This is a genomic window from Kitasatospora sp. NPDC057738, from assembly GCF_042798815.1.
Lineage (GTDB): Bacteria > Actinomycetota > Actinomycetes > Streptomycetales > Streptomycetaceae > Kitasatospora > Kitasatospora lactacystinica.
On the sequence record NZ_JBHVJT010000060.1, the window covers coordinates 1 to 57,671 of the forward strand.

Below are 57,671 nucleotides of genomic sequence, written 5' to 3' on the forward strand. Positions count from 1 at the left end.
TCTTCGACGAGGTGCGCGCGCACCTGGAGCACGAGGAGGACCGCCTGCCCGAGCCGGCGCCGTACCGCGACTTCGTCGCGCACGCGCGCCTGGCGATCACCGCCGACCAGCACCGCGCGTACTTCGAGCGGGCGCTCGGTGACGTCGAGGAGCCGACCGCGCCGTACGGCGTGCTCGACACCCATGGCGACGGCAGCGGCACCGGCGAGGCGGTGGTCGAGCTGTCGGACGAGCTGGCCGGCCGGGTCCGTGAGCAGGCGCGTCGTCACGGCGTCAGCGCGGCGGCGTTCTTCCACCTGGCCTGGGCCCGCGTCGCGGCCGCGACGACCGGCCAGACCCACCCCGTGTTCGGCACGGTGTTCCTGGGCCGGATGGACGCGGGAGGCACCGCGCACCGGACGCCGGGTCTGTACATCAACACCCTGCCGATCCGGATCGACGCGACCCGGGCGCTGGACGCCGGACTGCGGGCCGCGCAGGTGCAGTTGGGCGAGCTGCTGCGGCACGAGCACGCCCCGCTGACCCTCGCCCAGCAGGCCACCGGCCTGCCGGCGCAGAGCCCGCTGTTCACCTCGCTCCTCAACTACCGCCACAGCCCCGGCGCGACGGGCGAGGGCACCGGCCTCGCCGGGATCCGGGTGCTGTACGGGCACGAGCGGACCAACTACCCGCTGACGGCCTCGGTGGACGACACCGGTGCCGGCTTCCGGCTCTCGGTGCAGGCGGGTTCGCCGATCGACCCGGACGCGGTGTGCGGTCTGCTGCACACGGCGGTCGAGAACATGGTCGGCGCGCTGGAGCGGGACGCCGGTACGTCGCTGGAGCGGATTCCCGTCCTCGACGACCGGCAGCGCGACCGGCTGCTGACCGCGTGGAACGACACCGCCTCCGACGTTCCGGCCGCGACGGTCGGCGAGCTCTTCGAGGCCCAGGTGGAGCGGCTGCCGGAGGCGGTCGCGGTGGCCGCCGACGGGGCCGAGGTCTCCTACCGGGAGCTGGACGCCCGGGCGAACCGCCTGGCCAGGCTGCTGGTGTCGCGGGGCGTGGGCGCGGAGTCCGTGGTCGGCGTCTGCCTGGAGCGCGGGGTCGGGCTGATGGTCGCGCTGCTGGCGGTGGTCAAGGCCGGCGGTGCGTACATGCCGATCGACCCGGCGTACCCGGCGGACCGGATCGGCTACATGCTGGAGGACGCGAGGCCGGTGACGGTGCTGGCCTCGGCGGGCACGGTGTCGGCTCTGCCCGGTTCCGGCGCGCTGGTCCTGGACGCGCCGGAGACGGTGGCGGAGCTGGCCGGTCTGGGCGGCGGCGCGCTGGTGGACCGCGTGGTGCGGACCGCGGACGCGGCGTACGTGATCTACACCTCCGGGTCGACCGGTCGCCCCAAGGGCGTGCTGGTCTCCCACGCGGGTGTGGCGAGCCTGGTGGCCGGTCAGGTGCGGTACCTGGGGGTCGGCTCCGGGTCGAGGGTCGGGCAGTTCGCCTCGGCGGGCTTCGACACCTTCGGCTGGGAGTGGTTCATGGCCCTGCTGACCGGCGCGGCCCTGGTGGTGATCCCGCAGGACCGCCGCCTGGGCGAGGCCCTGCCGCACTTCCTGGCGGAGCAGCGGGTCACCCATGTGACGCTGCCGCCGGCCGTGCTGGCGACGCTGGACGAGCGGTCGATCGCCGACGACGTCGTCCTGGTGACCGCCGGTGAGGCCTGTCCGCCGGACGTGATGGCCCGCTGGATGCGCGACCACCGGGTGTTCAACTCGTACGGCCCGACCGAGACGACGGTGGACGCCACGATGTGGCCGTGCGATCCGTCGGCGGGCGTGGTGTCGATCGGTTCGCCGGTGGTCGACACCCGGGTGTTCGTGCTGGACGGGTTCCTCGCACCGGTTCCGGTCGGGGTGCCCGGCGAGATGTACGTGGCGGGTGCCGGCCTGGCCCGGGGCTACCTGGGCCGCCGGGGTCTGACGGCGGAGCGGTTCGTGGCCTGCCCGTTCGGTTCGGCCGGGGAGCGGATGTACCGCACCGGTGACCTGGCCCGCTGGCGCGAGGACGGGACGCTGGAGTACCTGGGCCGCACCGACGACCAGGTGAAGATCCGCGGCCACCGCATCGAGCTCGGCGAGATCGAGGCCGCCCTGCTCGGCCGGCCCGGGATCGCGCAGGCCACCGTGATCGTCCGCGAGGACGTCCCCGGTGACCGGCGCATCGCCGCCTACGTCGTCCCGGCCGTGGACGCGGCCGTGGCCGCGGAGGTGGACGTCGCCGAGGTCCGGGCCGGGCTGGGCGGGGTGCTGCCGGAGTACATGGTCCCGTCCGCGATCACGGTGCTGGACGCGCTGCCGCTGACGGTCAACGGCAAGCTGGACCGCCGTGCGCTGCCCGCGCCGGACCGGGCGGAGCTGCTGGAGGCGTCCTACCGGGCGCCGCGCACCGCGGACGAGCGGCTGGTCTGCGAGGTGTTCGCCGAGGTCCTGGGCCTGCCCCGGGTCGGCATCGACGACAACTTCTTCGAGCTGGGCGGGCATTCGCTGCTGGCGGTGACACTGGTCGACCGGCTGCGGTCGACGCTCGGGGTCACGGTGGGGGTCCGGAACCTCTTCGAGGGCCCCACGGTCGAGTCCCTGGTCCGGGGGCTGCGCCGGCCGGCGGGCGCGGAGGGGCTCAAGGTCCTGCTCCCGCTGCGCACGGGCGGCGAGCGGCCCCCGTTCTTCGCGGTGCACCCGGCCGGTGGTCTCAGCTGGTGCTACGCCCCGCTGACCGGGATCATGCCCGAGGAACGGCCGCTGTACGGCCTCCAGGCGCGCGGTCTGAGCGAGCCGGGCGCGTTGCCGGGTTCGGTCAAGGAGATGGCGGCGGACTACGTCGAGCAGGTCCGGGCGGTGCAGCCGAGCGGCCCGTACCACCTGCTGGGCTGGTCGCTGGGCGGTGTCGTCGCGCACGAGATGGCGGTGCAGCTGCAGGCCGTCGGCCAGGAGGTCGGCGCGCTGGTCGTGCTCGACGCCTACCCGTCGGTCACCGTGGACCAGGGCGTGGACGAGCCCGGGATCGAGGAGGTCGACTGGACCGACGCCGTCCTGCGGGTCGGCGAGCGCTTCGGCCTCGACCTCTCCGACGAGGAGCTGGCCGTGGCCGAGGGCGTCCGGGCGAACAACGTCGAGATCGCGACGGCGCACGTTCCGGGGACGTACCAGGGCGACCTGGTCCACGTGGCGGCGCTGCTGGGCAAGCCGGCCGGGACGCCGCTCGGGGTCCGGTGGAAGCCGTACGTCACCGGCGAGGTGGCGCAGACGGCCCTGCCGTGCGGGCACCACGAGCTGGCCCGGCCGGAGGCGCTGCGGGCGGCCTGGGACGCGACGAGCCGGTGGCTGGAGGGCCCGGAGGGTCTGGAGGGTTAGGACCCGGCAGGAAGCACCGGGAAGAGCAGGAGGCACCGAGGGGCCCGCCGGACGACCGGCGGGCCCCTCGGGCCGGAACGGGGCGGGGCGGCGACGGTGCGGACGGGGCGGCGACGGTGCGGACGGGGCGGAGGCTTATGACAACGCCATTGACGTGTGGCGGGGCCGCCGGTTTCATGGCTCGCACTTCCCGCCCGCGTCACCCTCTGCGACCGGTGCCGGGATTCCCCCACACGCGCACCCCACGACCAAGGCGGTGATCCGTTGGCATCGACGGTGAAGGACACGGGCGGCGGCCCGAGAGCGGACGCGCGAGGCTCCCACGTCACGATGCGCAAGTCGCTCGGCCTGGTGGACGGAGCGGTGATCGCCGCCTCCAGCACGGCCGCCACCAGCAGCATCGGCATCGGCCTGGGCCTGATGGCCGGGGTGGTCGGCCTGCACCTTCCGGCGATCATGCTGCTGGCCTTCCTGCCGGTGCTCGCCATCGCCGGCGGGTACGGGCGGCTGAACGCCGTCGAGCCGGACGCGGGCAGCAGCTACCGCTGGGTCGGGCGCATCCTCAGCCCCTGGCTGGGCTTCCTGACCGGGTGGGTGAACACCGTGGGGACCGTGGTCTTCATGGCGTACACCACGACCGTCACCGGCTCCTCGATCGTCCAGCTGCTGGACCAGGCCCACGTCCGCAGCGTCGCCGGGCTGCGGCTCGACGCCGACTCGACCGTCCAGTGCACCCTGATCGGCCTGGTGGTGCTGGTGGGCGCCGCACTGGTCGCGGTGCGCGGGCTGGACCTGGCGGCCAGGCTGCAGAAGGCGCTGCTGGTCTTCGAGTACGCCGTGCTGCTCGGCTTCTGCGGCTACGGGCTGATCGCCGGCGACCAGCCGTTCTCGCTCCAGTGGTACAACCCCTTCGACATCCCCTCCTTCGACGCGGTCGCCCAGGGCATGGTGCTCGCGGTGTTCTGCTACTGGGGCTTCGAGTCGGTGTTCAGCGTCGGCGAGGAGGTGCGCGACCCGCGGGACGCCTCCCGGGGCGGTCTGCTGGCCCTGGTGGTGATGCTGGCGCTGTTCCTGCTCGCCGGAACGGCCTTCCAACGGGTGCTGCCGATCGACGAGTTGGCCGACAACGGCGCCCACGGACTGACCTACTTCGGCACGAAGCTCGCCGAACAGCCGCTGGCCGCACTGCCGTTGATCGCGCTGATGTTCTCCGCCGTGGCCTCGCTGCAGTCCTCGGTGATCCCGACCGCCCGCGGGATGTACGCGATGGGGCGCGACCGGGTGCTCGGCCCGGTCTGGACCCGGCTGCACCCCCGGCACGCCACGCCCGCCGTCGGCACCCTGCTGATCACCGGCGTCGCGGTCCTGCTGGCACTGGCCTCGATCGCCATCCCGACCGTCAACGACCTGATCTCGGCCGCGGTCAACGCGATCGGCATCGTCGTCGCGCTCTACTACGCGCTGACCGCCGTCGCCGCAGCCGTCCGGTTCCGCGGGCTGCTGCGCACCGACCTGCCGGAGGGGCTGCGCGCGGTCGTCGGGCCGCTGCTGGGCGCGGCGGCGCTGCTCGCCGTCGGCGGGTACCTGGCCTGGAGCTTCTACGACTCCACGGACCACTTCGAACTCGCCGCGGACAACGGGTGGTTCGAGCTGTCCGTGGTGATCATGATGGTGGTCAGCGGGCTGCCGGCGGCGGCCTGGGCCCGCTGGCGGCGGTGCTCGCCGTACTTCCTGCGGGAGGGCGCCGTGGCCGAGTGACCCCGCGGTACGGCAGGACGAATCACGAGGACGCGAGAACGGAGCACCACCCATGACCGAGGCCGATCTGGTCTTCACCCACGGCCCCGTCCACACCGGCGACGCGGCCCGCACCCGGGCGAGCGGCCTGGCGGTCGTCGGCGAACGGATCACCGCCGTCGGGCACGACGAGGTCCGGGAGCTGATCGGGCCGAGGACGGAGGTCGTCGACCTCACCGGCAAACTGCTGCTGCCCGGCTTCCAGGACGCGCACATCCACGCGGTGTTCGGCGGCGCCGAGCTGGCCTCCTGCGACCTCACCGGGACGGTCGGCGTCGCCGACTACCTGGAGCGCGTCCGGGCGTACGCCGACGCCAACCCGGAGCAGGAGTGGATCACCGGCAGCGGGTGGTCGATGGAGAGCTTCGAGGGCGGACTGCCCACCCGGCAGTTGCTCGACTCCGTCGTCCCCGACCGGCCGGTGTACCTGACCAACCGGGACCACCACGGCGCCTGGGCCAACACCAGGGCGCTGGAACTCGCCGGGCTCACCGCCGACACCCCCGACCCGGCCGACGGACGGATCGAGCGCGAGGCCGACGGCAATCCCGGCGGCACCCTCCAGGAGGGCGCCACCGCCCTGGTCGCCCGGCTGGTGCCGCCCTCGACCGCCGCCGACCGGCTCGACGGGCTGCTGCGCGCCCAGCGGCTGCTGCACTCGCTCGGCATCACCGGCTGGCAGGACGCGCTGCTCGGCGCGTTCAACGGCCAGCCGGATCCGTCGGACGCCTACCTGGCCGCCGCCCGCTCCGGCGCGCTGACCGCCCGGGTGACCGGCGCACTGTGGTGGGAGCGGGACCGGGGCGCCGAGCAGATCCCCGAACTCGTGCGGCGGCGCGAGGAGTTGAGCCACGGACGGTTCCGGGCCGGCTCGGTGAAGATCATGCAGGACGGCATCGCGGAGAACTTCACCGCCGCGATGACCAGCCCCTACCTGGACGGCTGCGGCTGCGCCACCGCCAACTCCGGCCTCAGCTTCGTCGATCCGGTGGCGCTGCGCGGCCACGTCACCGCACTGGACGCGCTCGACTTCCAGGTCCACTTCCACGCGCTCGGCGACCGGGCCGTGCGCGAGGCGCTGGACGCCGTCGAGGCCGCCCGCACCGCCAACGGCCGGCGCGGCGCCCGGCACCACCTCGCCCACCTCCAGGTGGTCCACCCGGACGACCTCCCGCGCTTCGCCCGGCTCGGCGCCGTCGCCAACATCCAGCCGCTCTGGGCCGCCCACGAGCCGCAGATGGACGAGCTGACCATCCCCTTCCTCGGGCCCGAACGGGCCGCCTGGCAGTACCCGTTCGGCGCCCTCCAGCGGGCCGGCGCCACCCTGGCGGCGGGCAGCGACTGGCCGGTGAGCAGCCCGGACCCGCTGGCGGGGCTGCACGTGGCGGTCAACCGGATGGAGCCGGAGGCCACCGACGGGCGGGTCTTCCTGCCCGAGCAGCGGCTCGACCTGGGCTCGGCCATCGCCGCGTACACGGCCGGCAGCGCGTACCTCAACGGGCACGACGACGCCGGCGTGCTGGCGGCCGGGCGGCTCGCGGACCTGGTCGTGCTCGACCGGGACATCCTCACCGGGCCGCCGGAGGAGATCGCGCGGGCCCGGGTCCTGCGGACGTACGTCGGCGGCGAGCTGGTGCACGCGGCGGACTGAGCCGGGCAGGGGCCGGACCGGCCGTCGGCGGTGGGCGTACGGGGGCTCACCGCCGGCGGCCGGCGGCGTGCCCGGGCCCGGGCGGTGCCGCGCCGGGCGTCCGGGGCCGGCCACCCCCGTCACCGCGCGCCATGCCTGCCACACCTGCCGAACCCGCCACGAGGAAAGTCACGCGCCCGCCCGCCTCAGCCGCCCGCCGCTCGCAGCCGGGCCTCGGCGGCCTCCAGGAGCAGGTCCAGGGCGTACGGGTAGCCGCTGCGGCGCATGTCGCTGGTGAGCAGGTGGGCGGTGGCCGCGATGTGGGGGTGGTCGGCGGCGTCGAGCCGGGCGTAGGAGGCCTGCCAGACCTGGAGGTCGGCGGTCTGGGCAGGGGCCGGGAGGGCGAGCGTGGCGGCGTCCAGGGCGGCGAAGCCGAGGCTCTGGTCGACGAAGGCGTGGTAGATCCGGACGGCCTCCGGGTCCGGGAAGCCCGCCCTGCGCAGGACGCCGAGGATCGCCTCGACGGCGGCGATCTCGTGGGTGCGGCCGGTGGTGCGGTGGGCGGCGAGGATGGCGGCCTGCGGGTGGGCCAGGTAGCTGGCGTGGATGCGCAGGCCGATGGCGCGCAGGTCGGCGCGCCAGTCGCCGGTGGGCCGCCAGCCGTGCTGGGCGCGGCCGATCAGCTCGTCGGCGACGGCGAGCAGCAGGTCGTCGGTGCTGTGGAAGTAGCGGTAGACCGCGCTCGGGTCGGCGCCGAGCGCGGCGCCGAGCCGCCGCACCGTGAGCGCCTCGGTGCCGTGGCTGCCGATCAGCCGGATCGCGGTCCCGACGATCAGCTCGGCGGACAGCACCACGCCCTGCTTGGTGGGGCGGCGTCGACGGCGCTGCGGTTCGGGGACTACGCGGTCGGTCATCCCCCGAGGTTATGCCCGCACCGTTGACGTAGGCCAGGGGTCGGGCGCCACCCGCCCCCGGCCGTCGGCCGGACTCAGCCCCCGTTGTGGGCCGGGGTCCAGGAGGTGCCGTTGTGGGCGTAGTTCGGCGCGCCCTGCATGCCGACGGTGCGGAACGGCTGCTGGTCGCCGAGGTCCACCCGCATCGTGCCCTTGCGGCCGTCCTTGCCGGTCCACACCAGTTCGAGGAACCAGCTGACGTCCTGGGAACGGGTGGCGGCGTCCACGTCGATCACCTGCGGGTCGGTGGCCGAGATCCGGTACGGGAAGTCCGTCGTGCCGGTCCTCCGTTCGCCCTCCCGGCCCGCGACGGGGACGAGGCGCGGCGTGGCCGCGTCGAGGTCGACCGCGAAGGACGCCGGTTCCAGCCCGCCTCCGCAGCCGGACCCGGGCGTGTAGGCGTTCCACTTGGGGGCGGGCCGGGTGCTGACCACCTGTACGGACATGGAGTTCAGCACGACGGCGTCCGAGCTCGCGCCCAGGGCGGTCAGCTCGATGCGCAGGTGCCCGGCCGGGACCAGGCGCTGGGAGGCCGCCCAGCTGTCGATCCGGCCGGAGGACGACGGGGGCGGGGTCACCTGGGCGGGGGAGCGGGCGGAGAGGAACCACTGGTCGCAGGGGCTGCCCCAGCCGTTGCTGAGGACACTGACGTGGAAGGGCGCGGGGAGGTCCTCGGGGGCCGCCGGGGCGGCGGCGGACGGGGTGTCCGCGGCGGCGGAGCCCGCGGGGGCCGGCGGTGCCGGGGCACCGGTGGGCGCGGTGCCGGCCCCCGCGGTGGCGGCGACGGACGGTGCGGCGGGCGAGGAGGCGGAGGCGTTCGGGGTGCCGCCGGTGTCGCCGGTGTCGCGCAGGAGGAGGCCGGAGGCCACGGCGGCCAGCGCGACCACGGCGGTCGCGCTCAGCAGCACCCGGGTGCGGATGCGGCGGCGCGGCCCGGCGGGCGGGGGCACGGGGTGGGTGGTCGTCACCTCCGGTTCCTCCTCCGGCGCGGCGGCGGACTGCGGGTCGGGTGCGGCGTCCGGCCGGAGCCGCGGCTCCGCTTCCGGCTGCGGCTGCGGCTGCGGTGTCGGTGCGGGCGTCGGCGTGGGTACCGGTGCGGCGGCGGCCGGAGTGCCCGCGGGGGAGGCCTCCCGGCGGCGGGCCGCATCGGCCAGGATCCAGCGGCGGTGCAGTTCGACCAGTTCCTCGCCGCCGGCCCCGCAGACCCGGGCCAGCCGCTCCACCGGCGCGTACTCGGTCGGTACGGCGGCGCCGTTGCAGTAGCGGTGCAGGGTGGAGGTGCTGACGTGCAGCCGGGTGGCCAGGGCCCCGTAGCTGCGGCCCGAACGCTCCTTGAGTTCGCGCAGCATCGCCGCGAACTCCTCGGTCTCCACACTCATCCGCTGCCCTTCCCCCACCCCGGGCCCGGCCCGGGATGTCGTCGATCCGCGAATCACCGTACCGGCAGGCCGGGGCGGGGACCGGGGCAGGGGAGTGCGAAGCAGCAGGTCAGCTCCGGCCGGCCGTCTCCGTGGAGGCCGCCGCGTCGGCGACGCTCTCCCGGTACAGGCCGAGCTTCGGCTGCTTGCCCACCTTCGCGCCGGCGCCGAGCGGGAAGTTCCGGGTGTCGGCGTTGGGCATCTGGTCGTCGGGCAGGACGTTCAGCTGGTCCACGTCGGCCACCCCGCCGCTGCCGGGGTTGAGGTCCACCACCGCGTAGGTGCTCCTGCCGGGAGCCAGCGCGTAGGCCGGCGGGCCGCCCAGCCCGCCCGGAACCAGCGGGGTGAGGTCGTCGCCGTGGTGGGGGGCCTTCGAGCTGCCGAGACCGATGAGCGGGTAGTAGCTCAGGCCGCAGTAGGCGGTGCCCTGGTTGTGGACCTCGATCACCCGCTGGTCGGGCGACCCGGCCCGGGCGGACACCTTGACCGTCAGCTTGTCGGCCTTGCAGGGGTGGGTGTAGGCGTACGCCTCGTCGCCGGCGGCCGCGGCCCCGCCGCCCGTGGCGGGGACCACGGGGGTCTTCGGGCGGGCGGAGCCGCCTGCGGCGGGCGCCGCGGTGGCCGGGGCCGCCGGGGCCGGAGCGCCGACGGTCGGCCGGTCGGCGGGCGCGGCGGGTGCCGCGGCACCGGGGGCGGTACCGGCCGCGGTGGTCCCGGTGGGCTTCACGGGCCGGGCCGCGTCGCCGCCGTCCGGCCCGCAGGCGGTCAGGGCGAGGGCGGCGCCCAGGGCGAGGGCGGCCGGGACGAACAGGGCACGGCGAGCGGACATGGAGGTTCCCCCGTGAGGTTGCGGATGAAGGAGGCGAGGAAGGCGGCGGGCCGTCGGCGCCGACCGCTGGGCAGCACTCTGGTCCGTCGTCCGGCCGGTCCGCCAGACCTCCCCGCCGAGCCGGGACGCTGGAACGGTTCCACCCCCGTTGACCTGCGGTTTCACACCCGCCTGGAACGGCCTCCCGGAACGCCGCGAGGCCCTCAGGGGCGCCGGCGGCGGAGCCGGGGCGCGTCGTGCGGAGCTTTGCCGGGTGCACCACGCGCCCCCCCGGCGTCCGGCCGGGAGGTGCCCCCACCTCGGCCCCGCGAGGCACGCGCCCGGACGCCGCGCCCCGACGCGACGCCCTGATCCGACAGGACCCACCGGACACGCCCCGGGCCCGGCCGGTGCCGTCGTCGAGGGGCGGGTCGGCGGGCCGGCGGGCGTCGGTACGATCCCTGTATGGGTGGTGCGCGGGAAGAGGCCTGGGACGCCGAGGCGGCGGAGCGGGCGGTGGCGGTGCTGAAGGCGGTGGCGGACCCGTCGCGGTACCGGCTGCTGTGGGCGCTGAGCCACCGGGAGCTGCCGGTGAGCGAGCTGGCCGAACTGCTGGGGGCGCACGTGTCGGCGACCTCGCAGCACCTGGCGAAGCTGCGCGCGGCCGGGCTGGTGGTGGCGCGCCGGGAGGGGACGCGGATCTTCTACCGGGCCACCGAGGTGCGCGGGCTGCTCACCGAGGCCGCGCTGATCGCCCACGACCTGCCCGCCCGCCGCGACGGCGACGACGACGGCGCAGCCCCGGCCGGTGCCACCGCGCCGCAGCCCTTCGCCCGCGCGGCCCGCGCGGTGCGCCGCCGCCCGGCGACCGGCTGAGCCCTCCCGGCCCTCCGCGGTGCTCGCCCGGGGCGTCGGCGTGCGGCCGGGCCGGTCAGCGGCCCGGCGCCGCCAGCCGGTACTCCTGCCGGTCGGCGTCGTACGCGAAGAGCCCCGCGTAGCGGCCCCAGTCGGTGGCGGTCTCCAACTGCCGGTCGGTCTGTTCGCCGGTGTAGTGGCGGCCGAGCAGGTCGCGCAGGAAGCCGGTGCGGACGGTGGCGCCGGGCCGGCCGCCGAGGCTGTTGGCGATCAGCTTGATCAGCGGGACCTCCAGGGCGGCGGCGGCGAAGACGGCGCGGGCCTCCTGGGCGTCGGCCCCGGTGTAGGCGGCGCCCGTCGCGGTGAGCAGCAGGTCGTCGCCGTGGACCTCGGCGAAGCCCAGCAGGTCGAGGGCGTCGACCTGGGGGAGCAGGTCGTCGATGTCCAGGCCGAGTTCGTCGGCGAGGCCGGCCAGGTCGCAGCTCCCGCCCCGGTGGGCGATCGTCTCGGCGAGACCGGAGAGGCCGTCCACGCCGGCGCTGGGCAGCGGGGTGGCGGCGACGGTGCGCCGCTCGGGGTCGGGTTCGGTGCGGCCGGACGGGCGGGTGTCCTTGGGCCGGCCGGTCATGATCCGGTACACCCGGTCCACCAGCTCGTCGAAGGCGGCCGAGTCGCGGTCGCGCGGCCGCTCCAGGGCGACCTCCACGGTCTCCCGGATCGTCCCGTACGGGCGGGCGCCGAGGACCACGATGCGGTCGGCCATCAGCACCGCCTCCTCGATGTTGTGGGTGACCAGGACGACGGCCCGGGTGGGGAACTGGCCGGACTCCCACAGCTCCATCAGCTCGCCGCGCAGGTTCTCGGCGGTGAGCACGTCGAGGGCGGAGAACGGTTCGTCCATCATCAGCACGTCCGGTTCGACGACCAGTGCCCGGGCGAAGCCGACCCGCTGGCGCATGCCGCCGGAGAGCTCCTTGGGGTAGGCGGAGGCGAAGCCGGTCAGGCCGATCAGGTCGATGGCCTGGTCGGCGGCCCGGGCGCGCTCCCGGGGAGGGACACCGCGGGCCTCCAGGCCGAGTTCGACGTTCTGCCGCACGGTCAGCCAGGGCAGCAGCGCGAAGGTCTGGAAGACCAGCGCGGTGCCGGGGTTGGCGCCGGTGAGCGGGGTGCCGCGGTAGCGGACGGTGCCGGAGCTGGGCGGGACCAGGCCGGCCAGGCAGCGCAGCAGGGTGGACTTGCCGGAGCCCGAGCGTCCGAGCACGGCGACGACCTCGCCGGCCCGGACGGTGAGGTCGATGCCGGAGAGCACCGGCAGTTCGCCGGCGGCCCCGGCGTAGGACTTGGTCAGACCGGCGGTCTCCAGCAGCGCCTCCCCGTCCCCGTCCTCGTGGGGGGCGGGTGCGGGGGCGGGTGCGGGCTCGGCGGCACGGTTGCGGAACGGGAAGCGCATCGGCGGACTCCGGACTACAGCGAGTAGCGGCGCTCGGCCAGCCGGTACAGCCGGCGCCAGAGCAGACGGTTGAGGGCGACGACGTACAGGCTCATCACCGCGACCCCGGCGAGCAGATGCGGGTGGTCGCCGCGCTCGGCGGCCCGGGCGATGTACGCGCCGAGGCCGGTCGCGGTCAGCGTGGTGGAGCCGAAGGTGACCACCTCGGCGACGATGGAGGCGTTCCAGGCGCCGCCGGAGGCGGTGATGCCGCCGGTGACGTACGCCGGGAAGACGCCGGGGAGGATCAGCCGCCGCCAGCGCTGCCACCCGCGTACGCCCAGGTCGTCCATGGCCTCGCGCAGGTCGGCGGGGACGGCCATGGCACCGGCGATGGCGTTGAACAGGATGTACCACTGGGAGCCGAGGGCCATCAGCAGGATGCCGCCGAGGTCGATCGACACCCCGGTGCGCAGCAGCAGCCAGACCACCAGGGGGAAGAGGAAGTTGGCGGGGAAGCCGGCCAGCACCTGGACGACGGGCTGGGCGATCCTGGTCAGCCGGGGCGAGAAGCCGATCTTCACGCCGATCGGCACCCAGACCGCGGTGGCCACGGCGACCAGCACCACCACCCGGGCGAGGGTGGCGAGCCCGAGCAGCAGCGGCTCGCCGAAGACGCCGAGGCCGGTGCGGTCGGCCAGGTAGCGGCCGAGGTCGACGAGGCCCCACAGCACGATGCCGCCCGCGACGAGGGCGAAGGCCACGTCCCCGGCCCGCCGCCGGCCGGGGTGGACGGCGGGCGGGCGGTCGGCGGTGCCGAACACCCGCCCGGCCCGGTTCAGGGCCCGTCCGGCGGGGCGCAGCGCGCGGCCGAGCGCGGCGGGCAGCCGGGAGCGGCGCAGCAGGTCCAGCACGACCGAGCGCTGCACCTCGGTGGCCTCGGACTGCTCGTTCTTGAAGCGTTCGGCCCAGGCGGTGAGCGGCCGCCAGAACAGGAAGTTCACGCCGACCACCAGTACCACCATGGTGGCGATGGCCCAGCCGACCCGGCCGAGGTCCCCGGCGGCGATGGCCGCGCCCGCGTACGAGCCGACCCCGGGCAGCGCGTACCGCCGGCCGTCCACGGTGATCGCCTCGGAGGCGACCAGGAAGAACCAGCCGCCGCCGAAGCCGAGCATGCCGTTCCAGACCAGGCCGATCATGCCCGAGGGCAGCTCGACCTTCCAGAACCGCGTCCACCGGCTGAACCCGAAGGAGCGGGACAGCTCGTCGAGTTCGCGGGGCAGCGAGACCAGCGCCTGGTAGAAGGCGAAGGTCATGTTCCACGCCTGGGAGGTGAAGATGGCGAACACGGCGGCGCATTCGAGGCCGAGCACCGAGCCGGGGAAGAGGGCGAGGAAACCGGAGACCGCGAGGCTCAGGAAGGCGAGCACCGGCACCGACTGGAGGATGTCCAGCGCCGGGATCAGCACCCGTTCCAGCCGGCGGCTGCGGGCGGCCGCGTAGGCGTAGCAGAAGGTGAAGACGACCGAGAGGGCGAGCGCGGCGAACATCCGCAGCAGCGAGCGCGCCGCGTCGTACGGCAGCCGGGCCGGGTCGGTGTCGACGGCCGCGTCCCGGGTGGTGGAGAAGCGGACGGCGCCGCCCTGGCCGAGCCGCAGCACGAGGTAGAGCAGGACCAGGACGGCGGCCGCGACGACCAGGTCCGTCCAGACCCGCCCGCCGAGCCGGTGCGCGGTCCGGGTGGGCAGTGAGCCCCGGGACAGGCCCGGCAGCGGGCTCCGGGACCGGCCCGGGGCGGGCTTCGTCAGGGTCATGGCGGTACCTCCGGGGCAAACCCGGGCAGTCTGCTCCCTCGGGACGTCCGTACGCAAACCCGCCCGCCCCCACGGGGCCACCGGGTGCGCCCGGCCCCGGGCGGGGCGCCGTGTCCCGTCCCGGGGGCGCGCCGTCCCGGGCCGGGGTCAGGCGGTCCGGGCCAGCCGGGGGTCGTACTTGTAGCCGATCTGCCGGACGGTGGCGATCGCCTCCCGGTGCCCGGGGCCGAGCTTGCGCCGGATCCGGGCGATGTGGGTGGCGACGGTGCGGGAGTCGCCGGTGTCCGGGCGGCCCCAGACGTTCTCCATCAGCTGGCGCCGGGAGTGCACCCGCAGCGGGTTGCCGACCAGGTGCGCGAGCAGTTCGAACTCCAGGTACGGCATGGTGACGTGCCGGCCCTCGACGGTGACGGTGCGCTGGTCGGTGTCCACCACCAGGCCGGGCGCGGGTGCGGGTCGCGGGGCCGGGCGCCGGCCCGGGGCGGGGTGGTGCGAGAAGACGGCGTCGAGCCTGGGGCGGTGCGGGACCATGGCGCGGGGGCTCCTTCGTGGTCGGCTCAGTGGTTCAGCGCGGTCTGGACGATCTTGACGACGACCATGGCCGTCGCGATCAGCAGGTAGGCGCGCAGCGCGCCCATGCCGACCTTGCGGGCGGTGGACAGCACCGGCTTGTCGAGGGTCTCCAGCGGCGGCATCCGCCAGTTCTCCCGGCCGGTGCGGTCGACGGGGTCCTCCTTGGTGCCGCGGCGCCCGAAGGTGAAGGAGTACCCGGCGACGAGCACGCCCGCCACGCCGCAGCCGGCCATGATCCGGAGGATCGTCCCGGAGTCGATGCCGGGCCAGACCACGGCGGCGGTGAGGATCAGGGAGAGCATCACCAGGACGCCGACCACCAGCGAGGTGAAGGCGTTGGTCCGCGGCCCGTTCGTCCAGGGGCCCAGCACCGCGCGGTCGTTGCAGAGCAGCAGCAGGAAGACGGTCGCGGAGGGCAGCAGCACCCCGGCCAGCACCTGGACGAACTGGGTCATCAGGCCCTGGGTGTAGTCGGTGGAGAGCAGCGTGATCGCCGCCGCCGCGACCACCAGGCCCGCGTAGATCCCGTAGAAGCCCTTGGCGCCCTTCACCCCGCGGTGCAGCGAGTGCTTGATGCCGAAGACGTCGCCGATCGCGTACGCGGTGGACAGGGACACCGCGAAGGCGCCGATGATCGAGGCGTCCAGCAGGGCGATGGCGAACAGCACGCCGGCCAGGTGCCCGGCCTTGTCCTCGATGCCCCGGGCGACGGCGGCCGCGTCGGAGAAGTGCCCGAAGCCGTCGGTGCCCGCGAAGGCGGCGGCGGTGAGGCCCATCATGGCGGCGGCGCCGACGATCACGATCACGATGCCGATCCAGAGGTCGGCCTTCTCGTACGTCATGAAGCGCGGGGTGATCCGCTTGTCGATGACGTACGACTGCTGGAAGAACAGCTGCCAGGGCGCCACGGTGGTGCCGACGATGGAGATGATCACCAGCATCACGGCCGCCAGCCCGCCCGACCCGCCGGGCATGGCGGGCACCACGAAGTCGTGCGCCATCCGCGAGGTCTTCGGGTGGACCATGAAGTAGATCGGCACCAGCAGCAGCGAGCCCAGGCACAGCGTCACGGCGACCCGCTCGAAGCGCTGGAACGAGCCGGTGAAGGCCGAGGCGATGATGATCCCGGCGGCGAGCACCACCGAGGCCGCCTTCGGCAGGCCCAGGTACCCGGCCGCGAGCGTGACCCCGATGAACTCGGTGACCAGCGTCAGCGCGTTCAGCAGGAACAGGTCGATCACGCTGAACGCGCCCCAGAACTTCCCGAAGCGCTCCAGGATCAGCCGGGCGTGGCCGACGCCGGTGACGGCGCCCAGCCGCAGCACCATCTCCTGGTTGACGTACAGCACCGGGACCAGCATCAGCAGCGTCCACAGCAACTGGGTGCCGTAGTTCTGTCCGGCCTGGCCGTAGGTGGAGAAGGCGCCGGCGTCGTTGTCGCCGACCATCACGATCAGGCCGGGCCCGACGATCGCGAGCAGGGTCTTCAGTCTCGCCGACAGGCCGTGCCGGGGCGTGGTGTCGTCGAGCCGGATGGTGCCGAGCGCGCCCTTGATGTCGCCGACGTGCGCGTCGTCGAGGACGGCCGAACGCGGCTCGGGCGGAGCGGAGTTGAGCGTGGCGTGGGTGGTCATGGGTTTCCTCCCTGGGCCCCGGAGGGGCGGTTCGGAGGCAGGCGGCGGCTCTCCCCGCGGGCGGGCACGGCGCATCGGCGCGCGGCTGCGCGGCCCGTACGGTGGCGTGCGGGCACGGCGGAGCCGCGTGCGGACATGGCGTGCCGTCGTCGCTGATGACTGCCGAAGAATGGTGACTGATCGTCAGGACGTGCTGCGGGGAAAGGTGTTACCGCATGCCGGAGGTGTGCGAGGGCAGGCGGGGGCAGGGGCAACTGTGGCCCGGACTACTGCAATCCATGTCTCTCGCCTCCTCCCGGCCGGCGCACCCCGTGGTGCGTGTCATCGACGCGGCAAGGAGCTCACCGGCCCGCGCGACGCGACCGCCGGTTCACCCCAACTCGTCAGAGCTTAGTCCCGCCCGGGAGCGATACTTGCGCACTTGGTAAAACCTTTACCTTTCTGTCGGCGTACGCCGGTGCCTGCCGCCGCCGCCCGTCCGCGCCCGCCATTGCCCGCCGCTGTCCGCTGCTTCCCGTCCGCGCCCGCCGCTGTCCGTCCGCGCCCCGGGGCGGGCGGCGGCCGGCCGGGTGACGGGGGTTTGGCCGCCGGGCCGCCACGGAACGACTTCCCGCCGTACCGGCACCGGCACCAGGTCGTGCCCGAACCCGAGGGGTGGCATGGCGACCGCAGACTCCCAGGGGCCTCCCCGGCAGGCGCGGGCACTGACGCTCGCACGGAACCCGAAACTGTGGCTCTTCCCGGGCGTCCTGTGCTGCCTGCTGGCCGTCCTCCTCTCCCTGCTCTACATGGGGGGCATCCTCAACCCGAGCGGGCACCTGCACCGGCTGCCGATCGCCCTGGTGAACGAGGACCAGGGCCCGCCGCCGCCCGGGCAGGCGGAGCCCCTCGGCGCCCGGCTGGCCGCCGCCGTGGTGGCCGGCACTCCCGACAGCACCGTCCAGTGGCGGCAGGTGGACGCGGCCGGACTGAGCGAACAGCTCGCCGCCGGCAAGGTCTACGGCGCGCTGGTCGTGCCGAAGGACTTAAGTGCCGCCGTCACCGCGCTGGTCACCGGCGGCGCCGTCGAGCGGCCGACCGTCACCGTGCTGACCAACCCCGGCATGGGCAGCCTCGGCTCCTCGATCGCCGCGCAGATCTCCCAGAACGCCGCCCACCAGGCCTCGTCGGCGCTCGGCGGGCAACTGCTGGCCGCCGTACCGGCCTCCGGCGCCCCGGGCCCGGACACCGGAGCCACCGCCCGGCTGCTGCTCGCCGACCCGATCGCCGTCACCACCCAGGTCGGCCACCCGATCGGCGGCCACAGCGGGCTCGGCCTGAGCGCCTTCTACTTCACCCTGCTGGCCGTGCTGACCGGCTTCATCGGCGGCAACATCGTCCACAACGGCGTCGACGGCGCGCTCGGCTACAGCGACAGCGAGATCGGCCCCTGGCACACCCGCCGCCCGACCGTCCCGATCAACCGCACCCAGACCCTGCTGCTCAAGATGGTCATGACGGCCGGGATCATGCTGCTCACCACCTCGCTCGTGGTGCTCTGCTCGGTCGGCGTCCTGGGCATGGACGCCCCCCACCTGGCACAGCTGTGGATCTTCGCCTACTGCGCCAGCCTCGCCGTGGGCCTCGGCGTGCAGGCGATCAACGCCGCGTTCGGCGGGATCGGGCAGCTGGTGTCGATGTTCGTCTTCATCGCGCTGGCGCTGCCCTCCTCCGGCGCCACCGTCCCGCTCCAGGCGGTCCCCGGCTTCTACCGCTTCCTGAGCCTCTTCGAGCCGATGCGCCAGCTCAGCGACGGCATCCGGGCGATCCTCTTCTTCGACGCCAGGGCCGACGCCGGGCTCACCCGCGGCTGGGTCATGATCGGAATCGGCGCGGCGCTGGCCCTGCTGTTCGGCTTCGGGATGACCCGCTACTACGACCGCAAGGGCCTGCACCGCTGGACGCCCCAGCCCTCCGGCCAGGACACCTGACCGCCGGGGCCGGTCGGCCGGGGCGGTCGGGCGTCCTGGAAGGTCAGGACGACTTGGTGACGGTCACCTTGAGGTGCTTCATGATCGGCTGGTCGCTCTGGGTGCTGTAGTCGCCGATCGCGCACAGCACGTTCAGCTCCGGCATGTACCCGGCCGCGCAGCCGCGCGGGATGTCGTACGGGACGGCCAGGTAGCCGTGCACCGAGCGGGTGGACCCGTCCCGGGCGGTGCTGGTGACGTCCACCCGGTCGAACTCGTCCAGGCCGCGCTCGCGCATGTCGTCCCGGTTCATGAACACCAGCGTGCGCAGGTTCCGCACGCCCCGGTAGCGGTCGTTGTCCGAGTAGATGGTGGTGTTCCACTGGTCGTGCGAGCGCATCGTGCCCAGCGCCAGGGTGCCCACCTCGGGGACGACGTCGGGCAGCGGGGCGGCGGAGAACTCCGCCTTGCCGGAGCGGGTGTCGAAGACCAGCTCGCGGGCGGGCTGCTTGATCCGGAAGCCCAGCGGCAGCCGCACCCGGCGGTTGAAGTCCTCGAAGCCGTCGAGGACCTGGGCCATGGTGTCGCGGATGCGGTCGTAGTCCTCGATGTACCACTCCCAGGGGGTGGAACTGTCCGGCAGCGCCGCGCGGGCCATCCCGGCGACGATCGCGGGCTCGGAGAGCAGGTGCGGCGAGGCCGGGCGCTTCATGCCGACCGACAGGTGCACCATGCTCATCGAGTCCTCGACCGAGGTGGACTGCACCCCGGCCCGCTGGTGGTCCTTCTCGGTCCGGCCCAGGCACGGCAGGATCAGCGCGGCCCGCCCGTGCACCAGGTGGCTGCGGTTCAGCTTGGTGCTCACCTGGACGGTCAACTCGCAGGACTCCAGGGCCTGGTAGGTGTACGGGGTGTCCGGGGCGGCGAGCGCGAAGTTGCCGCCCATGCCGACGAACACCGTGATGTCGCCGCGCCGCATCGCCTCGATCGTGCCGACGGTGTCCAGCCCGTGCTCGCGCGGCGGCTCGATCCCGCACACCTCGGCGAGCCGGTCCAGGAACGCGCCGGCGGGCCGGTGGTCGATGCCGCAGGTGCGGTTGCCCTGGACGTTGCTGTGCCCGCGCACCGGGGAGGGGCCGGCCCCCTCCCGGCCCAGATTGCCGCGCAGCAGCAGGAGGTTGACGATCTCCCGGACGGTGTCCACCCCGTGCTCGTGCTGGGTGACGCCCAGGCACCAGCTGAAGATCGAGCGGTCGGCCTCCCGGTAGACCCGCGCCGCCTGGAGGATCTCGGCCCGGTCCAGCCCGCTCTGCCGCTCGATCTCGTCCCAGGGCGTGGCCAGGCAGACGTCGCGGTACGCCTCGAACCCGCTGGTGTGGCGGTCGATGAACAGCCGGTCCAGCGCCCGGTCGTCGGCCGCGGACTGTTCCAGGATCGCCTTCGCCATGCCGCGCAGCAGCGCCATGTCGCCGCCGATCCGCGGCTGGAGGTTCAGGGTGCTGGTGCGGGTGGCCCGGTTCAGCGCCATGTCGGTGAAGTCGTGCGGGATGATCGTCCGGGTCGCCGCCGCCTCGACCAGCGGATTGACGTGCACGATCTGCGCGCCCCGCTTGTACGCCTCGGCCAGCGAGGTGAGCATCCGGGGCGCGTTGGAGGCCGCGTTGACGCCCAGGATGAACAGGGCGTCGGTGACCTCCCAGTCCTTGAGGTCGACCGTCCCCTTCCCGGTGCCGAGCGAGGCCTGCAGGGCCCGGCCGCTGGCCTCGTGGCACATGTTGGAGCAGTCGGGCAGGTTGTTGGTGCCCAGCTCGCGGGCCATCAGCTGGTAGAGGAAGGTCGCCTCGTTGCCGAGCCGGCCGGAGGTGTAGAAGGCGGCCCGGTTGGGGTCGTCCAGCCCGCGCAGGGTGCGGCCGACCAGGGCGAACGCGTCCTTCCAGCCGATCGGGACATAGCGGTCGGTGTCCGGGTCGTAGACCATCGGCTCGGTGAGCCGGCCCTGGTCCTCCAGTGCGAAATCGCTCCACCCGGACAGCTCGGTCACCGTGTGGGCGGCGAAGAACTCCCGGCCGACCCGCTTGCGGGTCATCTCCCAGGTGACGTGCTTGATGCCGTTCTCGCAGATGTCCAGGTGCAGACCCTTGGTGTCGTCGGGCCAGGCGCAGCCGGGGCAGTCGAAGCCGCTGTTCTCGTGGTTCATCCGCATCACCGCCCGCGGCCCGTCCAGGTACGCGCCCTCGCGCACCAGGAAGCGGGTGACGCTCTTGGCGGCGCCCCAGCCGGCGGCCGGGTGGTGGTACGGCTGGGCGTGGGGCGGGCCGGCGGGGGAGGGGCCGACCTCCTCCTGCCCCGGGGGCTCCTGCGGGGGAGTGGTGACGGCGTCGTCGGAGGTGGTCACGGGCCTCGCCTTCCGTCGCACGGGGGTCGGACACCCGGCGTTGCAGTCGACGCTACGTCCGGAGGCCGGACCTCGCGCGTCGAGCGGTCGTGGCCCGGACGGTCCTCGCGCGTCGAGCGGTCGTGGCTCGGGCGGTCAGGCCCCGGTCCCCGGTCTCGGGCCCCGGTCCCCGGGCCCCGGTCCGGGCGATCACGCCGCCGGCAGGCTGCCGAGCACGGTGGCCACCTCGGTGCGCCGGGCGACCTCCAGCAGGGCGCGGGCCATCACCGAGCCGGGCTCCCGGGCGGCGATCACCAGCCCGATCGGCGCGCTGTGCGCCGGCTCCGTCAGCGGGACCGCCCGCATCCCGCGCGGCACGCCGAACACGTGCAGCCACGCGTACGGCACGACGCTCGCCCAGTGCCCGGTGCGGACGTGGGCGAAGAGCGAGGCCACCGAGTCGGTCTCGACCCGGGGCGTCGGTGCCAGCCCGAGCCCCGCGAACACCTCGTCCAGCACCCGGCGGCCCTGCATGCCCGGGTGCAGCAGGCACAGCGGCAGCCGGGAGGCCTGTTCCCAGGTCGCCCGCGGCTGCTGGGCCGGCTCGTCGGCCAGACCGGTCAGCAGGACGTACCGCTCCTCGTACAGCGGGAGTGCCCGCAGGTCGTCCTCGCCCGGTCCGGTCAGGTAGGTGACGCCCGCGTCGATCTCGAAGTTCCGTACCTGGCGCAGGAGTTCATCGGATCGAAGGTCGGTGGACAGCTCCACTGCGGCCAGCGGGTGGGCGGTGCAGAACGGCCCGGTGAGCAGCGACACGGCGCCCGAGGCGGTCGGCACCGAGCCGATCCGCAGTCGTCCGCTCAGGCCGGTGCGCAGCGCGTCCACCTCGTCCCGGAGGGCGTCCCGGTCGGCCAGGATGCGCTGCGCCCACAGCACGATCCGCTCGCCCTCGGGAGTCAGGCCCTCGTAGGCGCGGCCGCGCCGCACCAGCAGCACCTTCAGCTCGTCCTCCAGCTTGCGCAGCGCCTCGGAGAGGGCGGGCTGGGAGACGTGGCAGGCCTGGGCGGCGCGGGCGAAGTGGCGCTCCCGGGCGAGCGCGACGAGGTACTCGAGCTGGCGGAACAGCATCGCCTACTCGACTCCGGTGGCGGTGGCGGTGGCGGTGGCGGTGGCGGGGGCGGTGCTGGCGGCCGTGGCGCCGGTGGTGGTGGCCGGAGCGGTGGTGGCCGGCGTGGAGGTGTCGACGCGGTCGGTGCGGGTGTAGACGTTCATCGAGTCGCCGCGCAGGAAGCCGACCAGGGTCAGCCCGCTCTCCTCCGCGAGGTCCACGGCCAGCGAGGACGGCGCGGAGACCGCCGCGAGCACCGGGATGCCCGCCATCACCGCTTTCTGCACCAGCTCGAAGGAGGCCCGCCCGCTGACCATCAGCACCGTGCCGCGGGCCGGCAGCAGGCCCTCGCGCAGCGCGTGGCCGACCACCTTGTCCACCGCGTTGTGCCGGCCCACGTCCTCGCGCAGGCAGAGCAGCCGCCCGTCGGCGTCGAACAGTCCGGCCGCGTGCAGGCCGCCGGTGCTGTCGAAGACCTTCTGGGCGGCGCGCAGCCGGTCGGGCAGCGCGGAGAGCAGCGCGGGGGTCACGCGCAGCCCGTCCTCGGCGACGCTCCACGGCGCGGTGGTGCGCACCGCGTCCAGGCTGGCCTTGCCGCACAGGCCGCAGGAGGAGGTGGTGTAGAAGTTGCGCTCCAGCGAGGCGTCGGGCGCCGGCACACCGGGGGCGAGCAGGACGTCCACCACGTTGTAGGTGTTGCCCCCGTCGGCGGTGGCACCGGCGCAGTAGCGGATGCCCGCCACCTGCTCGGCGGCGTGCACCACGCCCTCGCTGACCAGGAACCCGGCCGCCAGGTCGAAGTCACTGCCCGGGGTGCGCATGGTCACCGTCAGCGCGCGCCCGCCGACCCGGATCTCCATCGGCTCCTCGGCGGCCAGGGTGTCGGGACGGTACGAGGGTGCGCCCTGGCGCAGGCGCAGCACTCTGCGGGGGACGGTCACTCGGCCCATGGTCGTCGGCTCCTCGAAGGTCTCCGTCAGGTCTGTACGGATGAATCCTCCCTCCTGGCGGCGGCGTAGGGGTCCGGCGGGTCGGGCAGGTGGCGGCGGCTGTGCGCGGCGGTGACCGCCAGACAGAGCAGGCCGACGGCCGCCATGCCCGCCAGCAGCGCCGGGTAGGAGGCGTGGCCGGCGGTGCCGGCGAGCAGCAGCGGGGTGAGGAAGCCGCTGGAGGTGATGCTCTGGTAGAGGGAGGCGGAGGTCGGCCCGGAGGCGCGCGGGGTCAGCCGCTCCACCTCGTGCAGCCCCGCGCCGAGCGTCAGCCCGTACCCGGTGCCGAGGACGAGGGCGGCGGCCACCACCAGGCCCACCGAGTCGAGGTCGGCGGCGAGGGCGCCGAGCAGCAGCCCGGCGATCACCGTGGCCATCGCGGTGAGGGTGGCCCGGGCGCTGTCCGCGTCGTCCAGCCGGGCGGCGAAGGGCTGGGCGACCACGCCCGTGGCCAGGGTCAGCGCCGCGACCAGGCCGCTGAACAGCGGCGCGTAGCCGGGCACCCGGTCGGCGACCAGCGGCGGCAGCACCACGTACGCCACCGTGGCGGCGCCGAGCACGGCCGGGCTGGCGGGCAGGACCACGTAGCGGAACCGGGGGTGGCGGACGGCGCGGAACCGGGGGTGGTGGACGGCCGCCGGTCCGCTGCCGTTGTTGCTCCCGCCGTTGCCGCTGCCGCTGCTGTTACCGCTGCCGTTGCTGCCGTTGCCGTGGCTCCGGGCGGTCTCCGGGAGTCCGCGGGTGGCCCGCAGCACCAGCAGGCAGCCCAGCGCATGGGCGAGGGCGGGCAGCACCGTCGGGCCGGGCAGCCACTCGGCGATCACCCCGGAGGCCAGCGCGCCCGCCGCGAAGCCCGTACCGGTGGCGTACATCGCCCGGCGGGCGCTCCGCTCGGGCGGGACGGCGGGCCCGGAGAGCTCGCGCAGCCAGGCCGTCCCGGCCAGGAAGACCAGCCCGGCCGCGAAGCCGGTGGCCAGCCGGGCGGCGTACACCGAGGGCTCGTCCGGCAGCGCCAGCACCACGCTGGCGGCGGCGGACAGGCCCAGCGCGCCGCGCACCGTCCGCCGCCGGCCGTACCGGTCCGCGGCGGGCCCGCCCAGCAGCAGACCGGGCAGCAGGCCGAGCAGGTAGACCGAGAACATCGCGGCCAGCGAGAGCGCCGACCAGTCGGTGCGCGCCCGGTACACGGTGGCCAGCGCCGTGAACTGGTTGGCGCCCCAGGCGGCGACGGCGACGGCGGCGGCCGCCGGGAGCCAGCGGGCGGTGCGGGGCGCGGGCATTCCGTCGGTACCGCCCATGCGCTGTCCTGCCCCGTTTCCGGCTTTCCGGCCATTCCTGGATTTCCGCAGTCCAGTGTGCGGTCCGTCGCCGCGGGGCGTCAAAGAAGTGAATCCTGTGAGCCGATAAGCGGCGCCTATCGGAGATTCGACGGATATCCCACTTTGCCGGGTGTCCGGAAAACCTGCCGGACATCCCGAAAGCGCGACCGGGAATTCCGTTCGGATTATTCCGCCCCGGCTGTTCCGCCCCGGCTATCGCGTGCCGGCTATTCCGTGCCGCCCACCGACAGCACCACCGCGCTGGCCGCGCCGGCCGGCGTCTCGTAGTTCACCGTCTCCCCGGCATGCCGCCCGAGCAGCGCCTTCCCGAGCGGACTGTCGAAGGTCACCAGGGTGAGGTCCCGCTCCTCCGCCAGCTCGGAGATCTCGACCGTCTCCTCCGTGCCGTCGTCGAACCGCACGGTGACCGTCGATCCCACCCCCACCACCCGCGCGGACGGCTCCCCGGCCACCTCGGCCTCCCGCAGCCGCGCCTCCAGCTCGGCGATCCGCCGGTCCAGCCGGGTCACCTCCGACGCCCGCTGCAACTCGTCCGCCGCATCCGCCCGGTCCCCCACCGGTTCCAGCCCGCGCAGCGTCGCGGCCACCTTCCCCCGCTCCTCCCGCAACTGCGCCAGGTCCTCCTGCACCGCACGCAGGCCCTCGGCACTGATCGGTTCCGGCCCACCGCTCATCCCACGCTCCCGGGGCTGCTCGTCACACGCTCGAACACCGGCCGCCTCCCATTACCCCACCCCTCCGGGCCCCGGGCAACTTCCGGGCCGATCGACCACCCGGAGCGATTCGTCGAGGAGGCGTCGCCCGGGGCGCCGCGGGTCACCGTGCGAGCAGCTGCGCCGGGACGACCGGTTCGAGGAAGACGCTCGGTGTGCCGTGCCAGGACACGCTGAGGGCCTCGCGTGCGCGCGTGCACGCCACGAAGAGCAGGCTCAACTCGCCGCTGAGGTCCTCCTGGTGCTGCAGCGGGTCGGTGTCCACCGGGGTGATCGCGCTGCGCATGGGCACCAGGCCGTCGCTCACGCCCACCACGGCGACGCAGCGGAACTCCAGGCCCTTCATCCGGTGCATGGTCCCGACCCGCACGCCCGGGGACGGTGCGTTGCCGAGCACGTAGGCGGGCGTCCCGGCCTGCTCCAGGGCCTGGGCGATCTCGCGGCCGAGCTGGGCGGTCCGGGCGGCGACGCCGATGTCCTCCGGGGCGACGCCGGACGCGGTCCACGCCGCGATCCGGGCGACGAGGTCCTGGATCTCGTCGGCCTTGTCGACGTGGCCGTGCACCTCGGGGTGCGCGCCGTGCAGGGTCGAGTGGTAGCCGACGAGGGAGTCCTCGCCGCCGTCCATGTCGTCGGGCCGCTCGCCGGTGAGCAGGGACGCGGACCAGCTGATGATCTCGTGCGTGGTCCGGTAGTTGACCCGCAGTCGGGAGGACCGTCCGACGACCTGGATTCCGAGTGAGCGCAGCGAGACCTTGTTCCCGTAGATCCGCTGGTGCGGGTCGCCGGCGAGGAACAGGTCGTCCGGTCCGGACGCGACGATCGCGCGGAGGAACCTCCACTGCGCGGGGTGCAGGTCCTGCGCCTCGTCGATCACCACGTGCCGGAACGGGCGGTCGTCCTGTTCGTCGAGCGCCCGCGCGGCCTGCGCGCAGACCTGCAGGAACGTCAACTCCCCGGCCTGTCGCAGCTCGTCCTCGAACGCGGCCACCGCACGCCACACTTGGGCCTTCTGCAGCGGACCGAGGGCCGTACCGCGGCCGGACCGGGGTGCCTTCAGGTACTGCTCCGGGCTCTCGATCGCCTGGGCCAGGACGACCTGCCGCCACTCCTGGTCCAGGAAGACGTCGGTGAGGTCGATCCCGAGCCGGCGGACGATCCGGCCCCAGCGGGCGAGGACCGCGCGCTGGTTGAAGACGATCTTCAGTGGGGCGCCGCCCCGCGAGCGGCGGAGCACCTCGTTCGCCAGCGCGTCGACGGTGACCACCCGGACCTTCGCCCTGATCCGCTCGTCCGTGATGAGCAGCGTGAGGCAGCGTTCGAGCTCGCCGGCGAGGTCCTTGGTGAAGGTGGTCAGCAGAATCGATCCGTCAGGTGCGTCCGGCGGCAGCCGGCGCGCCAGGTGGTAGGCCCGGTGCAGGGCCACCACCGTCTTCCCGGTCCCGGGGCCGCCGGTCACCCGGGCGGGCCCGTTGTACGACTCCCGGTAGGCGATCCGGTACTGGGCCGGGTGCAGGAAGATCCGCCACACGTCGAACGGGCGCTCCAGGATCTCCCGCAGTTCCTCGGGGCCGGACACCAGGGCGACCCGGCCGCGCGCGTGGGCCATCGCCGAGACCAGCCCGTCCTCGGGCTGCGCGGCGTTCACCGGAGCCGCCGCCCGCGCGTACGCCTGGACGATCTCACGGTCGATGTCGGCCGGTTCCATCCCGCTCGCGAGGCCGATCAGAACGTCGAACTGCTGCTCCGGCAGGACCCGGTGGAGCGCCTCCAGATGGGCCTCGTCCGGAAGCAGCCGGATGATCGGCAGGATCTCCTCCTCGATGCCCAGGCTGCGCAGGACCTTGTCGGAGCGGTCGGCGAAGAGCCTCCGGGGTTCGTCGGGGGCCAGGGCCCGCAGCGACTCGGTGGCGCGTTCCAGGGCGACGTCGTTGCGGATCTCGACGCCCTGGGTGGCGGCGTTCACCGAGGCCCGGTGCTTGTACGCCCAGTCGTTCGCCTTGTCGTGGGGGAGCACCTTCAGCAGCATGTACCCGTCGCCCCGGTCGGCCTTGAGGACCACTCCGCGCCAGAAGTCGGTGATCCGTATGGTCCGGATCCGCGGGTCCCGCTGGTGGGTGAGCTTCTCCAGATGCGCGCCGGTGTGCGTCGCTCCGGTGAACTTCTCGAACACGTCGAAGACCCTGCGCTGCACGGATTTCTCCAGTGCCGCGAACTCCAGCAGAAAGTCCCGGTGCATACCCAGCGTCGCCACGCGGGCCCCCTTGCGCCTCGGTCGGACGGGTGGTGCGCTTACTGTACTGGCCTTGTCGATCACTCGAAGTGGGGGCTCCGGAGCCCGCGGGCGGAACCTCGGGAGGACGCGAAAGAACCCCGGCCGTTCGGGCCGGGTCTCTTTCGCGGCGGATATCGAGCGGAATGGCCGGGCCGGGCGTGCCCGCCGAACCCGAGCCGCGCCACAACGACCCGAACCGGCGTGCACCGGCCTGCCGGTCGCGCGCGGAGCGGTGCGCCCGGCACCGGCGGACAGGGTGCGGGCATGGTGCGGCAGCCGGCTCCGGCGGGTAATTCATTGACGCGGAGCCGAGCGGATTTGTACGGTGTGTAGCCGAGCGCTCACGCGACCCTGTGGAGGCATGATGAGCCAGCCCTGGGAGGCCGATCCCGACGCGGAGCTGACCCGGCGCCTGGGCAAGTCGCCGACCGAACTGGGCACCACGGGCGGCCGGGACGGCTGCCCCGACATCTGGGAGCTCGACAACGGCGACATCGCCGTCATCGGGCGGGACCTCACCGAGGCCTACCGGACCGGACTCCCCGAGGGTGCGGTGATCAACGAGCACGAGCGGCTCGTGGTGATCCCCCGGATCACGCTGCTCTCCGCGAAGGCGGATCTGCCCGATGCGTGACCTTCTCGGTGGCGTGCCGGGTGACCGGCTCCCCCTTGCCGAATACCGGGCCGACTTCCGCCAACGGGACTTCGCGGTCGACGGCTACGACTCGTGGAAGCTGGAACGGCGACAGGACTTCCAGGAGCCCGAGGACGCCAGCTGGCGCGCCCATCTGGAGGGGGACCGCCCGAAGGCCCTGGAGCTGATCGAGGCCAGGCGCGACGAACTCCTCCGGCTCTCCCGGCTGGCCGCCGACCACGCCTGCCGGCTGCTGCGCGTTCGCGTCGTCGAGTTCCCGCTCACTCCCTATCTGGCATGGGAACTGCGGCTGTTGCGGGTGCGGGCCGAGTGCGGCGAACTGATCCGCGTGATCGGCCCCGAGCTGATCGCGCCGTACGAACGTGACGCGCTGTTCCCGGAACTCGTCACACTGGGGCCGGACACCGTCTACGACATCTCGTACGACGAGGCCGGCACCCTGGCCGGTGCGATCCGCTACGTGGACCGCGCGGCCAGGGAACGGGTCGCGGAGTTCGTCGCCCGCCTGTACGACCGGGGCGAGGACATCGGGACGTTCATGGCGCGGATGCCGGCGGAGCGCTGAGGAGTGGAACGAGAGGTCCCCGAGCCGTCCCCGGGCAGGGTCAGCTCCTCGCTGTCGGGGTCCTCCACCGGGCATGTCGTGCAGGCGCGGGACATCCAGGGGCCCGTCCACATCCACGCCGCGCCGCCGGCCGCCGCCCGGCACGGCGAACCCGTTCCGTGGCAACTGCCCACGGACGTCCGCGGGTTCGTCAACCGGACCGTGGAACAGGAGGCCATGGATCGCCTCCTGGCCGAGCGGTCGCCCGCAGCCCAGGTCCTGGTGCTCACCGGCACCGCCGGGGTCGGCAAGACCTCGCTGGCCCTGCACTGGGCGCATGCCGTTCGCGAGAGGTTCCCGGACGGGCAGTTGTACGCGAACCTGCACGGCTACGACCCGCAGGAGCCCGTGGCCGCCGCACACGTGCTGGAACGGTTCCTGCGTGCGCTCGCCGTACCGACGGCGGCGATACCGACCGACCCCGAGGCCATGGCATCGACCTATCGATCCCTGGTGGCCGATCGCCGGATGCTGATCGTCCTGGACAACGCCTCGAGCGCCGCCCAGGTCCGTCCGCTGCTGCCCGGTGTTCCCGGATGCCTGGTCGTGGTGACCAGCAGGCACCGTCTCTCGGGCCTCGGCGTGCGTGAGGGGGCCCGACACCTGACCCTGGAGGTCCTGGCGGAGCATGACGCCGTCGAACTGCTGCGCGCGGTCACGGCGGACTACCGCAGGGGAGACGACCCGGACGAGCTCGCGCAGTTGGCCCGCCTCTGTGCCCGTCTGCCGCTCGCCCTGCGCATCGCGGCCGAACGCGCGGCCGGCCGGCCTCGGATGCTGCTGAACGACCTGATCCAGGACCTGCGCGACGAGTCCAGCCTGTGGGACGCGCTGTCCAGCGCCGACGAGGAGGATCCGGAGGCGGTTCGTTCCGTCTTCGCCTGGTCGTACCGAGCCCTGCCCGCCGGTGCCGCACGGCTCTTCCGCATGCTCGGCCTCCATCCGACCGGTGAGTTCAGTACCGCGGCCGCTGCCGCGCTGGTGGCGAGCAGTGTCCGGCAGGCGGGCCGCCTGCTCGACGGGCTGGTCGCGACGCACATGGTCGAGCAGACCGCGCCGGACCGCTACCGGTTCCACGACCTGCTGCGCGCCTATGCCGTCGACCAGGTGAAGCGAGAACAGGAGCCGGAGGAGAGCGAGCGGGCGGTCGGGCGGGTGCTGGCCTGGTACCTCCACGCGGCCGACGCCGCCCAAGTGCGCGTCGCTCCCCACGAGCCCCGTGTCGAGCTTGCCCCACTCGATCCGGAGGTGCAGGCCGCGCGCTTCGAGGACGACGTCGCCGCGGCGAACTGGTTCGAGGCGGAGCGGGAGAACCTCGCGTCGGCCGTGCGGACCGCGGCCGCCCTGGGCCTGGACGAACACGTGTGGCGACTCGCCATCGTCCTCCGCGCCTTCTACATGCAGCGCAACACCTTCCAGGACTGGTTCGAGACCTCCCTCCTGGGCCTGGAGGCCGCGCGGCGCCGGGACGAGCGGCACGCGCAGGCGGAACTTCACGAGAGCCTGGGCATGGCGTACACCCAGTCCAGCCACCTGGATCAGGCCGCCGAGCAGTACGAGGCCGCACTTGCCGTCCGCCGTGAGCTCGGCGATCCGGAAGGCGAAGCCCTGACCCTCAACGGACTCGGCCTTCTCCGGTTGCGCAGGAACCTGCTGCCGGGCGCCCAGGAGGCTTTCGAGAGAGCCCGTGAGCTGTTCCGGGCCCTCGGGGACACCTACTGGGAGCCCCGGACGGCGGTCAATCTCGCCGAGGTCCGGGCGGCTCTGGGTCTACTCGCGGACGCGGAGCGGGTGGCCCGAGCAGGCCTGGAGTCGTTCCGCGAGGCTGCCGACCTCCGGGCCGAGGGCAACGCGCTGAGCGTCCTCAGCCGGATCCAGCTCGAAGGCGGCCGGACGGGCGAGGCACTGGAAAGCGCTCAGCGAGCCGTCGACCTCGCGGTGGACCTCGACAACGCCGTCGCGGAGGCACACTGGCTGACGCAGCTCGGACATGCCCAACGGGCGGCAGGCCGCTTCACCGATGCCCTCGCTTCGTACCAGCGTGCCGCCGTCCTGCAACGAAGTCTCGGCGACCGCAGCCGCGAAGCACTCGCCTGGGACGGCGCCGGTCTGACGTACCGCGAACTCGGCCGGGCCCAGGAGGCGAGCGAGTTCCATCGCCGTGCCGTCGCCGTGCACCGCGAGCTGGGCGACCGGTGGCAGTGGGCCGTGGCCCTCTGCCGACTCTCCGAGGCGCTGGACGCCATGGGAGGGGGAGCGGACATCGCGCGGGAACACAGGCGTGAGGCGCTGTCACTGCTCGGCGGCTTCACCGACCCGGCCGCGCTGCGCCTGCGTGACCGGCTGACGGCTGCCCTGGGAGAGGGCGCCTGAGTCGGTCCGCGGAGAGCCGGTCCTCCCGGGCGGAGCCGCCGGGTGAGGGTGGCGGTGATCACCTTCGGGGGCGGGGCGGGGGTGAACGCGCAGGTCGGGGGCTCGGGCGGGAGGGGCCGGGGAGGGACCGGCGGTCGGGGCGCGGGCGGGCGAAGCTACCATGTGGGCAACACCCTCAGCTCGAAAGATGGACTTGTGACTGTCAACGACGACGTGTTCACGGACTGGAAGAACCGCGAGGAGATCGCGGAGTCGATGATCCCGATCATCGGGCGGCTGCACCGGGAGAGGGACGTCACCGTTCTGCTCCACAGCCGTTCCCTGGTGAACAAGTCGGTGGTCAGCATCCTCAAGACGCATCGCTTCGCCCGGCAGATAGCCGGCGAGGAGCTCTCGGTCACCGAGACGATGCCGTTCCTGGAGGCACTGACCGCCCTGGACCTCGGCCCCTCGCAGATCGACCTCGGCATGCTCGCCGCGACGTACAAGGCGGACGACCGCGGCCTGTCGGTGGCGGAGTTCACCGCCCAGGCCGTCGTCGGTGCCACCGGCGAGAACAAGCTGGAGCGCCGGTCCGGGCAGGACGTCGTGCTGTACGGGTTCGGCCGCATCGGCCGGCTGGTCGCCCGCCTGCTGGTCGAGAAGGCCTCGGGCAACGGCCTGCGGCTGAAGGCCATCGTCGTGCGCAACAGCGGCGGCGACGACCTGGTCAAGCGCGCCTCGCTGCTGCGCCGTGACTCCATCCACGGCCAGTTCCAGGGCACGATCACCGTCGACGAGGCGAACAACAAGATCATCGCCAACGGCAACGAGATCACGGTGATCTACTCCGACGACCCGACCAAGGTCGACTACACGGAGTACGGGATCAAGGACGCGATCCTGATCGACAACACCGGCCGCTGGCGCGACCGCGAGGGCCTGTCGAAGCACCTGCGCCCCGGTATCGCCAAGGTCGTGCTGACCGCGCCGGGCAAGGGCGACGTCCCGAACATCGTGCACGGCGTGAACCACGACACGATCAAGCCGGACGAGCAGATCCTGTCCTGCGCCTCCTGCACCACCAACGCCATCGTCCCGCCGCTGAAGGCGATGGAGGACGAGTACGGCGTGCTCCGCGGCCACGTGGAGACCGTCCACTCGTTCACCAACGACCAGAACCTGCTGGACAACTACCACAAGGCCGACCGCCGCGGCCGCTCGGCGCCGCTGAACATGGTGATCACCGAGACCGGTGCCGCCTCGGCCGTCGCCAAGGCCCTGCCGGACCTCCAGGCGAAGATCACCGGCAGCTCGATCCGCGTCCCGGTGCCGGACGTCTCCATCGCGATCCTCAACCTCCAGCTCAAGCGGGAGACCAACCGCGAGGACGTCCTGGAGTACCTGCGGAACGTCTCGCTGACCTCGCCGCTGAAGCGCCAGATCGACTTCACCGACTCGCCCGACGCCGTCTCCAGCGACTTCATCGGCTCGCGCCACGCCTCGATCGTGGACGCCGGCGCGACCAAGGTCGAGGGCGACAACGCGATCCTCTACCTGTGGTACGACAACGAGTTCGGCTACTCGTGCCAGGTGATCCGGGTCGTCCAGTACATCTCGGGCGTCGAGTTCCCGACCTTCCCGGTTCCGGCGGTCTGATCCACCGGTAGGGCAGGACGACGGGGCAGTACGACGAGCAGTACGACGGGGCGGTGACCGACAGGTCGCCGCCCCGTCGGCGTTCGCGGGCGGGGCGGTCGCTATCTTGAGGGATCACTGACAGGTCTAGGGAGGGCGACGGGGATGGGTGGTCGGCGGGTGCTTGCCGCGGTGGCGGCGGCGGGGGTGCTGACGGGCGTGTTGGCCGGGTGCTCCTCCGGGGGGTCGAAGGGGGTCGGCGGGGCGGCGGCCGCGGGTTCGTCCGCGTCCGGTCCGGCGGCGGCGTCGACGGGTACGGCCGGGGCGTCCGCGTCCGGGTCCGCGGCTGCGCCCGCGCCCGCGCCGAGCGGGTCGGACGCCGGGGCGCCCGGGGCGGGTTCGGCGCCCGCCTCCGCACCGGCCCCGGCCGCGGTGGAGGTGCCGCGCGGGGACCTGGAGGTGGCGCTGCTGGACGACAAGGTGGTCGGGCAGGTGCTGCCGGACGCCAAGGCGATGGCCGGCTGGGAGGAGGAGAAGCGGAAGGTCGACACGGCCGACCACAAGGTCACCTGCACCGGTGCCGCCGCCGCCTCCTGCGCCGGAAAGCCGCTCAGCGGGTCGGTCCGGTTCTCCTCGGGGGACGTGGTCGTCCGCTTCCTGGTGGACACCCTGCCCAGCCGGGACGCGGCGGCGCAGCGGCTGAAGGAGAGCTACGCCTCGTACGCCGCCGGGCCGTTCAAGAAGGTCGACACCCCGGTGCTGGGCAGCGAGAGCCAGGCGTTCCAGGGGCCGCTGGCCGAGGGCGAGGGCGTCGGCATCGTGGTGCGCTCGGGCACCGTGGTGGCGAGCGTGACCAGCGAGGGCGGTCCGGTGGACGTGGCCGCGACGCGGAAGTTCGCGGTGATGCTGGTCAAGCGGATCGAGCAGGCCCAGGCCGGGAAGGCGCCGGACGCCGGGCCGGGCGTGGGCTGAGGGGCCCCTCCCCGCACGGGCGGGGCGCTGGGCTGGGGAAACGGATGTCAGTCGACCGTGATATGTACCTATCTCGTGGCCACTGTGCGGCCATGCGAAAGATACCGATGACGTTCGAGGGGGCCAGACATGCCGCTGTTCCGACGCCGCTCCGGCGGGGAGGGCGCGGAGGACCGGGCCGAGCGGCGCGGGCTCGGGTTCGGCTTCGGCCGGCGGGGAGCCGGATCGGCCGCGCCGGCCGGTGCTGCCGAGCCGCGGCTCGACCCGGCGTACGGGGACGAGTCGGTGCGTCTGGCGCTCCGCCAGGCCGCCGACGGGGACTGGGCCGCGCTGCGCCCCGCGCTGGCCGCCGCCGAGGGCGAGGACCTGACCTTCCTGGTCGGGGCGATAGCCGACGTGCCCCGGGTCGAGCAGTGGACGTCCCGCGCGCTGGCCGACACCCCGGACGACACGCTGCTGCTGTTGCTGTCCGGTGCCCGGCACATCGACTGGGGCTGGGAGGCCCGGACGGGCGCCCGGGCCAAGGACGTCACCGAGGAGCGGTGGAAGGTGTTCCACGAGCGGCTGGAGGTCGCCGAGGAGCAACTGCTGGAGGTCGCCGAGCGCGAGCCGTCCTGGCACGCCCCCTGGCGGTTCCTGCAGACCAGCGCCCTCGGGGCCTCGCTCGGCCCGGAGGTCGCCACCAGCCGCTTCGAGGCCGCGGTGCGCCGCGCGCCCGGGAACTCCGCCTCGCACTGGGTCAGGCTGCAGCAGCTGAGCGCCAAGTGGGGCGGTTCGCACGAGGAGATGCACGAGTTCGCCCGCTCCGTGATGCTCGCGGCCCCGGAGGGCAGCCGCCTCGGTGAGCTGGTCGCGGTCGCGCACCTGGAGCACTGGCTGGCCCTCCCGGACGGCGAGGACCGCGCCTACCTGACCAGTCCGGCCGTGGTGGCGGGGCTGCAGGAGGCGGCCTTCCGGTCCGTCCTGCACCCGGCCTTCGTGCCGGCGCGCGGCTGGCAGGGCGCCTTCAACACCTTCGCGATGGCCTTCTCCCTCGCCGACCAGCCGAAGACCGCGCGCCTGCTGTTCGAGGCGCTGGACGGCTTCGTGACCGAATCGCCCTGGCACTACCTGTCGGGCAATCCGGTCAAGGCCTTCCGCGCCCACCGCGACCGCTGCACCTCGTACTGGCGCTGAGGCGTACCGGTGCCGGTGCCGGTGCCGGTATCGACCCGCACCCGCACCCGCACCCACATCCGCGCCCGCACCCCACCACCGTCATCCACCCCGCGATCGAAAGAGCCTCCGGTGTCCCCTACCGACAACCCGACGAGTGCGCACACCTTCCAGGTGGACCTGCGCGGTCTGGTGGACCTGCTCTCCCACCACCTCTACTCCAGCCCGCGGGTCTACCTGCGCGAGCTGCTGCAGAACGCGGTGGACGCGATCTCCGCCCGCCGCGCCCTCGACCCGGAGGCGCCGGCCAGGATCACCGTCCGCGCCGACGACGAGCTGTCCGTCACCGACACCGGCATCGGCCTGACGGAGAAGGACGTCCACACCTTCCTCGCCACCATCGGCCGCAGCTCCAAGCGCGACGCCGACGGCCGGCTCGACGGCGCCGGGCTCGCCAAGGCCCGCGGCGACTTCATCGGCCAGTTCGGCATCGGCCTGCTCGCCTGCTTCGTGGTCGCCGACGAGATCACCGTGGTCACCCGCTCCGCCGCCACTCCGGACGCCCCGGTGATCGAGTGGCGCGGCAGCTCCGACGGCAGCTACACCATCCGCACGCTGCCCGCCTCGGCCAAGCCCGAGCCGGGCACCACCGTCACGCTGGCCCCGCGCGCCGACGCCGCCGAGTGGACCCGCCCCGGCCGGGTCCTCACCCTCGCCCGGGACTTCGGCAGCCTGCTGCGCCACGACGTCACGGTGATCGACGCCGCCGGCACCGAGCACCGGGTCAACCGCACCCCGCCGTGGGCCGAGCGCCACGCCTCCCCGCTGGCCAGGCGCGACGCGCTCACCGAGTACTGCCGCGCCGCCTTCGACTTCACCCCGCTCGACACCATCGAGCTGGACCTGCCGCTGGTCGGCCTGCGCGGCGTCGCGTACGTGCTGCCGGACGCCGCCCCGCCCTCGCGCCGCAACGGCCACCGGGTGCACCTCAAGGGCATGCTGCTCTCCGACCAGGCCGACGAACTGCTGCCGGACTGGGCCTTCTTCGTCCGCTGCGTCGTCGACACCGACGGGCTGCGCCCGACCGCCTCCCGCGAGGGCCTGTACGCCGACGAGACGCTGGCCGCCGTCCGGGACGCGCTCGGCGCCCGGATCCGCGACTGGCTGACCGGCCTGTCCGCGAGCGACCCGGCGCTGCTGCACCGCTTCCTCTCCGTCCACCACCTGGCCGTCAAGGAACTCGCCCGCTACGACGATGAGTTGCTGCGGATGATGCTGCCCTGGCTGCCGTTCGAGACCACCGACGGCAACGTCACCCTGGACGAGTTCGCCCGCAGCCACCCGACGGTGCTGGTGACCCGTACGGTCGAGGAGTTCCGCCAGGTCGCCCCGATCGCCGCCGCGGCCGGGCTCGGCGTGGTCAACGGCGGCTACACCTACGACCACGACCTGGTCCACCGGCTGCCCGAGATCCGGCCCGGCGTCTCGGTCTCCGACCTCGACCCGGGCACCGTCACCGCGCACCTGGACACCGTGGACCCGGCCGTCGAGCTGGCCGCCAACGCCTTCCTGGCGATCGCCCGCGAGGTCGTCGGCCGGTTCGACTGCGACGTCGCGCTGCGCAGCTTCCACCCGACCAACGCGCCCGCCCTGCTGCTCGACAACCGGGAGGCCCGGCACGAGCGCACCAGGGCCCAGCTCGCCGACGAGGCCGACGGGCTGTGGGCGGACATCCTCGGCTCGCTGCGCGCCGAGGTGCCCCGCGCCCAACTGGTGCTCAACCACCTCAACCCGCTGGTGCGCCGCGCCGCCACCGTCACCAGCCGCGAGCTGGCCGTCACCGCCGTCGAGGCGCTGTACGGGCAGGCCGTGCTGATGACCCGCCGCCCGCTCAAGGCCAGCGAGTCCGCCCTGCTCAACCGCTCGTTCATCAGCCTGCTGGAACACGCCATGCTCGGCCACGAGGCGGCGGGCACCCCCGAAGGCGACAAGGAGGCGTGATGCTGGACACCCCCGACGCGGTGATGGCCGCGCTGCGCGAGAACGACGCCCGCCCGTACGGCCGGACCAGGACCGTCACGGCCGAGGAACTCGTCGACGCCGCCGAGCAGTTCGAGGACACCGGGATCCGCTCGATGGCCCTGCTGGAGCTGATGGAGGCCTACGAGTACGACGGCGAGCGCAGCAAGAGTCCGGTCGTCTTCGCCCGCATCCTCAAGCTCTGGGACACCGACCCGGACGGCTTCGGCGAATGGGCCCGGCGCCAGGTGCTCTGGCGCTTCAAGTGGGTCGCCGACGCGCTCAAGGACACCCCGGACGTCCCGCTCGCGGCGATCCGGCGCTGGCACACCGAGCTGCGCGACCGCTACCGCACGGCCGGCCACGACCTCCAGCCGTACTACGCCCAGCGCTACCACCTGGCCGTGCAGACCGGCCTCGACGTGCAGGACGCCTACGAGCTGTGGGCGGCCCGCCCGCGATCCGAGCTGAGCGACTGCCACGCCTGCGAGACCCGCGCCCGCGCCCGGCACTTCATCGCCGCCGGGGACGACGCCCGGGCGCTGGAGGTGATCGCCCCGGTGCTGGACGGCCGCAGCGGCTGCGAGCAGGAGCCCTACCTCAGCCAGGCCACCGCCCTGCTCGCGCAGCTGCGCCGGGGCCGGTTGGACGAGGCCCGCTCCGGCCACCTCTCCGGCTACCGCTTCGCCCGGGGCAAGGCCTCGATGCTGAACGCCGTCGGCCTGCACATCGAGTTCTGCGCGCTGTCCGGCAACGAGCCGCGCGGCCTGGAGCTGCTCGCCGAGAACCGGGACCTGTTCGCGGTCACCGGCGAACCCGCCGCCCGGCTGGGCTTCCTGACCGGCGTCGAGGTGCTGCTCGCCCTGCTGGCCGGGGCCGGCCACGGCGAACTCGCGGTGAGCGGCCCGGCGGGCACCACCTGGACGGTGGACTCCCTGCTGGCCCACGTTCGCACCGAGGCCGACGCGCTGGCCGCCCGCTTCGACGCCCGCAACGGCACCGGCGCGGTCGGCGCCGAGCGGCGCGCCCGGCTGGCCGTCGAGCCGCTGCTCGCCGAGCCGCTGGCACTGGGTGTGCGGGCCGTCGCCGCGCCGGGGCTGTCCGACGCCCCGGTCGTCGCGCCCGCGCCGCGCCGGACGGTCGAGCCGGAGCCGGAGGACTTCACCGCCCTGGTGCTGCGGGCCCGCGAGCTGGAGGTGCTCGGCCACCCGGACGCCGACCGGCTGTGGAAACGGGTCGCCGAGCGCGCCGGGGCCGCGGACTTCGTCCACCCGCGGAGCACCGAGCTGGGCGGCCCCGAGCGGCTGCGCGCCGAACTCGCCGAGCAGCGCGCCCACGAGGCGCTCCAGCGGGACGCGTACGCCGAGGGCAAGGCCGGGCTGCTGGCCGCCGCCGAGCTGTTCGAGCAGGCGGGGCTGGCCGGGTCGGCGCTGATGTGCCGGGCCCGGACCCTCATCGCGGACCTGGACGACGAGAGCGCCGGGGGCGAGGGCACCCCGAACGAGGGCGCCGGGCACGAGAGCGACGAGGGCGAGGGCGGCTCGGGTCGCAGCGTGGATGTGGATGCGGATGCGGATGCGGGCGCGGACACCGGGCACAGCGGCCGGCGGGCCGACTGGGCGGCGCTCGACGCGGTGCTGGCGCGGGCCGAGGAGCTGCGCGCCGGCGGCGAACTGACCGACGACGACTACCTGATCGTGCTGCAGACCCGCGCCTACGCCGCCCACCACGACCTGGTCGAGACGCTGCCCGAGCCCGCCGACGAGGTGGCCGAGCGCTTCGAGGCGGTGGTCGGGGCCTACCGGCGCGCGGCCGTGGAGCTCGGCTCCGAGCGGCGGGCCGCCACCTCCCGGCAGTACACCGCCGACGCCGCCGCCCGGAAGGGCCTGCTGGCCGAGTCGGAGGCCGAACTGCGCGAGGTGCTGGCCCAGTTGGACGCCGCCGAGCTGCCCTGGCACACCCCGAGGGTGCTCGGTCTGCTGGGCCAGGTGCTGCTGCAGGGCCGCGAGCCGGGCCAGGCGGTCGAGGTGTTCCACCGGGCGCTGGCCGAGGCCGTGCGCTGGGGCGACGACTCCTACCCGTACGCGCCGACGTACATGATGCTCGGCCACGGCTGCCTCCAGGTGGGGGACCTCGGCGGCGCCGTCCGCGCGCTGTCGGAGGCGGCCGCGCGCTACGACCGCAAGGGCGCCGAGGCGGTCGAGGAGGCCGCCCGGGTGCGCATGCAGCTGGCCGACGTGCTGCGCGACACCGGGCGGGCGGCGGACGCGGTGGCCGTGCTGGAGTCGGTGCTGCTGGACGCGTCGGCGGCCCGGCTGGACGTGCGGATGCTCGCCCAGGCCCGGCTGGACCTCGCCCGGGGGCTGTCCGAGCTGGAGGAGCACCGGGACGCCGCCGAGGAGTACCTGCGGCTGGCCGATCTGGTGGCCGGCTGGGAGGACCAGGAGACCCACACCATGGTCGCCTGCGAGGCCACCCTGGCGCTCGCCCGGGCGGAGCGCCCGGACGCCGCCGAGGCGGCGCTGGCCCGCGCCCGCGAGGCGCACGGCAAGGCCCCGCAGGTGGACCAGCTGGCGGCCACCCTGCGGGAGCTGGCCCGGATGACGATGCGGGAGCAGGGCGCGGAGGGGCTGGCGGCGGCGCTCGCCCTGCTGGCCGAGGCGGACGCGGTCGGAGAGGTGGCCGAACAGGGCGGCGAGGAGTACAACTCCTGGTACCTGCGCGGTGGTTCGCACTACGAGCGGGCGCGCTCGCTGGCCGTCGCGGGGCGGTACGAGGAGGCGCTGGCCGAGGCCGAGCAGGCCGTCCCGGAGTACGAGGCGGGAGGTGAGCGGGCCGAGTCGCCGCGGGCGGAGTCCGTCCGGCTGGCCGCGCTGATCGAGGGCAGCGACCTCGGTCGCACCGAGGCGGCGGTGGCCCGGCTGACCGCCGGCATCGCGCGCTGCGAGGCGGCCGGGCTGCCGGAGGCGGCGGAGGTGCTGGTGGAGCTGCGGGAGCGGTTCGCCGGGGAGTGACCCGCGCGGTGCCCCGCCGGGTCGGCCCGCACCCAGCCGTCAGCGGCGGGGTGCGGGCCGACCCGGGGCACCGGCAGGCTGCGCTCAGCAGGGCCCGTCGTCGGCCCAGACGCCCCACTGGCCGCCGGCGCTCGGCACCTCGTTCAGCGTCCACCACTTGGCGTGGTAGTTGTGCCCGTTGTACGAGACCTTGGCGCCGCCGGTGTACGTGGTGCTCGCGCTCCACGCCGGGGCGGTGCAACTGCCGGGGGTGGTCGGAGGAGTCGTCGGGGGAGTCGTGGGCGGGGTGGTGGGCGGCGTGGTGGGCGGGGTCGCCCCGGCGAACTTCACCGTGTACTTGGTGAAGTCCCAGTCGTTCTGAGCCACGCTGGAGCAGGAGCCGGACAGCCCCGGGTCGACGTTGCCCGCGCACTGGCGGTCCCGGTTGACCGACCAGTAGGTGTACCGGGCCAGGCCGTGCGCGGTGGCGAAGTCCAGCACGGTCTGGAAGTCGGACTGGTGGAAGTACTCGGCGGCGTCGGTGCGGCCGTTCATCATCGACACGCCCTCGTGGGCGTACGCGGTGGCCTCGTTCCAGCCGAAGGTGCTCTGCAGGATCTGGTTGAACTTCACCAGCGCGTCGGTCTGCGCCGCGGCGCCGCTGAAGCCGCCGTCGAACGGCATGATCGAGTAGTTGTCCGGCGTGAAGCCCTGCGACTTGGCCTCGTTGAGCATCTGGGTGCCGAACCAGCCGGTGCCCGCGTTGGTGCCCGCGGTGGTGATCGAGACGTACAGGCCGGGGTTGTTCTGCTGGAGGATCCGGGCCGCGCCGATCTCGTTGTGGATGGCCGCGGTGTTCTCGTACTCCGGTTCCTCCAGGTCGAAGTCGATCGCCTTGAGGCCGTACTTGGTGATCACCTTCTGGTAGCCGGCGGCGGTCGCCTCGGGGGTGCCGCAGACCTGGCCCAGCTTGGTGCCGCCGTACCCGCCGACCGACACCGAGACGTCCCCGCCCTTGCCGCGCACGGTCTGGATGACGCTCGGCATGGTGGTGTCGGTGTCGATCGAGGAGGTGCCGCCCCAGGCGGGCGAACAGCTGTTGCCCTGGGCCAGGATGAAAGCCAGTTGGAAGGCCTTCTGGCCGGTGGCGTCCATGACGGCGGCGGCGTCCGGCGGGTTGTTGTCCTCGGGCATCAGGTACGGCGCCGAGGCGTACCAGTTGCTGCCGAGCCCTCCGGTGGCGGTGGTGCCGGTGGTGTCCGCGGAAGCGGAGGCGGAGCCGGTGCCGGCCAGGGCGGCGACGCCGCCGGCGACCAGGCCGAGCGCGGCGGCCACGGCGAGCGCGGCGGGGCGCCCGAGGGCGGGGCGACGGGCGGGGCGGGGTGCGGTGTGCCGGTGGGAATGCGGGGGAAGAGCGCGTTCCATCGGAAGCCTTTCCAGGAAACGGCAGTGGGGGAGGCCGGCCTGGTCGCGCCGGGTGTGGGGGGTGGCGCGGCGGCCGAACGGACCGTCGGCGGCGGGTGGTTGCCGAAGGTCCTCACTGGTATAGACCTGTGGGGAAGGGGGGTCAACCCCAAAAGGGTCAAGCCCGCCCGTCCGTCACGGGCGCGACAGCGCGCGAGGAGTCCGGCGGGTGCGCGGGCAGGCGGAAATGCCGTGGATCGCCGGGCGGGCCCGTGGCAGCATGGCGCCCATGACGACCGACCGAAAGGACCGTGCCGCGTAGTCGGCCGGGACGGATCCGCGCAGAGCTTCCGCGCCGCCGGGTCCGAGGAGCGCAGCCGGTGATCGACGGGGTGTCCGCGCGGGCCCTCGCCGAGATCGCGCGGCTCGAACGTACGCGGAACCACCTGCGGCCCGGGGGCACGGCGGCCGCACTGCGTCGGTGGCGGGCGTACGTCCACCGTCCCGAGCGCCGGCTGTGGGAGGACTACGCGGAGCGCGACCTGTACTGGTTCTGCTGCGGTTGCCCGTGGGACGACCGGGACCTGTTGGAGACGGTGATGCTCGCGCTGTCGCCCCGGCACGCCCGTCAACTGCGCGCCGTCGTCGCCCGGTTCGACGCCCGGTGGGACGTGCCCGTACCGCCCTGGCTGCCGCCGGACGGATGGAGCTGAGCGCCCGGCGCCGGGCGCTCAGGCCCCGACGGTGGTGTCCGCGCCCACCCCCGCCAGCAGTCCGCTGACCGCGGGGGCCCACGGGCGGCCGGTCGGCCCGGTCAGCGACAGCGTCCGGTGGACGGCGGGCCGGATCGGGACCAGCACGCAGTCGGCCGGGAGCATGGTCAGTGCCAGCGCGGGCATCACCGAGACCCCGACGCCCGCGTGCACCATGCCGATCAGGGTGTTCAGGTCGCGGATGCGGTGCCGGGGCGCGAAGCGGGTACCGGCCCGCCGGTAGGCCTCACGGATGTGGCGCTCGCAGCCGCCCTCCGAGAGCAGGAAGTCGTCGTCCTCCAACTCGGCCACGTGGACGGTCGGCTGGTCGGCGAGCGGATGGTCGCGGCGCAGCAGTGCGTGCATCGAGTCGGCGCCGAGCGCGACCGCCCCGGGCGGCAGCGGACCGGCGTCCACCAGCACGGCGGCGTCGACCGTGCCCGCCTCCAGCCAGGCCGCCAGCTCGTCGTCCTCGCCCTCGAAGACCCGGACGGTCAGCTGCGGGTGGGCCGCCCGCCAGTCCTTCAGCAGTCCGGGCAGCAGCGCCTGGCAGACGGTGGTGGGCGCCGCCAGCCGTACGGTGCCGGTCAGGCCGCCGCAGTGCCGGGTGGCGATCGCGCGGACGGCGACGGCCGAGGCGACGGCCGTCCTGGCGTGCGGGAGGATCTGCTCGCCGAGCGGGGTGGGGCGGCACGGGCTGCCGCGCCGCAGCACGGGCGCGCCGAGGTTGCGCTCCAGCGCGGCGACGGCGTGCGAGACGGCGGACTGGCTGATGCCCAGCTCGTCGGCGGCCGCTCCGAAGCCGCCGGTGTCGGCGACCGCGACCAGTGCCCTGAGCTGGGCCAGGTTGACGTCCGAGGTCATGAGACTTCCTCATCACGGGTGCACTGCCACTTGTTGGACTCATGCTCCGGTGCCGGGCCACGCTCTGTCCAGTTGATGGCACGGCCACGAGCGTGGCCACGGCCACGGCCACGGATGCGGCCACGGAAACGGCCACGGCCACGGAAACGGCCACGGAAACGAAGACGGACGCGGCCACGGACACGGACAAGGAGGTGGTGGGGGTGCGGCGCTGGCTGCCGGGCTTCGTGGCCCTGTCGGCGATCTGGGGCGCGAGCTTCGCCCTGATCAAGGTCGCGGTCGACGCGGGGGTGCCGCCGCTCTGGGTGGCGCTGTGGCGCTGCCTGCTGGGCGCGGCCACGCTGTGGGCGATCCTCGTGGTGCGCGGCGAGCGGGTCCCGCGCGACCGGGTGCTGTGGGGCCATTCGGCGGTGGTGGCGGTGCTGCTCAACGCGGTGCCGTTCACCCTCTTCCCGTTCGGCGAGACCAGGGTCAGCTCGGTGCTCGCCGGGGTGATGAACGCGACCACCCCGCTGTTCACCCTGCTGTTCGCGGTGCTGGCCGTCCCCGGGGAGCGCCGCCCTGGCGCCCGCCGACTGGCCGGCCTCGGGCTCGGCTTCCTCGGCGTGCTCACCGTGCTCGGGGTCTGGCGCGGCCTCGGCGCCGGGGCGACCGCCGGCGCGCTGGCCTGCCTGGCCGCCGCCTGCTGCTACGGCGCCGGCTTCGCCTATCTGCGCCGCTTCCTGTCCGGCCGCCCGGAGTCGGTGACCACCCTCTCCGCGCTCCAGATCGCCTGCGCCGCAGCCGAGTTGGCGCTGGTCGCGCCGCTCGCCGAAGGCGCCCCGCACTGGCCCGGGGCGGGCCCGGCGCTCGCCCTGCTGGTGCTCGGCGTGGCCGGCACCGGCCTGGCGTACCTGCTCAACCTGGCCCTGGTCCGCGGCGCGGGGGCGACGGTGGCCTCCGCCGTCACGTACGTGATGCCGCTCTGGTCGACGGCGCTGGGCGCGGCGTTCCTGCACGAGCCGGTGGGCTGGAACGCGCTGGTCGGCGGCGTGCTGGTGATCGCTGCCGTCGCGCTGGCCCGGCCGCGCCCGGCCCCGGTGGCGGCCCAGGGCGGGGCCCCGGCGGAGGACCCGAAGGGCCGTCAGCCCGTCGGTTAGGGTGGACCGGGTGAGCGAGGTCAGCGACGGCGGGGGCGGCGGGGGCGGCGAAGGGGGCCGCGAGGCGGAACCGCAGCCGACCGCCGTGGGCGAGGCGCTGTGGGCGCACCCGCTGCGCTTCCCGTTCACCCGCTGGGTGCCGCGCTGCTGGGCGTACCTGCTGGGCAGTGCGCTGCTCGGGCCGGTGCTGCTGGCGGTCCTCGTGGTGCTGCTGGTGCTCGGCCTGGGCCTGGGGGCGATCGGCGTCGGGATCCCGCTGCTGGTCGCCCTGGCGCTCATCGGCATTCCGACCGCCACCGCGGCCCGGTGGCGGCTGCGGCTGGTGGAGCCGGTCCCGCTGCCCGACCCGCACCGCAGCCTGCCCGGGGCGGGCCGCCGGGCCCGCATCCGCACCCGGCTGCGCGAGCGGGCCACCTGGCGCGAACTCGCCCATGCCGCGCTCGCCTCGACGGTGCTGGCCGCCGCCGCGCTCGGCTTCACCGCGCTGCTGGTGCTGTCCGGCCTGTACGTGCTCTCCCCGCTGGTGGTCTGGGCGCTCGCGCCGGAGACCGTGATGCTGATCCCCGGGCGCGCCGTCCCCGGGCCGCTCGCCGCCCTGCCGTTCACCGCCGCCGGGCTGGCGGGCCTGCTTCTCTGCGCGTACGCCGGGGCGCTGCTGACCGCCGCCGAGGTCGCGCTGGCCCGCTTCCTGCTCGCCCCCCGGGAGGACGACCTCGGCCGCCAGGTGCTCGAACTCACCCGTTCCCGGGCCAGGTTGGCCGACGCCTTCGAGGCGGAGCGGCGCCGGATCGAGCGCGACCTGCACGACGGGGCGCAGCAGCAGCTGGTCGCGCTCAGCATGACCCTCGGGCTCGCCGAGTACGAGCTGCGCGACCGGCAGGGCCGGGCGGCGGACCTCGTCACCCGGGCGCGCGGCGAGGCCCGGCAGGCGTTGGAGCAGCTGCGCGGACTGGTGCGCGGCATCCACCCGCAGGTGCTCACCGACCACGGGCTCGCGGCCGCCGTCGCCGAGGTCGCGCTGCGTCACCCGATCCCGGTGGAAGCCGACATCGAGCTCCCGGAGCGGCTGCACCCGGCCGTGGAGACCACCGCCTACTTCACCGTCACCGAGGCGCTCACCAACGCCGCCAAGCACAGCGGCGCCACCGCGATCACCGTCCGCGGGCGGGTCGCGGGGGGCCGGCTGGTCGTCCAGGTGACCGACGACGGCCGCGGCGGGGCGGACCCGGCCGCCGGGGCCGGACTGGCGGGACTCGCCGACCGGGTGGCACTGCTGAGAGGACGGCTGATGGTGACGAGCCCGACGGGCGGCCCGACGACGCTGCGGCTGGAGGTCCCGTGCTCCGGGTCGTGATCGCCGAGGACGCGGTGCTGCTGCGCGCCGGACTGGTCGAGCTCCTCGCCCTCGGCGGCCACCGGGTGACCGCCGCCGTCGGCGACGCCGAGGCGCTGGCCGCGGCCGTCGACGCCGAGCGGCCGGACATCGTGGTCACCGACGTCCGGATGCCCCCCGACCACACCGACGAGGGCCTGCGCGCCGCCCTCGCCCTGCGCGAGCGCCACCCCGGCCTGCCCGTCCTGGTCCTGTCCCAGTACGTGGCCACCCCGTACGCGACCCGGCTGCTGGCCGCCGCCGGTGCTCAACCGGCCGGTCTGGGCTACCTGTTGAAGGACCGGGTCGGTGACGTCGCGGACTTCCTGGACGCGCTGCGGCGGGTCGCGGACGGGGAGACGGTGATCGACCCCGACGTGGTCCGGGTGCTGCTGCGCGGCCGGTCGGGCGACCGCCCGCTGGCCCGCCTCACCCCGCGCGAGCGCGAGGTGCTCGCGCTGCTGGCCGAGGGCCTCAACAACCAGGCCGTGGCGGCCCGGTTGAGCATCACCGAGGCCTCGGTGGTGAAGCACTGCGGGAACATCTTCATGAAGCTGGACCTGGACCCGACCGAGGGCAACCGGCGGGTGCTCGCGGTGCTGGCGCACCTGCGCGGCGAGTGACCGGTCCGCCCGTCCGACGGCAATTCACCCACTTGTCACAGGGGTTGTGCGGCCGGAACGATGGCGTCATGGAGAGGACACGGGAACCGCAGAGCGCAATCGTCAACCGGCTGCTCAAGGGCGAGGCGACCAGGGAGGACACCACGACGGCGCAGACCAACTTCCTGCTGTGGCTGCGGCAGGAATGGGCCGGGGACGGCGACCGGGCGCTGGCGGCCTGCCAGGACACGCTGACGGCGGCCGGGGGCGAGGAGTGGCGGGCCATGCCGGAGCGTGATCTGTCCGCCCACGTCTGGCTGTTCAGCTTCTCCTGCCCGAGCCGCGACGACCTGCCGGGCCAGGCGAGGAACTGGGTGACGGCGGTCCGCGCCAATGGCGGGGCGCCCGCCATCGCCCGACTGGTCAGGCACCTGCGGGGGCAGGCGGAGTGACCGGAGCGGCCGGAGCCTCCTGGGCGGACGGAGGCCCGGGAACGGCCGGAGCGACTGGAGCGACTGGAGGAACCAGGGTGGCCGGGGGCCGGGGAACGGCCGGAACAGCGGGAACACCCGGAGCGCCCGGGCCCGGCAGTGGCGAAGCGGGGTCCAGCAACTCCGTGAGCCGCCGCGCCGAGGCCTCCCAGGTCCAGTGCTCCTCGACCCAGCGCCGCCCCGCCGCCCCCATCCGGGCGCGCTCGGCGGCCGGGGCCAGCAGGAGGCGGGTCAGGGCGGCGGCCACCTCGGCGGGATCGCGGCCGTCGACGACCGTGCCGGTGACGCCGTCCAGGACGGTGTCCGGGGCGCCGCCGGAGCGGCCGGCCACCACCGGGAGGCCGGCCGCGGCCGCCTCCAGGAAGACGATCCCCAGGCCCTCGGCCTCCAGGCCCAGCCGCCGGGTGCGGCACGGCATCGCGAAGACGTCCGCGCCGGCGTAGTGGACGGCCGTCCCGGCGTGGTCCAGGCCGCCGGTGAACACCACACTGCCCGGCTCGGTCAGCCGGCCGGCCAGGCCCCGCAGCCGGTCCTCGTCCGGGCCCCGGCCGACCAGCACCAGGGTGGTCCCGGGCACGGCCCGGCGGATCGCGGGCAGCGCGCGGATCAGCGCGTCCTGCCCCTTGCGCGGGACCAGCCGCGCCACGCAGAGGACCACCGGGGCGGCGGCCGGCACCCCGGTGGTGCCGGCCGGCCGGAAGACCGACGGGTCGACCCCCGGTACCAGGCGCACCAGCCGGGCGTCCGGCCCGAGCGCGGGGGCGATCCGGGCGCGGGTGTAGGCCCCGAGGAAGGTCACCGCGTCCGTGCTGCGGCCGATCCGGCGCAGCAGGCCGCGGGCGCCCGGGGTGCGGGCCCACCAGATCTCGTGTCCGTGCGTGGTGGCGACCGTGCGGCGGATGCCGGGCGCCAGCCGCCGCAGGCCGGGCGTCATCGCGGCGAGCGGGGCGGCGGCGCCGAACCAGACCCGGTCGCAGCCGTGCGCGCGGGCTATCGCGGCGGCCCGGCGGGTGGCCCGAGGGGTCGGCAGCAGGGTGCGGGCGCGGTCGCGGATCACCGGGTAGGGGAGAGCGGCGTCGTGGCGCTCCGCGCCGGGTTCGGCCGAGGTGTAGACCACGACGTCGTGGTCGGGGACGCGGTCGGCCATGGCCCGGACGAAGGTTTCGATGCCGCCCTGGCGCGGTGGGAAGTCGTTGGTGACGACGAGGGTGGTGCCCATGGCAGGCCTTTCGGAAGGGAGAGCGGAACGGAGAGCGGAACGGGGACCGGATCGGAGGACGAGAGGGGGAGCAGGACGAGGACGAGCGGCAGCGCGAGGTAGCCGAACCGCCCGGCGGGTGCCAGCAGGAAGGCCGCGGTCAGCCCGAGGGCCAGCCGGTGCGCCGCCGCGGCCGCGGTGCGGGGCGGTCGGAGGAGCAGGGACGCCCCGACGGCGAGCCCGGCGAGCAGCAGCAGGCCGACGGCGGCGTACCAGCCGGGCGGGCCGAGATCGGCGAGCAGCCGTCCGGGCAGCGGGCTGGCGGCCGGGGTGGGCAGCCGGCCGCGCCCGGTGGGGAAGGCGAACACCTGCTCCACCAGCGGCCCGGGCGCGCGCAGCGCCACCGGCAGCACGGCCACCGCCGCCGCGCCCACCGCGACGGCCGCCCCGCGCAGCGCCGCGCGCCGTCCGGCCGTGGCCGCCAGCAGGGCGGTCACCACGGCGAGTGCGGGCCAGGCCGTCCACTTCAGCGAGCAGGCGGCGGCCAGCGCCAACCCGGCCGCCACCGGCCGCCGTTCGGCGGCGCGGACGAGGGCGAGCCAGCAGAGGCCGATGAGCGGCAGGTCGACCCCGCTGACGCAGAGCGGCAGCGCGACCACCGGCGAGACGGTGAGCGCGGCGGCGCCGAGCCGGCGCCCGGCGGGCACCGTCCGCAGCACGCAGACCAGGAACACCGCCGCGCACCAGAGCCGGGCGTCGCCGAGCGGTGACCCGCCCAGCGGCGTGTCGTCCAGCAGCGCCCGGGGCAGGCCCAGCAGGGCCATGCCGGGAAGGTACGGGGTGTACTGGGCGACGGACGCCGGCTCGGCCAGGTACGGGGTGCCGGTGTGCAGCAGCAGCGACCCGGAGCGCTCGATCACCCCGACCTCGCTCTGCCCCCGCCCGTCCAGCACCAGCACGAGCAGCGGCACCAGCACCGCCCCGACGGCGGCGACCGCCACCGACACCTCACGCCCGCGCCGCCGCACCAGCGCCACGGCGAGTGCCGCCGACAGGTACCCGCAGGCCGCGAAGGTCCCCCAGCTCCGGTGCGGCCCGAGCCCGGACAGCACCGGAAACGCCCCCGCCCACCCGGCCGCCACCAGCCACCCGCCGCACCACCACCACCACGCCCGTTTCGCCACGCCTTCATTGCATCGCCGCAGCTCGGCGGGGTCATCACGGCCAGGTCGAGTCCTGTGGTCGGGTTTCCCCCACCTCCGCCGGGACGGCGACGGCCGCGGCCACGGTGGCGAGGACCGCGGAGGGCCGCAGAGGGCCGCGGAGGGGCCTCGGGGCGCGGCGGGGACGGGCCCGCTCCTCGCGTTGACGTTCGGTGGCCGGTGGATTACTGATCGTCCCCGGCCCACCGCTATCCTCGCCCTGTGGTGAGGTCGTGGGATGCGGCGGTGGAGCGGGCACAGGACCGGCTGGCGGCGGGGCCGCGGCTGCGGGCGGCCGGTCCGGGGGAGGAACGGCGGTTCGCCCTCTGGGACTTGGCGTCCCTGGTGGAGGGCGAGCTGGGCGAGCGGGTGGACCCGGACGGGCTGGCCCCGCCGGCGGAGCGCAGGTGGCGGGAGCGGCTGGGGGAGAGCGGGCGGGAGTGGCCGGGCGGGGAGCTGTACCGGCGGCGCTACTGGATCCGGGACGACGCGGGCGCGGTGGCGGGCACCGTCGCGGTGGACAACTGGACCAAGGGCCCGAGCCAGCTCGCCGTCTCCTCCCTCTACGTGACGCCGGCCGCGCGCGGCCGGGGCCTGGCCGCCGCCGCGCTGGACGAGGTGTACGCGGCGGCCACCGCCGAGGGCCTGCCGGGGTTCCGGCTGGAGGCGCACTGGACCTGGCAGCCGGCGGTCCGCTACTACCTGCGCCGGGGGCTGTGGGTGGTGGGCTGGAAGCGTGCGCTGTCCTTCGCCCGGATGCCCCAGCTCCCCGTGCACCGGGTGCGGGAGGAGGACGGCCGGCTGCTCCTGCTGGTCGCCGACCGGCTGCGCGGTTGGGTGCCGATACTGGCCGCCGGGCAGGAGGGCCGCTGGCTGCGGCTGGACGAGACGGCGGACTACCGGGGCTGCGACGGCTGGGTGCACGAGTACGCCCGCTCCACGCTGGCCCTGTGCCTGGCGCTGGCCGGCCGGCCGCTGGTGCGCGGCCCGCAGTGGTGGGCGGAGGCGTGGCGCTGGTCGGACGCGGGGGAGCCGGAGGGCCTGGCGTACCGGATCGAGGAGTTCGAGCGGGCGGCCCGGAAGGCGGGCCGGCCGATGGTGAGCCCCTACCGCCCGGCGTCGCCGCAGTCCGAGCCGCCGCAGTCCGGGCCGTCGCGCTCCGAGCCGCCTCGGCCGGGGCCGCGGCAGTCCGAGTCGCCTCGGTCGGGGCCGCCCCGGTCGGGGCTGCCGGAGCAGGCTCCGCCGGCATTCCCGCAGCTGGCAGACTCGGGGGATGGCTGAGATCGAGATCGACGGCGCCCCTGCCGACCCTGCGCGGCTGGCCGCGCTGGGGCTGCTCAACTACGGGCACTTCACCACCCTGCGGGCGGAGGAGGGCCGGGTGCGCGGTCTGGCGCTGCACCTGGACCGGCTGGTCCGGGACTGCCGGGTGCTGTTCGGCGCCGAGCTGGACCGGGCGGCGGTGCGGGCGCGGATCGGGGCGGTGCTGCCCGCCGACGGCGCGCCGGTGACCGTCCGGGTCACCGTGTACGACCCGGAGCTCGGCCTGGAGCGCCCCGCGGCCCCGGCCGCACCCGCCCTGCTGGTGACCACCCGCCCGGCCACGGCGGCCGCGCCCGCCCCGCTGCGGGTCCGCACCGCGGCGTACCGGCGGGAGCTGCCGGAGGTGAAGCACGTCGGCCTGTTCGGTTTGGTGCACCACCGCCGCTTGGCGCAACTGGCGGGCTTCGACGACGTGTTGCTGGTCGACGAGGACGGCCTGGTGGTCGAGGGCGCGACCTGGAACGTGGGCTTCCTGGCCGAGGAGAAGCTGGTCTGGCCGCAGGGGCCGAGCCTGCCGGGCGTGACCGAGGCCCTGCTGTCCGGCGCGTACCGGGGTCCGCAGTCCCGCGAGCCGCTGGCCGCCGACGGGCTGGACCGCTTCACCGCCGCCTTCGCGGTGAACGCGGGTGTCGGGGTGTGTCCGCTGGCGGCCGTGGACGGCACCGCCTTCGACCCCGCCCACCCGGTGCTCGCCGAGCTGCGCGCCGTCTACCTGGGGGTTCCCGCCGAACCGGTGGGGGGATAACCCCACCTCCGGTCCGCCGGTGGCCTGCATGGTCCGCGGAGTCCGTTCTCCCTAGGTTGGAGCACGTTGACGACGAGCGACGCTACGACGCGGAACCGAAGGAAGGCCCACCCATGGCACGCCGCCAAGACCGCCGCAGGACCGACGAGTTCGGGACGGACCAGTACGGCACCGATGGGTACGCCCCCGCCGCCCACGCCGCCCCCGCCGCCCCCGGGTACGGCACCCCCTACGGCACCGCCCCGCAGGCGGCCCCCGCGATCGAGCTGCGCGGGGTGCGCCGCACCTACGGGCGCGGCGAGGCGACGGTGCAGGCGCTGTGCGGGGTCGACCTGGCGCTGGCCCACGGCAGCTTCACCGCGGTGATGGGCCCGTCCGGCTCCGGCAAGTCCACCTTCCTCCAGTGCGCGGCGGGCCTGGACCGCCCGGACTCCGGGCAGGTCCGGCTCGGCGGCGAGGACATCACCGCGCTGAGCGAGAACCGGCTCACCAAGCTGCGCCGCAGCCGGATCGGCTTCGTCTTCCAGTCCTTCAACCTGCTGCCCTCGCTGACCGTCGAGCAGAACGTGCTGCTCCCGCAGCGGCTCGCCGGGGAGCGCCAGGACCGCGCCCGGGCGCGGGAGCTGCTGGGCCGGGTGGGCCTCGGCGAGCACGCCCGGCGCCGGCCCGGCCAGCTCTCCGGCGGCCAGCAGCAGCGGGTGGCGATCGCCCGCGCGCTGATCACCCGCCCGGACGTGGTGTTCGCCGACGAGCCGACCGGCGCCCTGGACACCCGGACCGCGCACGAGGTGCTCGCCCTGCTGCGCCAGGCCGTGGACTCGCTCGGCGCGACCGTGGTGATGGTGACCCACGACCCGGTGGCCGCCTCCTTCGCCGACCGGGTGCTGTTCCTGGCCGGCGGCGAGATCGTGGACGACCTGCCGCACCCGAGCCCGCAGACCGTCGCGGACCGGATGGTCGCGCTGACCGCCCGCCCGGTGGGAGTGGCGGCGTGACGAACGGACTCGCGCGCTCCTCGGTGCGCTTTCGGCCCGCCTCCTTCGCGGGCACCCTGGTCGCCCTGCTGCTGGGCGCCGTCGTGGTGGTGGCCTGCGGCGTGCTGCTGCAGACCGGTCTGACCGCGAGCCTGAAGCCCGCCCGGTACGCGGACGCCCCGGTGGTGGTCGCGGCCGAGCAGGCGGTGAAGATCCAGAAGAAGGTCGGCCAGGACACCGAGACCGTGGAGCAGGCCACCCCGGAGCGGGCCCGGACGGACGCCGCGCTGGTCGGCCGGCTGGCCGCGCTGCCCGGGGTCGCGGCCGCCCGCCCGGACACCGCCTTCCCGCTGCCCGCCACCGGCCCGGCGCCGGCCCTGACCGGCCGGGGCTTCGCCGCGCTCGGTATCGCCGGACCGGGCGACACCCTGGTCGAGGGCCGCGCGCCCGGCGCGAACGAGGTGGTGCTGGACGCCGACACGGCGCACGCCGCCCACCTCGCCCCCGGCGCGCGCCTCACGCTCACCGCGCCCGGCGGCACCGCGGACTACCGGGTCTCCGGTCTGGCCGCCGCCCAGCAGGCCGGGCCCACCGCCTGGTTCGCCGACGCCACCGCCGACCGGCTCTCCGGCCACCCCGGCCGGATCGACGCCGTCGCCGTCCAGCCCCGCGCGGGCGTGAGCACCGCCGCGCTCGCCGCACAGGTCCGCCAGGCCGTCGGCGGCGAGGCCAGGACCTTCACCGGCGACGACCGGGGCGCCGTCGAGCACCCCGCCCTCGGCGGCGCCCGCAGCCTGCTGATGGCCCTCGGCGGCACCTTCGGCGGCTACGCCACCATGACCGCGGTCTTCGTGGTGATGAGCACCGTCGCCCTCGCCACCGGCCAGCGCGCCCGCGAGTTCGCCCTGCTGCGCGCCGTCGGTGCCACGCCGCGCCAGATCCGCCGCACCATCGCCGCCGAGGCGATGCTGGTCGCGCCGCTCGCCGCGGCGCTCGGCATCCTGCCCGGACTCGCCCTCGCCCGCTGGTGGTTCGGCCAGCTGGTCGAGCGCGGCGCCGTCCCCGCGGACGTCCGCCTGGACGTCGGCCCGCTGCCGATGCTCGTCGCCGTCCTCGCCTGCACCCTCGCCGCGCTGACCGCCGGCTTCCTGGCCTCCCGCCGGCCGTCCCGGATGCGAGCCGCCCAGGCGCTCGGCGAGGCCTCCGTCGAACCGCCCCGCCCGGGCCGGGTGCGCACCGTCCTCGGGCTGGTCTTCGCCGCCGGCGGCGCCGCGGCCGCCGCCGTCGCCAACTCCCTGGACGGCGCGCAGGCCGCCCAGACCGCGCTCGGCGTGGTGATGTGCCTGATGATGGCCGTCGCCCTGCTCGGCCCCTGGCTGGCCCGGGCCGCCGCCGCGATCCTCGGCGCCCCGCTGCGGGCCGGCGGCGCCCCCGGCTCGCTGGCCGCCGACAACACCCGCGCCAACGCCCGCCGGCTGGCCTCCGCGATCACCCCGATCGTCCTGGTCACCGCCTTCTGCGGCACCCTGCTGATCCTGCAGAGCACCGTGCGCCACACCGCCGGCGAGAACGTCCGGGCCGGCGTCACCGCCGACCACGTGGTCGGCGCCACCGGCCCCGGCCTGCCCGCCGGGACGGCCGAGCGGGCGGCCCGGGTGCCCGGCGTGGACACCGCCGTCGGCGTGCTGCGCACCGGCGTCGTCTACGAGAACGGCGGCCAGCTGGGCTCCGCCCCCGTGCTCGGCGTCGACGGCGACCCGGCGCGGCTGCCGAAGGTGCTCGACCTGGGCGTGCGCAGCGGCACGCTCGCCGACCTCGGCCGCGCCCCCGACACCATCGCGCTGAGCGCCACCCTGGCCGACGCGCTCGGCGCCGGGGTCGGCGACCGGGTCCCGCTCCGGCTCGGCGACGGCACCGCCGTGCGGCCCGCCGTGGTCGCGGTGTACGACCGCGGGCTCGGCGTCGGCCAGGCGCTGCTGCCCCGGGCCGCGGTGGCCGCGCATGTCACCGCCGGGTACGACAGCCAGGTGCTGGTCGCCGACGCACCGGGCGCCGACCCCGCGGCGGTGGCCGCCGGGCTGGGCACGCTGGCCGGGGCCGCGGTGACCGACCGGGCCGGGTTCGTCGCCCAGTCCGACAAGGACCTGGAGCTCAGCGGCTGGGCCAACACCGTGATGGCCGCCGTGCTCGGCGGGTTCGCCGCCGTCAGCGCCGCCAACACCCTGGTGATGACGGTGCTGGACCGGCGCCGCGAGGTCGCGCTGCTGCGCCTGGCCGGCACCACCCGGCGCCAGGTGCGCGGCATGATGCGCTGGGAGGCGCTGTTGGTGGCCTCGACCGGGCTGGCGGTCGGCGCGGCCATCGCCGGGATCACCCTGGTGCCGGTCGCCCGGGGCGTGGCCGGCTCCGCCCCGTACGTGCCGCCGATGCTCGCCCTGCCGCTGGCCGCCGGAGCCGTGCTGCTCTGCCTCGCGGCGACCGGGATGCCGGTCCGGGCGCTGCTGCGGACCCGGCCGGCGGCGCTGGGCGCGGTGCGCCAGTAGCGGTACGCCAGTAGCGGTACGCCGGTAACGGGGCCGGGGCCGGGGCCGGGGCGGGCCGCGGGGGAAGGGGGTGCCCTTGAGGACGACTCAAGGGCACCCCCTTCCTTCGGGTGGGAACGGCGGCCCGGGCGGGGGGTTCATGGGAAGCGCATGACCTTCCAATGACCTTGACAAGGGCTGATCGTGATGTCGCATCAGCTACGCTCGCGCCCGCCCCGCCAGACCGTCGACGCAGAGAGTAGCCCGACATGAGCAGTCCTCCCGCGGCCCCCGCGCCCCGCTGGCCGCTGATCCTGCTGCGCGCCTCCACCACCCTGCTGGCCCTGCTGTCACTGCTCCAGGTCATGCTGGCCGGCAGCTTCCTGAACGGCACCTACGACTCCCTGAAGGACCACGAGGGCAACGCGATGATGCTGGCCACCGTGGTGGTGATCCAGCTCGCGGTGGCCGTCGCCGTCCGGTGGCCCGGCCGGGGCCCGCTCTGGCCGCTGTGGACCACCCTCCTGCTCACCGTCGCCGTCGTCGGCCAGATCACGGCCGGCTACGCCCGGGCGCTCGGCGTGCACGTCACGCTCGGCGTCCTGCTGGTCAGCGGCGTGCTCTTCGGCCTGGTCGGCGCCTGGCGGCTGCCGCTGCCCGCCGGGCACGCCCCGGGCGTCGGCGGCCCCGACGGCACCGGACGGCTGCCGCGCCCCGGCGGACCGGTGGAGGTGTCCCGGTGAACCGGCGCCGGTTCCTGGGCGTCGGCGCCTCCGTCCTCGGCGCGGGCGCCCTGGCCGCCGTCGCCGTCCCCTCCGTCGCCCGGCTGCTCGCCGAGGGCCGCCCCGGGCAGTTGCTGAGCAGCGAACTCGACCTGCCGGAGGCCTTCCGGGCCGCGCTGCCGGTGCCGCCCGTGCTGCAGCCGGTGCGCAGCGACGCGACGGGCGACTACTACGAGATCACCCAGCAGGTCGCCCGGCTGGAGATCCTGCCCGGGGTACGGACCGAGGCCTGGACGTACGGGGGCGGCTTCCCCGGGCCGACCGTGGTCACCCGCGCCGGGCGGGCGGCGGTGGTCAAGCACCGCAACGAGCTGCCGGTGCCCTCGGTGACCCACCTGCACGGCGGACACACCCCGGCGGACAGCGACGGCTACCCGGTCGACCTGCTGCTGCCGGTCGGGTCCTCGGCGGACGCCACGTCCGGCACGGCCGGAATGGCGGGCATGGCCGGCATGGCGGGGATGGCCGGGATGTCCGGGACGGACCACCCGGCGGCCCGCACCGCCGTCGGCGAGCGCACGTACACCTATCCCGGCAAGCAGCGCGCCGCCACCCTCTGGTACCACGACCACCGGATGGGCTTCACCGGCCCCGGCGTCTGGCGCGGACTGGCCGGCTTCCACCTCGTGCACGACGACGAGGAGGCCGCGCTGCCGCTGCCGCGCGGCGACCGGGACCTGCCGCTGATGATCGCCGACCGCTCCTTCGCCGCCGACGGCTCCTTCCGCTACCCCGCCGTCGACCCCGGGCTCGCCGAGCCGGGCGTCACCGACGCCTACGCCAACGGCGTGCTCGGCGACGTCATCCTGGTCAACGGCGCGCCCTGGCCCCGACTGGACGTCGACCGGGCGCACTACCGGCTGCGGCTGCTCAACGCCTCCAACGCCCGGCTCTACCGGCTCGAACTCGACCCGCAGCCCGAGGGCGGCGGCGCCCTGGTCCAGATCGGTTCCGACGGCGGCCTGCTCGCCGCCCCGGTCCGGCACGACGGCATCGAGATCGCCCCCGCCGAACGCTTCGACGTCGTGGTCGACTTCTCCCGCTACGCGCCCGGCACCCGGGTCCGGCTGGTCAACCGCTTCGGCAGCGGCCGGACGGCCGAGGTGATGCGCTTCGACGTCACCGCGAAGCAGCCGGCCGACGACGCGACCGTGCCCGACCGGCTCGCCACCGTCGAGGCCCTGGACGCCTCCGCGGCCGTCACCACCCGCGACTTCACCTTCCGGCGCAGCCGCGGCGACGGCTGGACCATCAACGGCCGCCCGTACACCCCCGGCCGCAGCATCGCCACGCCCGCCCTCGGCGCGGTCGAGCTCTGGCGCTTCTCCACCGACCTGCACCACCCGGTGCACGTCCACCTGGACCACTTCCAGGTGATCGGCCGCAACGGCGCGGACCCCGGCCCGTACGACGCGGGGTGGAAGGACACCGTGGACCTGCGTCCGGCCGAGGCGGTGGAGGTGCTCGTGCGCTTCACCGACTACGCGGGGGCGTACATGCTGCACTGCCACAACCTGGAGCACGAGGACATGGCGATGATGGCGGACTTCACGGTGCGCTGAGGAGCGGGCCACCCGGACGGCGCAGTGCCGGAGGGCGTGCGCTGCGCCCTCCGGCACTCCTGCCCTAGCGTCGCGGGAAGAGGACCCGCCGACGGACGGAGCCGCCGCCATGACCACCCCCGCCGAACGCCGCCGCCGCGGCCGGGCCGCCCGGGAGCGGATCTCCCGCTCCGCCCACGGCCGGTGGATCCCCGCCGCCGACCGGCCCGACCCGCTCGACGTGCTGGAACGGCAGTGCGAGGACCGGATCACCCGGCTGCTGCCGATCCGCCGCGGCCGGATGGCGGCGAGCCCCTTCGCCTACCTGCGCGGCGCCGCCGCCGTCCTGGCGGCCGACCTCGGCGCCCTCCCCGAGACCGGCCTCACCGTCCAACTCTGCGGCGACGCCCACCTGTTGAACTTCGGCCTGTACGCCTCGCCGGAACGCGCACTGCTCTTCGACGTCAACGACTTCGACGAGACCCACCCCGGCCCCTTCGAATGGGACGTCAAACGGCTCGCCGCCAGCGTCGCCGTCGCCGCCCGCGACAACGGCCAGGACGAGCAGCGGGCGCGCCGGGCCGCGCTCACCGCCGTCCAGGGGTACGCGGACGCCATGCGGCGACTGGCAAGAAAGGGCGAACTCGACGTCTGGTACGCCCGGGTGGACACCGCCGACCTCCCGGCACTGCTGGGCAAGCCGGGACAGCGCAAGCAACTGGAGTCCGGCCTCGCCCACGCCCGCAGCCGCACCAGCCTGCAGGCTTTCGGCAAACTCACCGAGGAACGGGACGGGCGGCGCCGGATCATCAGCGCACCGCCGCTGATCGAACCACTGAAACGGACCGAACTGCGCGCCGTCGGCCAGGTGTTCAGCGACTACCGGTCGACCCTCCCGGAGTCCCGCCGGGTGCTGCTGGACCGCTTCCGCTTCGTCGACGCGGCGACCAAGGTGGTCGGCGTGGGCAGCGTCGGCACCCGCTGCTACATCCTGCTGCTGGAAGGCCGGGACGGCCGCGACCCGCTGTTCCTCCAGCTCAAGGAGGCCGGCCGGTCGGTGCTGGAGGAACACCTGCCGCCGCTGCGGGTGGACGCCGAGGTGTCCGCCCACCACGGCGGCCGCCGGGTCGTCACCGGGCAGCACCTGATGCAGGCCGCCAGCGACATCTTCCTCGGCTGGACCACGGGCCCCGGCGGCCGCCACTACTACGGCCGCCAACTGCGCGACATGAAGGGCTCGACGGAGATCGCCGACCTCACCCCCTCCGGCCTGCGCGCCTACGCCGAGCTCTGCGGCCGCACCCTCGCCCGCGCCCACGCA

42 protein-coding genes (1 of these 42 running past the window's edge) are annotated in these 57,671 nt (G+C 74.7%); 25 read left to right on the plus strand and 17 right to left on the minus strand.

From position 1 onward, the window contains the following. The 3 genes from ACFVGO_RS28155 to ACFVGO_RS28165 form a co-directional block, all read left to right on the plus strand. Nucleotides 1-3,389: amino acid adenylation domain-containing protein (locus tag ACFVGO_RS28155; protein ID WP_380634779.1), on the plus strand; the 3,389-nt coding region annotated here is incomplete at its 5' end. Between the two features lie 330 nt (nt 3,390-3,719). Beyond that, on the plus strand, nt 3,720-5,147 hold the full coding sequence (locus ACFVGO_RS28160; RefSeq protein WP_380634837.1) for an APC family permease: 1,428 nt from the start codon (nt 3,720-3,722) through the stop codon (nt 5,145-5,147). Between the two features lie 52 nt (nt 5,148-5,199). Then, the gene (locus tag ACFVGO_RS28165) at nt 5,200-6,837 is read left to right on the plus strand and encodes an amidohydrolase (protein WP_380634781.1); all 1,638 of its coding nucleotides are present in this window, start codon (nt 5,200-5,202) and stop codon (nt 6,835-6,837) included. 185 nt (nt 6,838-7,022) lie between these two features. On the opposite strand, the gene ACFVGO_RS28170 is transcribed toward ACFVGO_RS28165, so the two are convergent. From ACFVGO_RS28170 to ACFVGO_RS28180, 3 genes are all read right to left on the minus strand, one after another. Continuing rightward, nucleotides 7,023-7,730: a TetR/AcrR family transcriptional regulator gene (locus ACFVGO_RS28170; protein ID WP_359897605.1), complete on the minus strand. Its 708-nt coding sequence runs from the start codon at nt 7,728-7,730 to the stop codon at nt 7,023-7,025. Between the two features lie 74 nt (nt 7,731-7,804). Beyond that, nucleotides 7,805-9,148, minus strand: coding sequence for a helix-turn-helix domain-containing protein (locus ACFVGO_RS28175; RefSeq protein WP_380634784.1), 1,344 nt, complete (start codon nt 9,146-9,148; stop codon nt 7,805-7,807). A 109-nt stretch (nt 9,149-9,257) separates the two neighbouring features. Then, complete coding sequence (locus ACFVGO_RS28180; RefSeq protein WP_380634786.1) at nt 9,258-10,016, minus strand: hypothetical protein; 759 nt, start codon at nt 10,014-10,016, stop codon at nt 9,258-9,260. Between the two features lie 444 nt (nt 10,017-10,460). Here ACFVGO_RS28180 and ACFVGO_RS28185 point away from each other — a divergent pair, with 444 nt between their 5' ends. Then, complete coding sequence (locus tag ACFVGO_RS28185; RefSeq protein ID WP_359897608.1) at nt 10,461-10,871, plus strand: metalloregulator ArsR/SmtB family transcription factor; 411 nt, start codon at nt 10,461-10,463, stop codon at nt 10,869-10,871. 55 nt (nt 10,872-10,926) lie between these two features. On the opposite strand, the gene ACFVGO_RS28190 is transcribed toward ACFVGO_RS28185, so the two are convergent. The 4 genes from ACFVGO_RS28190 to ACFVGO_RS28205 all read right to left on the minus strand — a co-directional run bounded on the left by ACFVGO_RS28190 (nt 10,927) and on the right by ACFVGO_RS28205 (nt 16,303). Beyond that, the gene (locus ACFVGO_RS28190; protein ID WP_380353022.1) at nt 10,927-12,300 is read right to left on the minus strand and encodes a nitrate/sulfonate/bicarbonate ABC transporter ATP-binding protein; all 1,374 of its coding nucleotides are present in this window, start codon (nt 12,298-12,300) and stop codon (nt 10,927-10,929) included. 14 nt (nt 12,301-12,314) lie between these two features. Further along, a complete protein-coding gene (locus ACFVGO_RS28195; RefSeq protein ID WP_380634789.1) occupies nt 12,315-14,096 on the minus strand; it encodes an ABC transporter permease in 1,782 nt (593 codons plus the stop codon). A gap of 147 nt (nt 14,097-14,243) precedes the next feature. After that, nucleotides 14,244-14,627 (minus strand): winged helix-turn-helix domain-containing protein, encoded by a 384-nt coding sequence (locus tag ACFVGO_RS28200; RefSeq protein WP_359897612.1) that lies wholly within the window; start codon nt 14,625-14,627, stop codon nt 14,244-14,246. A 26-nt stretch (nt 14,628-14,653) separates the two neighbouring features. Continuing rightward, complete coding sequence (locus ACFVGO_RS28205) at nt 14,654-16,303, minus strand: NRAMP family divalent metal transporter (RefSeq protein ID WP_380353025.1); 1,650 nt, start codon at nt 16,301-16,303, stop codon at nt 14,654-14,656. 659 nt (nt 16,304-16,962) lie between these two features. Between ACFVGO_RS28205 and ACFVGO_RS28210 the strand changes: the two genes are divergently transcribed. After that, a complete protein-coding gene (locus ACFVGO_RS28210; RefSeq protein ID WP_380634791.1) occupies nt 16,963-18,273 on the plus strand; it encodes a YhgE/Pip domain-containing protein in 1,311 nt (436 codons plus the stop codon). Nucleotides 18,274-18,316: 43 nt separating this feature from the next. Here the strand turns inward: ACFVGO_RS28210 and ACFVGO_RS28215 are convergent, their stop codons facing one another. The 6 genes from ACFVGO_RS28215 to ACFVGO_RS28240 form a co-directional block, all read right to left on the minus strand. Next, nucleotides 18,317-20,647 (minus strand): FdhF/YdeP family oxidoreductase, encoded by a 2,331-nt coding sequence (locus ACFVGO_RS28215; protein WP_380634793.1) that lies wholly within the window; start codon nt 20,645-20,647, stop codon nt 18,317-18,319. 189 nt (nt 20,648-20,836) lie between these two features. Next, entirely contained in the window at nt 20,837-21,754 is a 918-nt protein-coding gene (locus ACFVGO_RS28220; RefSeq protein ID WP_380634795.1) for a LysR family transcriptional regulator, read from the minus strand. Between the two features lie 3 nt (nt 21,755-21,757). After that, entirely contained in the window at nt 21,758-22,684 is a 927-nt protein-coding gene (gene fdhD / locus ACFVGO_RS28225) for a formate dehydrogenase accessory sulfurtransferase FdhD (RefSeq protein WP_380634797.1), read from the minus strand. A gap of 26 nt (nt 22,685-22,710) precedes the next feature. Continuing rightward, nucleotides 22,711-24,021: an MFS transporter gene (locus ACFVGO_RS28230; RefSeq protein WP_380634799.1), complete on the minus strand. Its 1,311-nt coding sequence runs from the start codon at nt 24,019-24,021 to the stop codon at nt 22,711-22,713. Between the two features lie 248 nt (nt 24,022-24,269). Continuing rightward, entirely contained in the window at nt 24,270-24,737 is a 468-nt protein-coding gene (locus ACFVGO_RS28235; RefSeq protein WP_359897621.1) for a GreA/GreB family elongation factor, read from the minus strand. Nucleotides 24,738-24,879: 142 nt separating this feature from the next. Next, the gene (locus ACFVGO_RS28240; protein WP_380353033.1) at nt 24,880-27,030 is read right to left on the minus strand and encodes a UvrD-helicase domain-containing protein; all 2,151 of its coding nucleotides are present in this window, start codon (nt 27,028-27,030) and stop codon (nt 24,880-24,882) included. Nucleotides 27,031-27,415: 385 nt separating this feature from the next. Here ACFVGO_RS28240 and ACFVGO_RS28245 point away from each other — a divergent pair, with 385 nt between their 5' ends. The 8 genes from ACFVGO_RS28245 to ACFVGO_RS28280 all read left to right on the plus strand — a co-directional run bounded on the left by ACFVGO_RS28245 (nt 27,416) and on the right by ACFVGO_RS28280 (nt 39,460). Then, nucleotides 27,416-27,685: a hypothetical protein gene (locus ACFVGO_RS28245; protein ID WP_380353043.1), complete on the plus strand. Its 270-nt coding sequence runs from the start codon at nt 27,416-27,418 to the stop codon at nt 27,683-27,685. Next, nucleotides 27,678-28,271 carry a DUF6879 family protein gene (locus ACFVGO_RS28250; RefSeq protein WP_380353035.1) on the plus strand — a complete coding sequence of 198 codons (594 nt, stop codon included), beginning with the start codon at nt 27,678-27,680 and terminating at the stop codon, nt 28,269-28,271. The genes ACFVGO_RS28245 and ACFVGO_RS28250 overlap by 8 nt, the downstream gene beginning before the upstream one ends. A gap of 3 nt (nt 28,272-28,274) precedes the next feature. Further along, complete coding sequence (locus tag ACFVGO_RS28255; protein ID WP_380353036.1) at nt 28,275-30,683, plus strand: ATP-binding protein; 2,409 nt, start codon at nt 28,275-28,277, stop codon at nt 30,681-30,683. Nucleotides 30,684-30,878: 195 nt separating this feature from the next. Continuing rightward, nucleotides 30,879-32,321, plus strand: coding sequence for a glyceraldehyde-3-phosphate dehydrogenase (locus ACFVGO_RS28260; RefSeq protein ID WP_380353038.1), 1,443 nt, complete (start codon nt 30,879-30,881; stop codon nt 32,319-32,321). Nucleotides 32,322-32,738: 417 nt separating this feature from the next. After that, nucleotides 32,739-33,272 (plus strand): hypothetical protein, encoded by a 534-nt coding sequence (locus tag ACFVGO_RS28265; protein ID WP_380353039.1) that lies wholly within the window; start codon nt 32,739-32,741, stop codon nt 33,270-33,272. Nucleotides 33,273-33,401: 129 nt separating this feature from the next. Then, entirely contained in the window at nt 33,402-34,448 is a 1,047-nt protein-coding gene (locus ACFVGO_RS28270; protein WP_359897625.1) for a hypothetical protein, read from the plus strand. Between the two features lie 111 nt (nt 34,449-34,559). Continuing rightward, nucleotides 34,560-36,428, plus strand: coding sequence for an HSP90 family protein (locus ACFVGO_RS28275; RefSeq protein WP_380634804.1), 1,869 nt, complete (start codon nt 34,560-34,562; stop codon nt 36,426-36,428). After that, on the plus strand, nt 36,428-39,460 hold the full coding sequence (locus ACFVGO_RS28280) for a hypothetical protein (protein ID WP_380634806.1): 3,033 nt from the start codon (nt 36,428-36,430) through the stop codon (nt 39,458-39,460). Before ACFVGO_RS28275 ends, ACFVGO_RS28280 begins: the two co-directional genes overlap by 1 nt. Before the next feature lie 84 nt (nt 39,461-39,544). On the opposite strand, the gene ACFVGO_RS28285 is transcribed toward ACFVGO_RS28280, so the two are convergent. Beyond that, nucleotides 39,545-40,864 (minus strand): chitinase, encoded by a 1,320-nt coding sequence (locus ACFVGO_RS28285; RefSeq protein WP_380634808.1) that lies wholly within the window; start codon nt 40,862-40,864, stop codon nt 39,545-39,547. Nucleotides 40,865-41,223: 359 nt separating this feature from the next. Here ACFVGO_RS28285 and ACFVGO_RS28290 point away from each other — a divergent pair, with 359 nt between their 5' ends. Next, on the plus strand, nt 41,224-41,556 hold the full coding sequence (locus tag ACFVGO_RS28290) for a hypothetical protein (protein WP_380634810.1): 333 nt from the start codon (nt 41,224-41,226) through the stop codon (nt 41,554-41,556). An 18-nt stretch (nt 41,557-41,574) separates the two neighbouring features. Here the strand turns inward: ACFVGO_RS28290 and ACFVGO_RS28295 are convergent, their stop codons facing one another. After that, complete coding sequence (locus tag ACFVGO_RS28295) at nt 41,575-42,459, minus strand: LysR family transcriptional regulator (protein ID WP_380352871.1); 885 nt, start codon at nt 42,457-42,459, stop codon at nt 41,575-41,577. Between the two features lie 203 nt (nt 42,460-42,662). On the opposite strand from ACFVGO_RS28295, the gene ACFVGO_RS28300 reads away from it, so the two are divergent. The 4 genes from ACFVGO_RS28300 to ACFVGO_RS28315 all read left to right on the plus strand — a co-directional run bounded on the left by ACFVGO_RS28300 (nt 42,663) and on the right by ACFVGO_RS28315 (nt 46,024). Further along, a complete protein-coding gene (locus ACFVGO_RS28300) occupies nt 42,663-43,598 on the plus strand; it encodes a DMT family transporter (protein ID WP_380634813.1) in 936 nt (311 codons plus the stop codon). A gap of 85 nt (nt 43,599-43,683) precedes the next feature. Beyond that, the gene (locus ACFVGO_RS28305; protein ID WP_359897689.1) at nt 43,684-44,952 is read left to right on the plus strand and encodes a sensor domain-containing protein; all 1,269 of its coding nucleotides are present in this window, start codon (nt 43,684-43,686) and stop codon (nt 44,950-44,952) included. Beyond that, nucleotides 44,937-45,593 carry a response regulator transcription factor gene (locus ACFVGO_RS28310; protein ID WP_359897632.1) on the plus strand — a complete coding sequence of 219 codons (657 nt, stop codon included), beginning with the start codon at nt 44,937-44,939 and terminating at the stop codon, nt 45,591-45,593. The genes ACFVGO_RS28305 and ACFVGO_RS28310 overlap by 16 nt, the downstream gene beginning before the upstream one ends. Nucleotides 45,594-45,661: 68 nt before the next feature. Further along, nucleotides 45,662-46,024, plus strand: a complete 363-nt coding sequence (locus tag ACFVGO_RS28315) for a hypothetical protein (protein WP_359897633.1) — start codon at nt 45,662-45,664, stop codon at nt 46,022-46,024. Here the strand turns inward: ACFVGO_RS28315 and ACFVGO_RS28320 are convergent. Further along, entirely contained in the window at nt 45,996-47,210 is a 1,215-nt protein-coding gene (locus ACFVGO_RS28320) for a glycosyltransferase family 4 protein (RefSeq protein WP_380634815.1), read from the minus strand. The genes ACFVGO_RS28315 and ACFVGO_RS28320 overlap by 29 nt on opposite strands. Next, nucleotides 47,117-48,373, minus strand: a complete 1,257-nt coding sequence (locus tag ACFVGO_RS28325) for a glycosyltransferase 87 family protein (protein WP_380634817.1) — start codon at nt 48,371-48,373, stop codon at nt 47,117-47,119. Before ACFVGO_RS28325 ends, ACFVGO_RS28320 begins: the two co-directional genes overlap by 94 nt. A gap of 312 nt (nt 48,374-48,685) precedes the next feature. Between ACFVGO_RS28325 and ACFVGO_RS28330 the strand changes: the two genes are divergently transcribed. The 7 genes from ACFVGO_RS28330 to ACFVGO_RS28360 form a co-directional block, all read left to right on the plus strand. Further along, on the plus strand, nt 48,686-49,744 hold the full coding sequence (locus tag ACFVGO_RS28330) for a GNAT family N-acetyltransferase (protein ID WP_380634819.1): 1,059 nt from the start codon (nt 48,686-48,688) through the stop codon (nt 49,742-49,744). After that, on the plus strand, nt 49,737-50,531 hold the full coding sequence (locus ACFVGO_RS28335; protein WP_380634821.1) for an aminotransferase class IV: 795 nt from the start codon (nt 49,737-49,739) through the stop codon (nt 50,529-50,531). The genes ACFVGO_RS28330 and ACFVGO_RS28335 overlap by 8 nt, the downstream gene beginning before the upstream one ends. A gap of 113 nt (nt 50,532-50,644) precedes the next feature. After that, nucleotides 50,645-51,526, plus strand: coding sequence for an ABC transporter ATP-binding protein (locus ACFVGO_RS28340; RefSeq protein WP_380352859.1), 882 nt, complete (start codon nt 50,645-50,647; stop codon nt 51,524-51,526). Beyond that, nucleotides 51,523-54,048 (plus strand): FtsX-like permease family protein, encoded by a 2,526-nt coding sequence (locus ACFVGO_RS28345; protein ID WP_380634823.1) that lies wholly within the window; start codon nt 51,523-51,525, stop codon nt 54,046-54,048. The genes ACFVGO_RS28340 and ACFVGO_RS28345 overlap by 4 nt, the downstream gene beginning before the upstream one ends. Nucleotides 54,049-54,296: 248 nt before the next feature. Then, nucleotides 54,297-54,770 (plus strand): hypothetical protein, encoded by a 474-nt coding sequence (locus tag ACFVGO_RS28350; protein WP_380634825.1) that lies wholly within the window; start codon nt 54,297-54,299, stop codon nt 54,768-54,770. Beyond that, nucleotides 54,767-56,371, plus strand: a complete 1,605-nt coding sequence (locus ACFVGO_RS28355; protein ID WP_380634827.1) for a multicopper oxidase family protein — start codon at nt 54,767-54,769, stop codon at nt 56,369-56,371. The genes ACFVGO_RS28350 and ACFVGO_RS28355 overlap by 4 nt, the downstream gene beginning before the upstream one ends. 109 nt (nt 56,372-56,480) lie before the next feature. Continuing rightward, on the plus strand, nt 56,481-57,671 hold the 5' portion of the coding sequence (locus ACFVGO_RS28360) for a DUF2252 domain-containing protein (RefSeq protein WP_380634829.1). It continues 168 nt past the right edge of the window; the window shows 1,191 of its 1,359 coding nt (coding positions 1-1,191); it begins with the start codon at nt 56,481-56,483; its stop codon lies off the right edge, out of view.

Coding starts and splice junctions, on each gene's coding strand:
- ACFVGO_RS28185 (WP_359897608.1), top strand. CDS start 10,461: ATGGGTGGTGCGCGGGAAGAGGCCTGGGACGCCGAGGCGGCGGAGCGG.
- ACFVGO_RS28295 (WP_380352871.1), bottom strand. CDS start 42,459: ATGACCTCGGACGTCAACCTGGCCCAGCTCAGGGCACTGGTCGCGGTC.
- ACFVGO_RS28270 (WP_359897625.1), top strand. CDS start 33,402: ATGCCGCTGTTCCGACGCCGCTCCGGCGGGGAGGGCGCGGAGGACCGG.
- ACFVGO_RS28235 (WP_359897621.1), bottom strand. CDS start 24,737: ATGAGCGGTGGGCCGGAACCGATCAGTGCCGAGGGCCTGCGTGCGGTG.
- ACFVGO_RS28210 (WP_380634791.1), top strand. CDS start 16,963: ATGGCGACCGCAGACTCCCAGGGGCCTCCCCGGCAGGCGCGGGCACTG.
- ACFVGO_RS28350 (WP_380634825.1), top strand. CDS start 54,297: ATGAGCAGTCCTCCCGCGGCCCCCGCGCCCCGCTGGCCGCTGATCCTG.
- ACFVGO_RS28220 (WP_380634795.1), bottom strand. CDS start 21,754: ATGCTGTTCCGCCAGCTCGAGTACCTCGTCGCGCTCGCCCGGGAGCGC.
- ACFVGO_RS28195 (WP_380634789.1), bottom strand. CDS start 14,096: ATGACCCTGACGAAGCCCGCCCCGGGCCGGTCCCGGAGCCCGCTGCCG.
- ACFVGO_RS28320 (WP_380634815.1), bottom strand. CDS start 47,210: ATGGCCGACCGCGTCCCCGACCACGACGTCGTGGTCTACACCTCGGCC.
- fdhD (WP_380634797.1), bottom strand. CDS start 22,684: ATGGGCCGAGTGACCGTCCCCCGCAGAGTGCTGCGCCTGCGCCAGGGC.
- ACFVGO_RS28205 (WP_380353025.1), bottom strand. CDS start 16,303: ATGACCACCCACGCCACGCTCAACTCCGCTCCGCCCGAGCCGCGTTCG.
- ACFVGO_RS28170 (WP_359897605.1), bottom strand. CDS start 7,730: ATGACCGACCGCGTAGTCCCCGAACCGCAGCGCCGTCGACGCCGCCCC.
- ACFVGO_RS28250 (WP_380353035.1), top strand. CDS start 27,678: ATGCGTGACCTTCTCGGTGGCGTGCCGGGTGACCGGCTCCCCCTTGCC.
- ACFVGO_RS28200 (WP_359897612.1), bottom strand. CDS start 14,627: ATGGTCCCGCACCGCCCCAGGCTCGACGCCGTCTTCTCGCACCACCCC.
- ACFVGO_RS28180 (WP_380634786.1), bottom strand. CDS start 10,016: ATGTCCGCTCGCCGTGCCCTGTTCGTCCCGGCCGCCCTCGCCCTGGGC.
- ACFVGO_RS28230 (WP_380634799.1), bottom strand. CDS start 24,021: ATGGGCGGTACCGACGGAATGCCCGCGCCCCGCACCGCCCGCTGGCTC.
- ACFVGO_RS28160 (WP_380634837.1), top strand. CDS start 3,720: ATGCGCAAGTCGCTCGGCCTGGTGGACGGAGCGGTGATCGCCGCCTCC.
- ACFVGO_RS28165 (WP_380634781.1), top strand. CDS start 5,200: ATGACCGAGGCCGATCTGGTCTTCACCCACGGCCCCGTCCACACCGGC.
- ACFVGO_RS28340 (WP_380352859.1), top strand. CDS start 50,645: ATGGCACGCCGCCAAGACCGCCGCAGGACCGACGAGTTCGGGACGGAC.
- ACFVGO_RS28315 (WP_359897633.1), top strand. CDS start 45,662: ATGGAGAGGACACGGGAACCGCAGAGCGCAATCGTCAACCGGCTGCTC.
- ACFVGO_RS28190 (WP_380353022.1), bottom strand. CDS start 12,300: ATGCGCTTCCCGTTCCGCAACCGTGCCGCCGAGCCCGCACCCGCCCCC.
- ACFVGO_RS28335 (WP_380634821.1), top strand. CDS start 49,737: ATGGCTGAGATCGAGATCGACGGCGCCCCTGCCGACCCTGCGCGGCTG.
- ACFVGO_RS28285 (WP_380634808.1), bottom strand. CDS start 40,864: ATGGAACGCGCTCTTCCCCCGCATTCCCACCGGCACACCGCACCCCGC.
- ACFVGO_RS28280 (WP_380634806.1), top strand. CDS start 36,428: ATGCTGGACACCCCCGACGCGGTGATGGCCGCGCTGCGCGAGAACGAC.
- ACFVGO_RS28245 (WP_380353043.1), top strand. CDS start 27,416: ATGAGCCAGCCCTGGGAGGCCGATCCCGACGCGGAGCTGACCCGGCGC.
- ACFVGO_RS28175 (WP_380634784.1), bottom strand. CDS start 9,148: ATGAGTGTGGAGACCGAGGAGTTCGCGGCGATGCTGCGCGAACTCAAG.